Source organism: Paenibacillus sp. JT22N1, from assembly GCF_059692155.1.
Genome location: NZ_JCAUAW010000013.1, coordinates 1 through 57,671 on the forward strand (window position 1 = coordinate 1; position 57,671 = coordinate 57,671).

General features: G+C 45.0%; 53 protein-coding genes. 45 read left to right on the plus strand and 8 right to left on the minus strand.

Translation table 11 applies throughout. The features are described from left to right. Positions 1-459: 459 nt before the first annotated feature. Positions 460-741 (minus strand): hypothetical protein, encoded by a 282-nt coding sequence (locus tag AC58UU_RS23670; protein WP_497319365.1) that lies wholly within the window; start codon positions 739-741, stop codon positions 460-462. 132 nt (positions 742-873) lie between these two features. Next, entirely contained in the window at positions 874-1,737 is an 864-nt protein-coding gene (locus tag AC58UU_RS23675) for a helix-turn-helix transcriptional regulator (protein WP_497319366.1), read from the minus strand. Between the two features lie 241 nt (positions 1,738-1,978). Between AC58UU_RS23675 and AC58UU_RS23680 the strand changes: the two genes are divergently transcribed. Continuing rightward, complete coding sequence (locus AC58UU_RS23680) at positions 1,979-2,179, plus strand: hypothetical protein (RefSeq protein WP_497319367.1); 201 nt, start codon at positions 1,979-1,981, stop codon at positions 2,177-2,179. A gap of 15 nt (positions 2,180-2,194) precedes the next feature. Further along, positions 2,195-2,455 carry a hypothetical protein gene (locus tag AC58UU_RS23685; protein WP_497319369.1) on the plus strand — a complete coding sequence of 87 codons (261 nt, stop codon included), beginning with the start codon at positions 2,195-2,197 and terminating at the stop codon, positions 2,453-2,455. Here the strand turns inward: AC58UU_RS23685 and AC58UU_RS23690 are convergent. Together AC58UU_RS23690 and AC58UU_RS23695 are read right to left on the minus strand one after the other, a co-directional pair. Next, on the minus strand, positions 2,452-2,874 hold the full coding sequence (locus AC58UU_RS23690; protein ID WP_497319370.1) for a DUF3995 domain-containing protein: 423 nt from the start codon (positions 2,872-2,874) through the stop codon (positions 2,452-2,454). The two genes, AC58UU_RS23685 and AC58UU_RS23690, sit on opposite strands and share 4 nt — an antisense overlap. A 193-nt stretch (positions 2,875-3,067) precedes the next feature. Then, positions 3,068-3,799 (minus strand): YqjF family protein, encoded by a 732-nt coding sequence (locus AC58UU_RS23695; protein ID WP_497319371.1) that lies wholly within the window; start codon positions 3,797-3,799, stop codon positions 3,068-3,070. A 172-nt stretch (positions 3,800-3,971) separates the two neighbouring features. Here AC58UU_RS23695 and AC58UU_RS23700 point away from each other — a divergent pair, with 172 nt between their 5' ends. From AC58UU_RS23700 to AC58UU_RS23715, 4 genes are all read left to right on the plus strand, one after another. After that, positions 3,972-4,175 (plus strand): YwbE family protein, encoded by a 204-nt coding sequence (locus AC58UU_RS23700; RefSeq protein WP_497319372.1) that lies wholly within the window; start codon positions 3,972-3,974, stop codon positions 4,173-4,175. A 24-nt stretch (positions 4,176-4,199) separates the two neighbouring features. Then, positions 4,200-4,451 (plus strand): YolD-like family protein, encoded by a 252-nt coding sequence (locus tag AC58UU_RS23705; RefSeq protein ID WP_497319373.1) that lies wholly within the window; start codon positions 4,200-4,202, stop codon positions 4,449-4,451. Positions 4,452-4,600: 149 nt separating this feature from the next. Continuing rightward, complete coding sequence (locus tag AC58UU_RS23710) at positions 4,601-5,512, plus strand: tyrosine-type recombinase/integrase (protein WP_497319718.1); 912 nt, start codon at positions 4,601-4,603, stop codon at positions 5,510-5,512. A 106-nt stretch (positions 5,513-5,618) separates the two neighbouring features. Beyond that, positions 5,619-6,542 carry a S66 peptidase family protein gene (locus tag AC58UU_RS23715; protein WP_497319374.1) on the plus strand — a complete coding sequence of 308 codons (924 nt, stop codon included), beginning with the start codon at positions 5,619-5,621 and terminating at the stop codon, positions 6,540-6,542. A 63-nt stretch (positions 6,543-6,605) separates the two neighbouring features. Here the strand turns inward: AC58UU_RS23715 and AC58UU_RS23720 are convergent, their stop codons facing one another. Continuing rightward, positions 6,606-7,232, minus strand: coding sequence for a C40 family peptidase (locus AC58UU_RS23720; RefSeq protein WP_497319375.1), 627 nt, complete (start codon positions 7,230-7,232; stop codon positions 6,606-6,608). Between the two features lie 365 nt (positions 7,233-7,597). On the opposite strand from AC58UU_RS23720, the gene AC58UU_RS23725 reads away from it, so the two are divergent. The 11 genes from AC58UU_RS23725 (at position 7,598) to AC58UU_RS23775 (ending at position 19,209) form a co-directional block, all read left to right on the plus strand. Continuing rightward, positions 7,598-8,410, plus strand: coding sequence for an ABC transporter ATP-binding protein (locus AC58UU_RS23725; protein ID WP_497319377.1), 813 nt, complete (start codon positions 7,598-7,600; stop codon positions 8,408-8,410). Next, complete coding sequence (locus tag AC58UU_RS23730) at positions 8,394-9,206, plus strand: ABC transporter permease (protein WP_497319720.1); 813 nt, start codon at positions 8,394-8,396, stop codon at positions 9,204-9,206. Before AC58UU_RS23725 ends, AC58UU_RS23730 begins: the two co-directional genes overlap by 17 nt. After that, positions 9,203-10,075, plus strand: coding sequence for an ABC transporter permease (locus tag AC58UU_RS23735; RefSeq protein ID WP_497319378.1), 873 nt, complete (start codon positions 9,203-9,205; stop codon positions 10,073-10,075). The genes AC58UU_RS23730 and AC58UU_RS23735 overlap by 4 nt, the downstream gene beginning before the upstream one ends. Before the next feature lie 83 nt (positions 10,076-10,158). After that, positions 10,159-11,232, plus strand: coding sequence for an ABC transporter substrate-binding protein (locus AC58UU_RS23740; protein WP_497319380.1), 1,074 nt, complete (start codon positions 10,159-10,161; stop codon positions 11,230-11,232). 81 nt (positions 11,233-11,313) lie between these two features. After that, the gene (locus AC58UU_RS23745) at positions 11,314-12,687 is read left to right on the plus strand and encodes an aspartate aminotransferase family protein (protein WP_497319381.1); all 1,374 of its coding nucleotides are present in this window, start codon (positions 11,314-11,316) and stop codon (positions 12,685-12,687) included. A gap of 6 nt (positions 12,688-12,693) precedes the next feature. After that, positions 12,694-13,965, plus strand: coding sequence for a M20 family metallo-hydrolase (locus AC58UU_RS23750; protein ID WP_497319382.1), 1,272 nt, complete (start codon positions 12,694-12,696; stop codon positions 13,963-13,965). Further along, positions 13,962-14,843, plus strand: a complete 882-nt coding sequence (locus AC58UU_RS23755; protein ID WP_497319383.1) for a nitrilase-related carbon-nitrogen hydrolase — start codon at positions 13,962-13,964, stop codon at positions 14,841-14,843. Before AC58UU_RS23750 ends, AC58UU_RS23755 begins: the two co-directional genes overlap by 4 nt. Positions 14,844-14,863: 20 nt before the next feature. Continuing rightward, positions 14,864-16,228, plus strand: a complete 1,365-nt coding sequence (locus AC58UU_RS23760) for an NAD(P)-dependent oxidoreductase (protein ID WP_497319384.1) — start codon at positions 14,864-14,866, stop codon at positions 16,226-16,228. A 32-nt stretch (positions 16,229-16,260) separates the two neighbouring features. After that, positions 16,261-17,556 carry an NAD-dependent dihydropyrimidine dehydrogenase subunit PreA gene (preA, locus tag AC58UU_RS23765; RefSeq protein ID WP_497319385.1) on the plus strand — a complete coding sequence of 432 codons (1,296 nt, stop codon included), beginning with the start codon at positions 16,261-16,263 and terminating at the stop codon, positions 17,554-17,556. A 2-nt stretch (positions 17,557-17,558) separates the two neighbouring features. Next, positions 17,559-19,001 carry a dihydropyrimidinase gene (gene hydA / locus AC58UU_RS23770; protein ID WP_497319386.1) on the plus strand — a complete coding sequence of 481 codons (1,443 nt, stop codon included), beginning with the start codon at positions 17,559-17,561 and terminating at the stop codon, positions 18,999-19,001. After that, entirely contained in the window at positions 18,994-19,209 is a 216-nt protein-coding gene (locus AC58UU_RS23775) for a hypothetical protein (protein WP_171649005.1), read from the plus strand. The genes hydA and AC58UU_RS23775 overlap by 8 nt, the downstream gene beginning before the upstream one ends. Here AC58UU_RS23775 and AC58UU_RS23780 read toward each other — a convergent pair. Next, positions 19,206-20,819, minus strand: a complete 1,614-nt coding sequence (locus AC58UU_RS23780) for a PucR family transcriptional regulator (RefSeq protein ID WP_497319388.1) — start codon at positions 20,817-20,819, stop codon at positions 19,206-19,208. The two genes, AC58UU_RS23775 and AC58UU_RS23780, sit on opposite strands and share 4 nt — an antisense overlap. A 122-nt stretch (positions 20,820-20,941) precedes the next feature. Here AC58UU_RS23780 and AC58UU_RS23785 point away from each other — a divergent pair, with 122 nt between their 5' ends. The 10 genes from AC58UU_RS23785 (at position 20,942) to AC58UU_RS23830 (ending at position 33,352) form a co-directional block, all read left to right on the plus strand. Continuing rightward, positions 20,942-22,384, plus strand: coding sequence for a CoA-acylating methylmalonate-semialdehyde dehydrogenase (locus AC58UU_RS23785; RefSeq protein ID WP_497319389.1), 1,443 nt, complete (start codon positions 20,942-20,944; stop codon positions 22,382-22,384). Between the two features lie 124 nt (positions 22,385-22,508). Beyond that, positions 22,509-23,459 (plus strand): magnesium/cobalt transporter CorA, encoded by a 951-nt coding sequence (corA, locus tag AC58UU_RS23790; protein WP_497319391.1) that lies wholly within the window; start codon positions 22,509-22,511, stop codon positions 23,457-23,459. Between the two features lie 52 nt (positions 23,460-23,511). Then, entirely contained in the window at positions 23,512-25,275 is a 1,764-nt protein-coding gene (locus tag AC58UU_RS23795) for an ABC transporter ATP-binding protein (protein ID WP_497319392.1), read from the plus strand. Continuing rightward, positions 25,272-27,203 carry an ABC transporter ATP-binding protein gene (locus AC58UU_RS23800; RefSeq protein WP_497319393.1) on the plus strand — a complete coding sequence of 644 codons (1,932 nt, stop codon included), beginning with the start codon at positions 25,272-25,274 and terminating at the stop codon, positions 27,201-27,203. The genes AC58UU_RS23795 and AC58UU_RS23800 overlap by 4 nt, the downstream gene beginning before the upstream one ends. Before the next feature lie 173 nt (positions 27,204-27,376). Next, a complete protein-coding gene (gene rpiA, locus AC58UU_RS23805; protein WP_497319394.1) occupies positions 27,377-28,051 on the plus strand; it encodes a ribose-5-phosphate isomerase RpiA in 675 nt (224 codons plus the stop codon). Between the two features lie 452 nt (positions 28,052-28,503). Next, complete coding sequence (locus AC58UU_RS23810; protein WP_497319395.1) at positions 28,504-29,031, plus strand: DinB family protein; 528 nt, start codon at positions 28,504-28,506, stop codon at positions 29,029-29,031. A 37-nt stretch (positions 29,032-29,068) separates the two neighbouring features. Continuing rightward, positions 29,069-29,503 (plus strand): SRPBCC domain-containing protein, encoded by a 435-nt coding sequence (locus AC58UU_RS23815; RefSeq protein ID WP_497319396.1) that lies wholly within the window; start codon positions 29,069-29,071, stop codon positions 29,501-29,503. Further along, on the plus strand, positions 29,500-30,297 hold the full coding sequence (locus tag AC58UU_RS23820; RefSeq protein WP_497319398.1) for a lipid II flippase Amj family protein: 798 nt from the start codon (positions 29,500-29,502) through the stop codon (positions 30,295-30,297). Before AC58UU_RS23815 ends, AC58UU_RS23820 begins: the two co-directional genes overlap by 4 nt. Positions 30,298-30,380: 83 nt before the next feature. Beyond that, positions 30,381-31,259, plus strand: a complete 879-nt coding sequence (locus tag AC58UU_RS23825) for a radical SAM/SPASM domain-containing protein (protein ID WP_029194982.1) — start codon at positions 30,381-30,383, stop codon at positions 31,257-31,259. A gap of 146 nt (positions 31,260-31,405) precedes the next feature. Next, a complete protein-coding gene (locus AC58UU_RS23830) occupies positions 31,406-33,352 on the plus strand; it encodes an ATP-dependent DNA helicase (protein WP_497319399.1) in 1,947 nt (648 codons plus the stop codon). An 18-nt stretch (positions 33,353-33,370) separates the two neighbouring features. On the opposite strand, the gene AC58UU_RS23835 is transcribed toward AC58UU_RS23830, so the two are convergent. Next, complete coding sequence (locus tag AC58UU_RS23835; protein ID WP_497319400.1) at positions 33,371-35,170, minus strand: ABC transporter substrate-binding protein; 1,800 nt, start codon at positions 35,168-35,170, stop codon at positions 33,371-33,373. 143 nt (positions 35,171-35,313) lie between these two features. Here AC58UU_RS23835 and AC58UU_RS23840 point away from each other — a divergent pair, with 143 nt between their 5' ends. The 18 genes from AC58UU_RS23840 (at position 35,314) to AC58UU_RS23925 (ending at position 56,589) form a co-directional block, all read left to right on the plus strand. Next, the gene (locus tag AC58UU_RS23840) at positions 35,314-36,816 is read left to right on the plus strand and encodes a DUF4153 domain-containing protein (protein ID WP_497319401.1); all 1,503 of its coding nucleotides are present in this window, start codon (positions 35,314-35,316) and stop codon (positions 36,814-36,816) included. 95 nt (positions 36,817-36,911) lie between these two features. Next, complete coding sequence (locus AC58UU_RS23845) at positions 36,912-38,483, plus strand: S-layer homology domain-containing protein (protein WP_497319403.1); 1,572 nt, start codon at positions 36,912-36,914, stop codon at positions 38,481-38,483. A 250-nt stretch (positions 38,484-38,733) separates the two neighbouring features. Further along, on the plus strand, positions 38,734-40,137 hold the full coding sequence (locus AC58UU_RS23850; RefSeq protein WP_497319405.1) for an MFS transporter: 1,404 nt from the start codon (positions 38,734-38,736) through the stop codon (positions 40,135-40,137). A gap of 247 nt (positions 40,138-40,384) precedes the next feature. Then, positions 40,385-41,527 carry an acyl-CoA dehydrogenase gene (locus tag AC58UU_RS23855; protein ID WP_497319406.1) on the plus strand — a complete coding sequence of 381 codons (1,143 nt, stop codon included), beginning with the start codon at positions 40,385-40,387 and terminating at the stop codon, positions 41,525-41,527. Between the two features lie 39 nt (positions 41,528-41,566). Then, a complete protein-coding gene (gene mmgD, locus AC58UU_RS23860; protein ID WP_497319408.1) occupies positions 41,567-42,718 on the plus strand; it encodes a citrate synthase in 1,152 nt (383 codons plus the stop codon). Then, on the plus strand, positions 42,715-44,163 hold the full coding sequence (locus AC58UU_RS23865; RefSeq protein WP_497319409.1) for a bifunctional 2-methylcitrate dehydratase/aconitate hydratase: 1,449 nt from the start codon (positions 42,715-42,717) through the stop codon (positions 44,161-44,163). The genes mmgD and AC58UU_RS23865 overlap by 4 nt, the downstream gene beginning before the upstream one ends. Before the next feature lie 39 nt (positions 44,164-44,202). Further along, on the plus strand, positions 44,203-45,111 hold the full coding sequence (prpB, locus tag AC58UU_RS23870; protein WP_497319411.1) for a methylisocitrate lyase: 909 nt from the start codon (positions 44,203-44,205) through the stop codon (positions 45,109-45,111). A gap of 85 nt (positions 45,112-45,196) precedes the next feature. Then, positions 45,197-46,339: an acyl-CoA dehydrogenase gene (locus AC58UU_RS23875; protein ID WP_497319412.1), complete on the plus strand. Its 1,143-nt coding sequence runs from the start codon at positions 45,197-45,199 to the stop codon at positions 46,337-46,339. Positions 46,340-46,356: 17 nt separating this feature from the next. Next, complete coding sequence (gene icmF / locus AC58UU_RS23880) at positions 46,357-49,629, plus strand: fused isobutyryl-CoA mutase/GTPase IcmF (RefSeq protein WP_497319413.1); 3,273 nt, start codon at positions 46,357-46,359, stop codon at positions 49,627-49,629. 24 nt (positions 49,630-49,653) lie between these two features. Continuing rightward, positions 49,654-50,664, plus strand: coding sequence for a thiamine pyrophosphate-dependent dehydrogenase E1 component subunit alpha (locus AC58UU_RS23885; RefSeq protein ID WP_497319414.1), 1,011 nt, complete (start codon positions 49,654-49,656; stop codon positions 50,662-50,664). After that, positions 50,665-51,645, plus strand: a complete 981-nt coding sequence (locus AC58UU_RS23890; protein WP_497319416.1) for an alpha-ketoacid dehydrogenase subunit beta — start codon at positions 50,665-50,667, stop codon at positions 51,643-51,645. Between the two features lie 12 nt (positions 51,646-51,657). Next, positions 51,658-52,275 carry a 2-oxo acid dehydrogenase subunit E2 gene (locus tag AC58UU_RS23895; protein ID WP_497319418.1) on the plus strand — a complete coding sequence of 206 codons (618 nt, stop codon included), beginning with the start codon at positions 51,658-51,660 and terminating at the stop codon, positions 52,273-52,275. Positions 52,276-52,297: 22 nt separating this feature from the next. Next, positions 52,298-53,479, plus strand: a complete 1,182-nt coding sequence (locus AC58UU_RS23900) for an acetyl-CoA C-acetyltransferase (RefSeq protein ID WP_497319419.1) — start codon at positions 52,298-52,300, stop codon at positions 53,477-53,479. A 21-nt stretch (positions 53,480-53,500) separates the two neighbouring features. Beyond that, positions 53,501-54,355, plus strand: coding sequence for a 3-hydroxybutyryl-CoA dehydrogenase (locus tag AC58UU_RS23905; RefSeq protein WP_497319420.1), 855 nt, complete (start codon positions 53,501-53,503; stop codon positions 54,353-54,355). A gap of 168 nt (positions 54,356-54,523) precedes the next feature. Continuing rightward, positions 54,524-54,694 (plus strand): hypothetical protein, encoded by a 171-nt coding sequence (locus tag AC58UU_RS23910; protein ID WP_497319421.1) that lies wholly within the window; start codon positions 54,524-54,526, stop codon positions 54,692-54,694. 124 nt (positions 54,695-54,818) lie between these two features. Further along, on the plus strand, positions 54,819-55,166 hold the full coding sequence (locus AC58UU_RS23915; RefSeq protein WP_497319422.1) for an Mpo1-like protein: 348 nt from the start codon (positions 54,819-54,821) through the stop codon (positions 55,164-55,166). Positions 55,167-55,563: 397 nt separating this feature from the next. Next, complete coding sequence (locus tag AC58UU_RS23920; RefSeq protein WP_497319423.1) at positions 55,564-56,031, plus strand: GNAT family N-acetyltransferase; 468 nt, start codon at positions 55,564-55,566, stop codon at positions 56,029-56,031. Positions 56,032-56,082: 51 nt separating this feature from the next. Next, on the plus strand, positions 56,083-56,589 hold the full coding sequence (locus tag AC58UU_RS23925; protein ID WP_497319424.1) for a DUF6933 domain-containing protein: 507 nt from the start codon (positions 56,083-56,085) through the stop codon (positions 56,587-56,589). Between the two features lie 6 nt (positions 56,590-56,595). Here AC58UU_RS23925 and AC58UU_RS23930 read toward each other — a convergent pair whose 3' ends face one another. Continuing rightward, positions 56,596-57,543: an FkbM family methyltransferase gene (locus AC58UU_RS23930; protein ID WP_497319425.1), complete on the minus strand. Its 948-nt coding sequence runs from the start codon at positions 57,541-57,543 to the stop codon at positions 56,596-56,598. Between the last annotated feature and the right edge of the window lie 128 nt (positions 57,544-57,671).

A 57,671-nucleotide genomic window follows, 5' to 3' on the forward strand; every position in this document is an offset into this window, starting at 1 on the left:
ACTTTTCATTGTAACGTTGGCGGGATTCACTCATCTCGGACACCTCGTAATTTGGATAGATCTATTATCTAACTCCCCAATTCGTTGTGTCCACTATTAAGTCTAAATGCAAAAAGGTGCTTACAGCTCGACGCGCCGCGCAAGCCCAGCCGCCAAGGATTAGGTTTGTATCTGAAATTTCACATAAATAGCCCATCTCATAGAAGACCGGCAATTTCAGATACAGAGTAAAACAGAAAGAGGAGGAGAATGGGGTGGAAAAGCAATAGCGTCCGCATTTGAAATCGTCTTAACTTCATCGACCATATGTATGCATTAGACAAAGGACCTGAGGCGGAGCCTCAGTTTTTTTATGAATAGGTACTCCCAAATGAAAAGGCCGCCGTTATAGTCGGCAGCCTTTTTGCTCTAGCGTTCCAATGAGCTCATATAATAGCATTCTTTGAATGCGAATACATTTTATTTTTTGAAATGTGACAGATACTTGAGAACAAGTCCAAGTGCGCCGACGTAATAAGCAATTAATAATACGAAGCCTGTTGGATCAAGGGACATCATGTTGGAAATTAAAAATAAGGGGAAAACATAGAACAGCATATCTTGCAGATAAGTCAGAATCAGAGTGCTGGAGAAGCTTCCAGCTGTGAGTGCTTTATATAAGCCTAGTAAAAAGCTAAGCCCCATAAAACCAAGAACTACCCACATCGAATAGAGCATCCAACCCGTAAGTGTAAGTGTCATTTAGATTCACCTCCCCGTAGGAAGATTTTCTTTCTACTTTATCATATGCTGTCATATGACAAGTCGTACTAGGACAACACGATTATTTTATATAAAAAAGGTGTTTACATAATCAAAATTATGTAAACAAATTTAAAGCTGCATATTGTTCCGATAAATAAGGGGGGAGACGCCTACGTATTTCTTAAATAACCGTGAGAAGTAAAAAACATCTTTATAACCAAGCGAATCTGCGATTTCCTTTACAGTATCGTCCGTATTTAATAGAATATTTTTCGCTGCTGCCATTTTCAAACGGTGAATGTAAGCACCAAGTGGGTAACCAGTATATTCGCTCACGATCCTCCGTAGTGTAGAAAGCGAAATATGGTGGCGTTTTGCGATAACCTCTGCGTCAAAAGGCTGGAATAACGAATCACCGAGGTCGACCATGAGATCGATCAATTGCTGTGTTTTTGTCGTCTCTGCAGGTACTTGATTTTCCAGAATAAATTCAAAAAGCAAGGATTCAAGCAGCAAGGCTGCACGATCTATATTATCGGGTATTCCGCTTTCCATGAGGATAAAAATACGCTCGATTCGATTGTGCTGTGCAGCATCTTCATGCCCAACCTGCTTCGCCAAATCGACTTGTGTAAGCCAACTACTCAGCCATTCCGCTATACGGCTTCCCTCGAATGTGAAGTAGTATTCGTCCCAATAACCATCTGCATCAGGTCCATAATTATAAACAGCTCCAGGTCGAAGGAAGAACAGACTGCCGCTTTCAATGTGTTGAACGGCGCCATCATCGACTTGGTAGGAGCCTTTTCCACCAGCTATATAAACAAATGCCCATTTCTCAAATGAAGCATTAGCTCGAAATGAGATTCGGCCTGGAAGATGTCCAACAGCACGGATAATCAAGGATTGCAACTTCAATTTACTGGAATCAATGGGTAATGTAATGATCCGAAGCGGATAAGGACTGATCATATAGTCCATGAATCTTGGCATATCGTGTATTCCCTCCGTGTAAGCTCCATGGTATCGTTAAATAAAGTGTGAAAAGCGAATAGACTAGAAATCAGAGAGAGAACATGACAACATCGCTAAAACGTTTATTAATGATGAAAGTAAGCTCAAGTATTATATTCAACTACATGGGTATTTTTATAAACCTGTTTATTTGGGAAAAGGGATAACAAATTTTGACGTAGCATAAATTTAGCATTCGTCAGGTATCACGACGGCTCGTTTGAAATGTATGATTCCTTCCGTTATTGCAGGCGGTTTTTTCATTCAATTTCAAGGTATATTCTCACTTATTTTTACCTTTTCCATAACCAATGATAAGCTGTCGATAGCTCTGCTTCAAATTATGTATACCTCATTCACCGTTGCTTCGTTGTTCATTTATCAACGATTTAGCCGAATACGTCAAGTGAGTGATTCCTAGTGGTTGACATTTGGCATGCTCGCAGCCGCGGTTGGATTCTTGCTAGCTTTATTCCCGAAGCCACCGATCCTCATCGTATCCAATATTTTGACAACGATCGAACTTTTCTTTTTCTTAACCATCTGGAGTGCACGACAATTGGTTATCATGAATGATCTGACGCCTGTTCATCAGGCTCGAGTATTGGTTTGGCGGGAGCTGCTGTTAGTACTTTCACGGATGATGATGTTGGCGCTTGTTTCGAAAAAAAGTGATTTACTTGAGAGGGCGAATTAGCTGTAAATGATTGTGTAATAAAATGTGAAGCAAAGCCATAAGCAAAGCGGTGTGAACAAAAATGAGTCGTATGTAGCGAAACGAGTCTGTTTGACCCTCTTAAATAAACCCACATATTTGAAATCCCCAATTGCTCGGAGTCCAAATACGAAGACACAAAGCCAACAGCCCCATTGAACCCATGGAAATGAAGGGAGGGCTGGAAGTAAGCGCCCTTGGATAGATAATAACAGTGCAGCGCTAAACAAGAGAATGGCTACGATTAAAGTGCCTATTGTGCCAGGTTTAAACGTTAGTTCTCCTGATCCGCTTGTAGCAGGGATAACCACTCTGCTTCCCCATTGACCGCCAAATGCCCAGAACACATGTAAGCCTCCGATACAAAATAAAAGGAAAACAGAAATTCCACTGATCATCATCCTTGAATCACAACCTCTCGGAAACGAATACCATCTCTGTCACTATTTTAACTGAAATAAGCTTTTTTCAATAGAAAAAAGCGCGAAATGATAGAAACGCCGCTTTAAATTGTGGTTTTTATATGAATTAACTACATTAAATATTAATATCATTAATTATAATTTTCGACTTTTGGAGTAAGAATATCGTGTTTTATGTAAGGCGAAGCTTTTCGAATGCCCAGATTTTAACCTTTAATTTTTTAGCAAAATGTAAAAGTGGTAGTGTTTCTGGAAGCTGGATCCCAAAAGAGTTAGGGAGGGTATTAACGTTGATTGAAGCTTCAGCCGATTGTAAGGGCCATGGATCATGATCGATTTCTCCTCGATACACATTACCGCGTCGATCTGTGCAATAGAGGCAATAACGTTCTGTTAACCAATATTCTAGAGTTTCAGGATTTGCTAATTTTATGTCGGATGATGGGCGATATTCACAAGTAAATTCACCATGTCGTGCACGGTTATCTTTTCGTAAACTTTGGTAGAATATGGTGTTCTCTGCCTGATGTTGAACTTGAATATGTGCATAAAAGTACGGAAGATGGAAAGCGAAGCGTGCTGCTTCAACAGCGAATCGGTTATGAGCATCTAGACTGAAAAAGTAAACGCCGGGTTTACCGTGTATGGTTACGTAGGTCCTAACATTGATTTCTGGGAAAGCAGAAAAGTAAGGTAACGCAGGTATACCTCTTGGTGCAACGCCTGACATGTGGAAGGGAACAACGCCGATCCATGCTGATCCGTCAAAGGTATCAATGGGAATATGTGCTGGTAGGAGTGGTCTTAATGTTTCGATGGGAATGGGCCAATGAGCAAAGAGTAAATCATTCCAGATTTGGTGCATGATCCAGGGGTTGTCAGGTATTGGCCATGATCGGCTCATAAGTGGTTCTCCTTCTGTATTCGAACTACGAAATTTATTATGTAGATTAATCGTATTGATTTAGTAAGCCGTTGTAAAGGGTTTAGCAAATGTACGCAACTTGATGGGGAATGGGGGAAAACTATGTTATAATAAAACACACAATTGAAAGAAAGCAGGCGACTCACACAGCATGAATGGCCAAAATCGTAAAGATGTGATTCCAGGTATTGAAGTGAATATTGTTTTGAAGAAAGACCAACGCAGCGGGAAGTTAACACGTGGAATTGTCAAAGATTTATTAACCAATTCACCTACCCATCCTCATGGGATTAAAGTAAGACTTGCAGATGGACAGGTTGGACGTGTCAAAGAAATATTATCGCCGGCAAGGTGATTTATAATCCAGGGGGAACGTGAGATGGCGAAAGCAAAAGTATCAAAAAGACCAACGCGGGATGAATTTGTATTGGAAGAGATCGGTAATCAACTGTCCGAAGCGAAGCAGGAGAACTCCGAGATTGTTCTGACGGTTTGGGGGCGTGAAGAACGTGTTCGCGGGATCATAGCGACAATGGATTCACGGACCGGAAGAGTACATATGGAAACGAATGGTGAAATTGATAAAGTTCCGTTCATGGACATTATGAAAGTCGAATACCCAAGAGACTAAGACCGGAAAAACGGTTAATAAGCTTATTCTGCTGTTTTTTATACGGGATAAGCGCAAATTGACCGTTTTTTGCTGTCAAAAAAATTGCACTAAATCTATATTTAACGCAACTTAGATTGTAACGGACGGAGTGAATAGGATTGGGGCAAGTGTACGAGTATGATGATGAGTATTTGGAGCTATTTGACTCATGGATGAAGGATCAGGGTTTTACGAAACGAACACAACAAGCTTACTTAGGGGACGTTCGGTTATTCCTTTCCGGCGTAGAGAAATCATTGCCAACGATTGAGGCAATTGATATCATGCGATTCTTGACGAAAATGCGACAGGGTGGGGCAGGGGATGCCGCGCGTAATCGCTATTTATCTTCGATTCGGACATTTTTCGCGGCGTTGATCGAACTCCAAATTGTGCAGAGCAACCCTTCACTAAACGTGAAAAAATCGAAGGTCGAGAAAAACCAAATTCCCACGTTTCTAAGCGAGCAGCTGCTTGCTGTGTTTTTACAATCGATCGAGGGGAAGTATCAGATCCGGAATGTGGCCATGTTTCTATTGATGAGTTATGCAGGTTTGCGTGTAAGTGAGCTGCATCGACTAAACATCGCTGATTTCAATCGTTCAACGAATTCGCTGCAGGTGTTTGGCAAAGGGCGGAAATGGCGTGTCATTCCTCTTCCTGCCGAACTGGTTAAAGTTCTGAATAAAGCCTTAATGGAACGAATGGATACAAGAAGCTCCGTGGAGCAGCCTTTTTTTGTTTCTCAATTTGGACGGCGAATTAGTGTTCGTATGATTCAAACGATTGCAGAGAAGCATTTCGAGGTGCTGAAGAAGCAGTATGCTGAACTACAAGGGAAGTCGATATCAAGTCACAAGCTTCGGCATACGTTTGCCACGATGCAGGTTCTTGCAGGAACGGATATCCGAACTTTGCAGGAATTGCTTGGACATGCGAGCATCCAGACCACGCAGATTTACACCCATGTCGGAGATAAACAAAAGCAGGATGCAATGAACCGGGTTTCGGCTTTTATTCCAGTAGGGATGGGGATATAGAACAGGAGTTGTAATAATTAGTTCGGGTGGTGCATATAAGGCAACAAAGAGATTACAAAGTAGGATCCAAATTTTGAATAAGTTCTCTTTGGTAGGAGGCATATTTATGGCTATAAGGCCCCCCATTTTACAAAGGGGTGATACCATCGGAATTGTTACTTTAGGAAGTCCGCTTGACGCAACAATCATTGATGAAAGAATTCAAACAATTAAAAATATGGGATTCAAAGTAGTAATTGGGAAATATGCGTATGCTTATGGTGGCATTGTTGCCTCAACAGCGCAGCAACGTGCTGAAGACCTTATGAGTATGTTTGAAAATCGCAGTGTGAAGATGATATTACCTACAAGAGGAGGAACAGGGGTCAAAGATATTTTGCCATACCTTAATTATACGATCATAAAAAACAATCCTAAAATCGTATCTGGATACAGTGATATCACGATTTTATTAAATATCCTGTACCAATTTTCCAATTTAATTACTTTTCAAAGTCTATTGTTAATTGACTTTAGCGCGAGCACACCAACGTATAACTTCAACCAATTTTATTCGGCTACATCAACCCTCACTAGTCCAAGAGTGATTCAAAATCCACCCGGCATGCAGCAGACCAGTCTGATTGAGGGGAATGTTAGAGGTCCGATCGTAGGGGGGAATCTCACTTCATTTGTTGATACCCTTGGAACTCCATACGAAATTGATACGACAGGTAAAATATTGGTCATAGAAGAGACACACGAAGCAACGAATGTGATTTACCGACATTTGACTCATCTAATTATGGCAAGGAAATTTCAAGATTGCGTCGGTGTGGTAATGGGACAATGCACAAATTGCACGAATTCTTATTTTACGACTTATAATGACTTAATAACTAGTGTGGTTGCTCCTCTAGGAAAACCTCTCATGACCAATGTAAGTACAGCTCATGGCATCTATAAAGCAGCAATCCCCATTGGAGCGAACGTAAACCTTGATACTTACAATAACAGGCTTACTGTGCTTGAACCCACGGTAATAGCCTAGTAGCACATTTTACAACTTGTCTAGAACGAAAAAAAGCCGGTAAAAACCGGCTTTTTTTTCATACTAGTTAATTAAACGGCGCGCACCCCAATAATGTGCATCATAGTAGGGAGTACCAAAGAAAGTGCTAATTTTTACTTCCCTCGTACCCATCGTGCCTGCTTGAAGAATTTTGTTATTTCCAAGATAGATACCTACATGGGAGACCCCGCTTGTATAAGTTCCTTGTAGAAATACAAGGTCTCCTTTGCGCAGATCGCTTTTATCAACTGGCGTTCCTAATTGACTCAACAATGCTGACGAATGAAGAAGGTTAAACCCGTTTTGATTAAACGCATATTGTACAAAGCCAGAGCAATCAAAAGCAACATATGGCGTATTGCCGCCAAATACATATGGCGTTCCAAGCTGTTTCATTCCTGTTGCAATGATGGCATCTGCTTTAACTTCCCAGCTCTGTTTATTAGCTGCCTTAACAGGAAGATTAATTACAACACCTGCGTAGATATTTTGCTGATTAACATTTGGATTATTTGCGATGAGATCAGCTAATGGAACATTGAACTTCTGTGAAATGGACCAGAAAGTGTCAGTATCATTAGCGACGTATTGATTCGAAGGCGCCGCATTTGCGATTCCGCTGAATAAAAGACTTGTCGCCATTGCGGTTGTAAGAATAAACTTTCTCATGAATTTCCTCCTAGATGTTATATGTAGTTACTTAAATATTTTATCAGAATGAAGAATTAGAGAATACGAGCAAATTATGGATAAAGTTTGAGGTGGGACAATTTGCATAATATTTGTTTACATAATATATGTTATGTACTCAATTGTTCAGAGAGCCTCAAAATGAATAGCTTGCTTTCCCATGTATGATAAAAGAATTCTAGAAGGGGATCTAGCCAGTTTTACACTATGTCAAATGCAGAGTCTAATTTTGGAACACTATGTATAATGTAAATCGTCATAGAAGTTATATAATATAACATATACAGTAATCATACATTACATTTACATTACGCAACAACGAAGTTCAAATGAGGAGGGACACAATGAATTCAGATCTTTCCCAGCAGAAAGTGGAAATTTCGGTGGATGGCGTCTGCATGGTGTTTGGAAAAAAAGGAAAGCAAGTGACTGTACTCCAAGACATCTCGTTCGATGTAGCCCAGAATGAATTCGTATCCTTACTTGGGCCTTCCGGCTGTGGTAAATCAACGCTGCTGAGGCTGATGGCTGACCTGCTGCAGCCCTCGAGCGGTCAAATTATTATTCAAAAGGAGCATCCGCGGGAAGTGCGTTTGCGCAGGAAATTCGGCATTGTGTTTCAGAATCCCACGCTTTTCGAATGGCGAACCGTACGCGAAAATGTGGAGCTTCCCTTAGAGGTAATGGGGCGTAATCGCGCGGAGTATAGAAGTATGGTCGATCAACTCCTTGAAACCGTAGGATTGACGAAATTCAAAGATTATTACCCTTGGCAGCTAAGTGGCGGCATGCAGCAAAGAGTGGCTATTGCACGAGCTTTATCGCTGGATCCGCCTATTTTGTTTATGGATGAACCATTTTCGGCACTTGATGAATTTACAAAGGAGAAACTGCAATTCGAATTGCTTGAAATTAAGAGAAAAACGAACAAAACGATCGTTTTCGTCACTCATAGTATTCCGGAAGCCGTGTTTTTATCCAATCGAATCATTGTATTATCGGCAAATCCTGGTCGCGTACACTCTGTTCACCACGTTGATTTGGGAGAGGATCGCACTTTGCAAACCCGAGAATCGGAGCGTTTCCATGCGTTGACCTCTTCGATTCGAAATTGCTTTTACGAGGAGAGTGATGCCCTTGATGATCAAATTGGATAGACAATGGCATCAAGCTGCTGTTATTGCTTGCTGGATAGCGGCATTGCTACTCCTCTGGGAAGTGCTCGCTTGGCTGCTCCATAACGTGATTCAAGTCTCACAACCCGATTCTAAACTCCCTTATTTGCATAAGGTGATAACCTCCTTGCAAGACAATCTTCCTACCCTCATCAAGCAAGGCTTCACAACATTCGGCAATGCGATGACTGGTTTCCTGATTGGCACCATTTTCGGCGCCGCCTTAGCCATCTCCATGAGCCTCTCCAAAACGGTTGAATACACGCTAACTCCTTACATAGTCGCTTCTCAAATGGTACCAATCATCGGTCTTGCACCGATCCTGTACGGCATCCTTCATGATCCGAGTCTTTCGCGGATCGTTATGGCAGGTTATGTGACATTTTTCCCTGTCACCATCAACTCGCTTCGCGGGCTGCGCAGTGTGCAGCCTGAACAACTGGAGCTTATGCGCTCCATAGCTGCATCAACCTGGCACAGCTACATGAAGCTCAAGCTGCCATCTGCGCTGCCAGGGCTGTTCGCCGGGCTCAAGATTTCAGCTCCGCTGGCGATCACGGCTTCTATTATCGTTGAGCTGATGGGAGCTCCCGATGGAATCGGCGTGCTAATGGTTAGCTCACTATATTACGGAGCTGCACAAGTATACATGTTCTGGTGCACAGTGCTTGTCTCGATTGCCATTGGCTTTACCACATTTCTAATGCTAGTTCTCCTAGAAAGATGGCTGACACCATGGCAGCCTGATTTCCGCGAAAGCAGGAGGGGAGGCTCATGAAGGAGGTCATTTTAAGTAAAGACCAACAAGCTGCAGTGTCGACGCTAACGAGTTTGGAGGAACCAACCCGAGCTTCCACTGGAAAAGTACGAGCAGGTTACAAGTCTATGTTCACACAGCCATTGAAGCTATTCCCGTATTTATTCGGTCTCGTATTCTTGCTGCTTTGGCAATTCAGAGGGATACACACCATATTTAGCTTAGAACACTATCAGCTGCCTATTCCATCAGATATCCTCACAGCCATGCGCGAGAATGGCGATATTCTGCTTATTTACACGCTGTACACGGGGATTGAAATCATCGGCGGATTCCTCATCGGTTCGCTGCTGGGCTGGCTTGCAGCAGTCGCGGCTTCCTTTCGGCCACAAGAAGGTGCGGGTGCGATTTCGATCATGGCCTCGCTTAATGCAGTGCCGATCGTGGCGCTTGCGCCCATCATGAATAATTGGTTGGGAGACGGCGTCGCATCCCGAATGGGTATCGTTTCGGTCATGACGATGGCTACCATGGCGGTCAGTACCTACAAAGGGCTGCGCTCCATTGAGCCGTCATACTTGGAGTTAATGACTTCGTACGCGGCCAGCACTAGACAGCTTTTTCTCAAATTAAGATTGCCTAAGGCCTTACCGGCGATATTTTCGGCCCTTAAAATCAACATGTCAACGAGCATCATCGGTGCGATAGTGGGGGAGTTTTTCATTGCATCGCGTGGCCTAGGCTACTTGCTTTCGGACCAAATCCGACTGGCCAATATGCCCTTAGCTTGGGCTTGTATTGTCATCGCAGCTATCCTGGGAATTATTTTATATACGATCATTCAACTTGTAGAAAAACGCTTTATACCGTGGTCAATTTCCAATCGCTAAACGAAAATGAATATTTAACATGAGCATCAAGGGATGACACCATCTTTACATACATAGAAATAAATAGGAGAGGATTGGTTCGTTTGAAAAAGAGAATCCTTACTGGCAAATTGGCTTTGATGTTAAGTATGTTCATGGTTTTAGTTCTCGTCACAGCTTGTACTTCCGACAAATCAGCAACCACAACGCCAGCAGCTTCTACCGCAGCAGGTGCAACCAAGTCTCCTTCGGCAGAGCCGCTCAAGAAGGTCAAAATTCAGTTGAAGTGGGTACCGCAAGCGCAGTTCGCCGGAATCTATGCCGCTAAAGAGAAAGGGTTTTACAAGGATGAAGGGATCGATGTCGAAATTGTGCCTGGCGGACCGGATGTCATTATCGAGCAGCAGGTTGTAAATGGCGCTGTCGATATTGGCGTATCAAGCTTTGACTCCTTGTTAGTCAACCGTGACAATGGATTACCTCTCGTCTCATTAGCGCAAGTGACGCAGAAGAGTTCGTACCGTTTATTATCCAAAAAATCGACAGGTATCGATGCACCAGCCAAAATGAAGGACAAAAAGGTCGGGACATGGATGGGCAGCCAGCAGTTCCAAGTGCTTGCTTTTATGGAGAAGAACGGACTTGACCCGAAGAAAGACATTCAATTGGTGAAACAAGGCTTCACGATGGATCAATTCTTTGGGGATCAGCTGGATGTGGCGACAGCAACCATTTATAACGAGTATTATGTTGTGCTTGAAAGCGGTGTGAAAGAGACAGATTTGAATGTGTTTAACTTTGATGATGCCGGTGTTGCGATGCTTGAGGATACACTCATTGCGAAGAAGGACTGGGTCGACAAGAACCATGATCTAACAGTTAAAGCGGTGAGAGCGACAATGAAAGGCTGGAATTATGCGATTGAACACCAGGATGAAGTCGTTGATATCGTGATGAAAAGTGTAACGGCAGGCAGTACAACCAAACAGCACCAAACGACGATGCTGAAGGAGATGGCGAAGCTTGTGAAGCCGGAAGGATTTAAAAATGAACAAGTTGGTTCATTCGTAGATGAATCAGTGACACGGACAGCGGACATTGCGCTTAAATATGGCTTGATTAAAAAACCGGCCGATTTGACTGCGGCTATTGATAAAACGATTTTACAGGGCAAGTGAAGTTTCGGAAAGGAAGGCGGATCGTGGATGACTGTAGTCTGCGATCCTTCTTTACATCATCAGGAAAGGGGAACTGGGCTTATGAGCGCTAACGAGGTTAGTGATCTGGTGACGAAGGAGGACCTGCTTGAGAAGGATCGCAAATATGTGTGGCATCACATGTCAGCACATAACGAGAATCCGATGATACTTGCTTCTGGTGAGGGAAGTTGGGTTACGGATGTGGATGGGAATCGTTATTTGGATGGCATGTCCGGATTATGGTGCGTTAATGTGGGTCACGGTAGAAAAGAAATTGCGGAAGCGGCCGCTGAGCAAATGATGAAAATTGCTTATGCTACGCTCGTTCAATCCCATGTACCCGCGATTGAATTAGCGGCGAAATTGAATGAGTGGCTGGATGGCGAGTATCGGATCTTTTACTCCAATTCAGGGTCTGATGCCAATGAAGTTGCCTTCAAAATTGCTCGCCAATACCATCATCAGAACGGGAAGCCATCCAAACATAAGTTCATCTCGCGGCATCGCGCTTATCATGGCAATTCAATGGGGGCATTGGGTGCAACAGGGCAAGCGCAGCGTAAGTTGAAATATGAACCGCTTGGTGTAGGCTTTCAGCACGTGCCGCCGCCTTATTGTTATCGCTGTCCATTTGGCCAAACGAAGGGGGCATGCAGTTTTCAATGCGCCAAAGCTATCGAAGATGCCATTGTTTGGGAGGGAGCGGATTCTGTTGCTGGTGTAATCGTGGAGCCAGTGATTACGGGAGGCGGGATGATTGTTCCTCCGGACGAGTACTTACCCATGGTGCGCAGCATTTGTGATAAGTATGATGTGCTGCTCATTGTAGATGAAGTAATTTGTGGATTCGGTCGATCCGGTGAGAAGTTCGGTCATCTGAATTATGGAGTGAGACCTGACATTGTTACGATGGCCAAAGGCTTGACCAGTGCGTACTCGCCGCTTTCTGCAACTGCTGTTTCGGCTGAATTGTATGAATCGTTCAAAGATAAAGAAGCGACCAGCCATTTAAGACATATCAATACATTCGGAGGTAATCCAGTCTCTTGCGTTGTTGCGATAAAAAATATGGAGATTTTGGAAAAAGAAAATCTAGTTACTCGCTCTGCTCATATCGGAAACACATTTAGAGCTCAATTAGAACCGCTGCTTGAACACCCGCATGTTGGCGAGATACGCATTTTTGGATCAGCAATGGGCATTGAGCTCGTAGAAGATCAAGTGTCGAAGGTTCCGGCGACTGCTGACCGTGTGTTGAAGATCATTGTAGGCTGCAAGCAAAAGGGTCTGCTTATAGGGAGGAACGGAGATACGGTGCCTGGATTCGCTAACATTCTTACGCTGAGTCCACCGTTATCTTCGACAGATGAGGATGTTGCTTTTATCATTGAGACCTTGTTTGCTGTGTTTGATGCCAATCAGGAGAAAGGATGATAGGTCTTGCCTAGTGCACCTCAGATACAAATTAACGCTTCACGACTGCAACGGCGTATTCAGGAGCTCGCTCAAATCGGGAAAATCGGGGAAACGGGCGTATGCAGGCTTGCTTTGTCCAAAGAAGATCGAGAAGGCGTGGAACTAGTGAAAAGCTGGATGCAAGAAGCTGGGATGGAAGCTTCAATCGATCCATTCGCTAACTTAATTGGGGTACTTAAGGGGAGCAATCCGGATGCACCTGTTCTCATGCTAGGCTCTCATGTGGATTCACAGCCTTATGGCGGTAGATTTGATGGTGCGATAGGTGTACTTGGTGCGATTGAAGTGATCCAAACGCTGGTGGAGGAAGGGATAACGCCAGAATGTAACATTGAAGTTGTTGCCTTCTGCGATGAAGAAGGCTGTCGCTTTAACAAAGGGCTATTCGGCGTTCGTGGAATGACCGGAAAACTTGAAGCAAATGAGTTAGAGCGTACGGACAAAAATGGCGTTACACGCAGAGAAGCTTTGGTTCAGTTCGGGTGCAACCCTGCTGATTTCGAGAGCTATGTGTTCCAAGAAGGTCGGATTGGCGCTTTTCTGGAGCTGCACATCGAGCAAGGTCCAGTTCTGGAGTCACTCGAAGCTCCGATTGGTATCGTCAGCGGAATCTCTGGTCCATTATGGCTCACCGTGGAGATGATCGGCTTCGCCGGGCACGCGGGTTCGGTGCCGATGTCAATGCGCCAAGACGCGCTTCTAGGCTGCGCCAAAATCATTGTGGCGCTCAATGAGTTAGTGCGGCAGGAACCTGGTGCACCGACCGTTGGAACGGTGGGCTCCCTTACGGTGTTTCCTGATTCCCGCAATATCATCCCAGAGAAGGTATCCTTCACCATTGACTTGCGGGACATTGATTTACGGCGTCGAAATGCGCTTGAAGCGGAGCTGCTCAGCGTGATCGAGAACGTGTCGCGCGAGCATGGTCTCACGTATACGATTCGCGAAGATACGAACAGTGAACCCCGCTACTGCGCGAATTGGATCAAGCAAAGCCTGCATCAGGAAGCAGCTCTGATGGGGTTAACCCCGCCAGAGCTGATGAGCGGACCTTTCCATGATTCGCTCACCATGTCTTATGTATGTGACTATGGGATGATTTTCGTTCGATGCCTCGAAGGCATCAGTCACAATCCCAAAGAATATGCTAGTCCAGAGGACATCACGCTGGGCACGGAGCTTTTATACCGCACCGCACGACGGATCGCCACGGAAAAGGGGGGCTTCCAGCCATGAGCAAAGTGAAAATTGGCCTCATTCAAGCTTCTCATGAAGTGCATGGGGATGAGGCTGTGATCAAGCACAAAGAAGCGGCGATACAAAAGCATATCGCATTGGTGCGTAAAGCGGCGCAGCAGGGCGCGCAAATTATTTCTTTGCAGGAAATTTTCTACGGCCCTTATTTCTGCGCAGAGCAAACAACTAGGTGGTACGATGCCGCAGAGGAAATACCGAAGGGGCCAACGACTATGCTTTTTCAGGAACTGGCGAAGGAGCTCGGAGTTGTCATCATCCTTCCCATTTATGAGCGAGAAGGCATCGCTTCGTACTACAATACGGCTGCTGTGATTGATGCGGATGGTACCTATTTGGGCAAATACCGCAAACATCACATTCCACACGTGGCGGCGGGCGGCGGCTCTTGTGGGTTCTGGGAGAAGTATTATTTTAAACCAGGTAATTTGGGCTATCCTGTGTTCGATACAGCGTTTGCCAAGGTTGGGGTTTACATCTGTTACGATCGCCATTTCCCAGAAGGTGCAAGGGCTCTCGGACTCGGCGGAGCTGAGATTGTGTTCAATCCTTCCGCTACAGTAGCGGGGACTTCCGAGTATCTCTGGAAGCTCGAGCAGCCAGCCCATGCCGTGGCTAACGGGTATTATGTTGGTGCCATTAATCGTGTTGGTCTCGAAGCTCCGTGGAACATGGGAGAATTCTATGGTCAATCTTACTTGGTAGATCCGCGTGGTTCGATCGTTTCCATTGGAAGTCGAGATCAAGATGAAGTGGTTATCGGTGAGATGGACAAAGAGTTAATCCGTGAAGTCCGCAATGTTTGGCAATTTTATCGGGATCGCAGGCCAGAAACTTATGATCAAATTGTTAGCTTATAAGCGTGGGAGGGGGAGCGAAGATGAGTTCAACATTTATTTCCTTAACCGATTTGAAACGCAATTTCGCGGAGGTCAAATCCGGCATGAAGCCGAAAGAGGCGATCGAGGAATCGAACCGCTGCTTATTTTGTTACGATGCTCCTTGCATTCGTGCCTGTCCAACGGGGATTGATATTCCTTCTTTTATCAAAAAGATTGCTTCCGGCAATCTCAAAGGCTCCGCACGTACAATCATGGAGGCGAATCCGGTAGGTGCTTCTTGTTCAAGGGTGTGTCCTACAGAGGAGCTTTGTGAAGGGGCTTGTGTACTCAATCATTCGTCCAAGCCTATCCTGATTGGCAACTTACAGCGCTATGCCACAGATTGGGCAATCAAGAATGAACAAATTTTGTTCAAGGCTGGGGAAAGTAATGGGAAGTCGGTTGCTGTAGTTGGTGGCGGCCCTGCTGGTTTATCTGCAGCTCGGGAGCTTGCCCGCTTCGGCTTCAAGGTCACTGTTTTTGAGGCAAAAGAGCAGGCCGGAGGATTAGATACCTACGGGATCGTCTCGTTTCGGCTGCCCCAGGAGATTTCGCTATGGGAAGTCGAACAGGTTAGGCAGTTAGGTGTGGAATTCCGCATGAGCACGCGAGTTGGCATAGATATTAGTGGCGCAGATTTACTCGATGACTATGATGCTGTTGTTCTGGCTGTGGGAATGTCAAAGGTTCCGATGCTCGGTATTGAAGGCGAATCCTTGGCGGGCGTGTACGATGCCATTGATTTCGTGGAATCCACGAAGACTGAACAGGAGCTGGACACATCCCTCGTTGGGAAGCGGGTAGCGGTCATTGGAGCGGGGAATACAGCCATTGATGCGGCCACGTGCTCAGTGAGACTAGGTGCTGAAAAGGTACAAATTGTTTATCGGCGTACGCAGGAAGAGATGACGGCGTATGATTTTGAATATGATTTCGCTAAGCAGGATGGCGTTGCGTTTCGATGGCTTACGGCTCCAAAACGGATCATCGGGGATGCGAATGGGAATGTCGTGGCATTAGAATGTCTGCGGATGGAGCTTGAGGATGTGGAAGCGGGACGCAAACGTCCGGTTCCCATTGAAGGCTCAGAATTCATATTTGAGGTAGATGCCGTTATTAAAGCGATTGGGCAGACGAGGCATGTTTCCCTCATTGATCAATTCGAACTTGCACACACGCGAGGAACCGTTACGGTTGATCCATTAACAGGCCAAACGTCCAATCCCAAGGTGTATGCAGCGGGCGACGTCATTTTCGGCGAAGGACAGGGAGAAGCAATGGTTGTATCTGCGGCACAGCAAGGCAAACAAACGGCATATGCTATTTATAATCAACTGGTGAAAAGGGAAAATGCATCGGCTTAATGACTTTCTAAATGGATCGGGAGGGATTGAACATGGCTGATTTACGCATAAATCTAGCAGGTATAGCTTCACCCAATCCGTTCTGGCTGGCATCGGCGCCACCGACTAACACGGGCTATCAAGTTCAGCGCGCTTTCGAAGCGGGGTGGGGTGGAGCGGTTTGGAAAACACTTGGTGATCCCATTATTAATACGTCTTCGCGCTTTGCGGCCATTCATTTCAACGGACAACGCGTTGCAGGCTTCAATAATATTGAACTTATCACGGACCGACCTCTCGAGATCAATCTCAAAGAGATTTATGAGACGAAGAAGCGTTTTCCGAATCATGCGATTGTCGTATCCCTGATGGTAGAGCCGAACCGGGAGAAATGGCATGAGATCGTGAAAAAAGTCGAAGCTGTCGGTGTAGACGGCTTGGAGTTGAACTTTGGCTGCCCGCACGGCATGGCTGAACGCGGCATGGGCGCTGCTTCGGGGCAGCAGCCGGATCTCGTGGAGGCGCAGACGATGTGGGTGAAGGAAGCGGCGACGACACCGGTTATCGTGAAGCTGACGCCGAATATCACAGATATTACGAGCACCGCTAAGGCGGCAGTTCGAGGCGGTGCGGATGCGATTTCGTTGATCAATACGATCAACTCATTAGCTGGCGTAGATATCGACTCGTGGAACACGATTCCTCATGTTGGAGGCAAGGGCTCTCATGGTGGATATTGCGGTCCTGCGGTAAAACCGATTGCCCTCCATATGGTTGCTGATTGTGCGCGAAATCCAGAGGTTGGCGTGCCTATTTCTGGTATTGGCGGTATTTCCAATTGGCGAGATGCTGTTGAGTTCATGCTGATGGGCGCGACGGGCGTTCAAGTGTGCACAGCGGCGATGCACCATGGTTTCCGCATTGTGGAGGATATGATCGATGGCTTGAACAACTATTTGGATGAAAAAGGTCTCGCCAGCGTCACAGAGTTGATCGGGAAATCCGTTCCGCGCTACTCCGATTGGGGGAACTTGGATTTGAACTATGCGGTTGTGGCGCGAATTGACACGGATACCTGTATCAACTGCAACAAATGTCATATTGCTTGCGAAGATACGTCTCATCAATGCATTGATATGTTGACCGGTGAACAGGGTCAGTCCTATTTGCAAGTACGCGAAGAAGATTGTGTAGGATGTAACTTATGCGCGATTGTTTGTCCCGTAGAAGGAGCCATTTCTATGATTGAGGTATCAGGCACAGATGCGCCAATTTCGTGGAACGAAAGACAGGAGGCTATCGCCAAGCTGTCGGAAGGCAAAGACACCACCAAGAAGGAGGCTGTGTAACCATGTCCAAGCTCATTAAGAACGGAACGGTCGTGACGGCTGTTGACCAGTATCAGGCAGACGTCCTTATCGAGAACGGGATCATTACGCAAATAGGTCTGAACCTCTCGAAGGAAGGGGCAGAAATTGTAGATGCCGCAGGTCATTATGTGTTCCCAGGCGGTATTGATCCGCATACTCATCTTGAGATGCCTTTTGGCGGCACGGTTACAGCCGATGATTTCGAGACCGGTACGAGAGCGGCTGCTTTCGGTGGAACGACAACGATCATTGACTTCTGTTTAACGAACAAAGGAAGACCGCTGAGTCAGTCTGTTCAAACTTGGCATCAAAAAGCCGCCGGCAAAGCCGTCATCGACTATGGATTTCACTTAATGATTGCAGAAATCAACGATGAGGTGCTGGCAGAGCTGCCGAAAATGATTCACGAAGAGGGGATCACCTCGCTCAAAGTGTTTATGGCTTATAAAAATGTGTTCCAAGCCGACGATGGCACGCTGTATCGGACATTGATCGAGGCAAAGCGGCACGGAGCACTTGTCATGGTACATGCAGAGAACGGCGATGTGATTGAATATTTGATTAAAGAAGCGCTAGAAGCGGGCAATACGGATCCGATCTATCATGCACTAACACGTCCATCTCTAATTGAAGGCGAAGCGACAGGGCGTGCGGCTAAGCTTACTGCATTGGCAGGTTCTCAGCTCTATGTTGTTCATGTGACGTGCGAGGAAGCCGTTCAGCAGATTGCCGAAGCGCGGAATCAGGGCGTTGATATCTGGGGGGAAACGTGCCCGCAGTACTTGATGCTGGATCAGACCTATTTGGAAAAGCCGAATTTCGAAGGGGCGAAATACGTATGGTCGCCTCCGCTGAGACCGCAGCATCACCAAGAGGCTCTGTGGACCGCTTTGAAAAATGGACAGCTCCAGACGCTCGGATCTGATCACTGCTCTTTTAACTTTAACGGGCAAAAAGACTTGGGACTAGGCGATTTTAGCAAAATCCCGAATGGAGGACCCTGCATTGAGGATCGATTCTCCATCCTATATTCAGAAGGCGTAGTGAAGGGCCGCATCACGTTGAATCAGTTCGTAGATATCGTGTCTACGCGAATTGCGAAGCTTTTTGGCTTATTTCCCAAGAAGGGGACCATCGCTGTAGGATGCGATGCGGATATTGTCATCTTTGATCCGAGTGTAACACGGACGATCTCAGCTGAAACCCACCATATGAATGTGGATTACAATCCATTTGAAGGCATCGTGATCTCTGGGGAGCCGGTAACTGTATTGTCTCGAGGTGAATACGTCATCCGGAATAAACAATTCGTAGGCACGGCGGGTGCTGGACAATTCGTAAAACGAGGTACATATCATGCAGCTTCACGCGATGAAAAGTCGAAGAATGTAGAAGCTGTCAAAGGGGGAGCCACAAATGTCTGAGTATGTACAATTTAAGCTAGAGAAGCAGAAATTGGATGACTTCGTGGCTCAGAAGTTCAAAATCGTCGGGGTGAAGGAAGATCTGGAGGGAGCGTGGCTCGATCTCGAACATCCCGGCGGTGAAACGGCGAATCTGCATCTAACGACGGCCAATGCTAGGAAGTATTATGTGTCCTTGCTCCTTAAACAAGGGCAAACGCAGGCTTAAACGATTGCGCCATTCATGTATTCGTAGCCGTGTAGGGCGAGCTCAATGGCAATCCTCTTGTATGGATGCATGTAATCGTCACCAAGCAGAGCTGATATTTTGTCCAGGCGGTGGTATAGGGTTTGCCGGACGATAAATAACTCCTTAGCAGTCTCCTGTTTGGATCCGCATAGCGCTAAATAAACTTTCAATGTCTTCAAAAGCTGTCCGTTTTTCTCCCGATCATAATGAATTAATTTCCCAAGGTATTCATCGATGAATGACTCCAGCATTCCGGATTGCTTCATTTTTAGAATCACTCTGTTAACATGCTGTTCATGATAGAAAGGACTTGCAAGCATGCCAGTATCTTTCTGAATCTCAATCGTTTCTTGGGCGGTCTGATAGCTTTCCATAACGCGAGTGGGGTCACTTAATGTTTTCCCGATACCGAACATAGGGGAGAACAAAATGGTTTCTTGATTAGTCTCTGATTTTTGAAGTCTTTGTGTAGCCCTTAAGATTCGCTCTTGGCAAGGCATTGCAGGCAATTGGTCAAGTAGGATGAACACGATTTGAACATGTACGACGGTCGGTATGAGATAAAAACCTTCACCTTCGAAGATGGCGCGGGCGATCATCTGCTTCTGTAAGAGCAGATCTTCATAGTCTTTGGAAGCTTCGGCTGCTGAGACGATGTCAAATACACAGACGATGGTTTGACCCAGCTTCATCGAGGGCTTGATGGAAAGCATATAATCGCGAATTTCTTGCCCTGTATGCTTGCCGTTCAACCAATCTGTGACCCAGAGATTCTGTTTGTACCGCGTTTTCTCCTCCATATATTTCGTGCGCATCATTTCTTGTGCAATGGCTGTTGCGAACCTATCTAAGGCAAGGATTTGAAATTCACTAAGTTCCTGGTCGGCATATAAAAGTAAGTCTGCGAACAAATGTTCTAAGGCTAAAATAGGGCGATGGGCCAGTTTGCTTTTGGCATTAGGAAGCTGAAAGATCTCGCCATAAATCCATTTCTCATAAAAGGCATCAGCCTTCGTTTTCGGCATGGTAGGGACGAACTGCGCCTCCGCGCCGAAGGGGAAGAATGCGACTTGTGAGTGTGTCGTTTGATGCAGCAGCTTTAAGAGAGATTGCAGTCCTTTCCCCGAGAGGAGTAACTGATTCAGCTGGGTGGAGAGTGATTCCAGGTCTGACACCATTTTGTGATGCTGATGGATGAAATAGGCATGTAGATCCTGCGTAATGTCAATATATCGAACTTCTTCATGGAAAAAGATAAGTGGAAAGTTCTCTTGAGTGGCAAGTTTTTTCATCCGTTCAAACGGCTGTTTCGTATAAGTACCGAGCTCAATACATAATCCGGAAGCTCCGCTGTCGATCAACTGCTGCAAAAAGGAGAGACTAAGCTCCTCGTTATCATGCCAACCAATTCCTGTACTTAGAATAAGCTCATTTCCATTGAGAAGATGGCCGACTTGGGTCACTTCCATGATATGTACCCAACGCACCTTTCGGTTCAAAGCTTCCTCACTTGCGATGGCTTCTGCTTTGTGGAATAGCGGTCTCTGCAAAATATCTTTCACTGTTAATTGTAAGAGTGTCTGTACCAAGTGAGTTCACCACCTTCATGTAAGGAAAGTTGACGTAACGTAGCGGAATAGTAATTTTACCTATTATACAATGTGTCCAAAGACTTTTGGGAAAAATTCTTCCTACCAGGAGATGAATGAATATGAAGCTTTTACAAAATTTTGTGAATGGTGTTTGGATCGATTCAGAAAGCGGTTCAGTGAGTGATGTGATTAATCCGGCAACAGGAGAAATCATCGCTCGTGTGCCGCTTTCTTCTTCTGAAGACGTGGAAGACGCTGTGATAACGGCACAAATGGCCTTCGAATCATGGAGCAGAACACCTGTACCCAAACGAGCAAGAGTATTGTTTCACTACTGGCAGTTATTGCAGGAACATGAGCAAGAACTTGCAGAGCTCATTACGTCTGAGAATGGTAAAAGCTATAAAGAAGCGTTAGGTGAAGTGCTCCGTGGGATCGAATGCGTCGAATTTGCAGCAGGAACGCCTTCGCATATGATGGGATCGACATTGGCTAACATATCTGCCGATATGGATTCGGAGTTATTTCGAGTTCCACTTGGCGTGGTTGGGGGAATAACACCCTTTAATTTTCCGATGATGGTGCCATGTTGGATGTTTCCCTTAGCAATTGCTTGTGGAAACACGTTCGTGTTAAAGCCTTCTGAGCGAACGCCGCTGACTGCAATGAAATTAGCGGCACTTTTTCAAGAAGCTGGGCTCCCTGATGGGGTGCTGAATGTTGTCCATGGTGCACATGATGTCGTCAATGCTTTAACAACTACACCAGCTGTAAAAGCAATTTCTTTCGTAGGTTCTCAGCCGGTTGCGAAATATGTCTATGAGAAGGCTTCTTCCGCAGGTAAACGTGTGCAAGCGCTAGCAGGGGCCAAGAATTATCATATCGTGATGCCCGATGCCCATGTTGAAAAAACGGTTGAGAATATTATCATGTCTTCCTTTGGAAGCGCGGGGGAGAGATGCATGGCTTGCTCGGCTGTTGTGGTTGTTGGGGATGGGGAGAATTTCGTAAATAAGCTTCATCAAGCAGCACGTAATATGGTAATTGGCAATGGCATGAATGAAGAGGTAACACTCACGCCGATCATACGAAGCGAACAGCGCACCAGGATTGAAGCCTTTATTGATAAAGGGATAGAGGAGGGAGCGGAGCTTCTATTAGATGGAAGAAATGCCGAGGCTTGTTCGGCTGAAGGATTTTTCCTTGGAGCTACGCTATTTGATCATGTGAAACCGAATATGACGATTGCTAAAGAGGAAATATTTGGCCCGGTCTTATCCCTATTCCGAGCTGAGGATTTGGACGAAGCACTGCTGCTTGTGAATCAATCGCGGTTCGGTAATTCGGCCGTCATCTATACGGAGAATGCCAAAGCCATACGCAAATTTCGAGAAGAAGTAGAAGCTGGGATGCTTGGCGTGAACGTTGGCGTGCCAGCTCCGATGGCCTTTTTCCCATTCTCAGGCTGGAAAGACTCTTTCTATGGAGATTTGCATGCCAATGGCAAAGATGGTGTAGAGTTTTATACGAAGAAAAAGATGATGACATCTCGATATTTTTGAAATTAGTTTTAAAAGAATAGGGGAATGAGGGCCGCGAGCGATTGCGGCTTTTTTGCCGTTGTGTATGGACAAGCTTTAATCGTTGATGTAGGTTAATGAATAGGGAAATAAGGGGGAGACATAAGTGATTAGAATATTGGCTGTAAACGAAGAACAGGAGATTATCCATATATCCTCATTAGACGATCTGAAACATTCAAATATAGATCGGTACTGGGTAGATTTCAATGCGCCTTCCAAGGAGGAAGCCTTACTCTTACAAAAGCACTTTCAATTTCATCCGCTTGCTGTAGAAGATTGCTATCATTATCTGCAGCGACCTAAATTAGATCATTATGACGATACTCATTTTTTTGTTCTTCATGCTTTGCATCCTGAAACGTTAGCTGCGGAAGAGGTAGACATGTTCTGGGGCACTAATTTCATTGTTACCTTTCATTATTCACCGTCTAAGGAAATTGATGAGGCATGGCATCGGATGGCTGAACAACAAAAGTTTCGTGAAAAAGGTATTGTTTACACGGCCTATTTAATTATCGATAAGCTGGTAGATGAATATTTCCCTAGTCTATATCAAATCGAAGATCAGTTAGATGAAATCGAAGTAAGAGGAAAAAGTGTGCCGGTTCATATCTTAATGAATGAAATATTTGAAATAAGAGCAAAGCTGTTAAAGATTAGAAAGACAATTGTTCCTATGAGGGATCTGCTCTATCGGGTTATTAATACCGAAAAAATTGAAGGTCTTAAAGAACATTTAGTTTATTTTACAGACATCTACGACCATCTGCTTAAGCTCTCAGAAATTATTGACTCCAATCGAGATTTGACTGCGGATATCCGGGATAGTTATGTTTCTATAAATTCCTATCGTATGAATACGATTATGAAGACTTTAACGGTTATTACGACCATTTTCATGCCTCTGACATTTATTGCTGGGATATACGGAATGAATTTTCAAAATATGCCGGAGCTTACTTGGCGTTGGGGTTATTTTATTGTTCTATTTATCATGTTCGGCATTGGTTTCGGTATGTATTTGTTTTTCCGAAATAAGAAATGGTTTGATTAATTAGTAGTATTAAATATTAATGTCATTAATTATTAGTGGAGGACGCTTCCTTATGAAGCATAAACAAAAAAAACATAATACGATGAGGCAATATACGGAGCTGCTTAGCCGATATTTGTTCCCCCAAAAGGGGACGCTCATTGTATTGACGATGCTCTTATTCGCATCTATTGGTCTTCAGCTCATCAACCCGCAAATTATTCGCTATTTTATCGATACCGCTCAAACGCAAGGGGCTATGCAGCCACTGATTACAGCCGCGATTATGTTTATTGGCTTTGCGCTTGTTCAGCAGCTGGTCTCTGTCATTGCTACCTATTTTAGTGAAAATGTAGGGTGGAAAACTACGAATAAGCTACGGGTGGATCTTGCCGCTCATTGTTTATCACTGGATATGTCATTTCATAAATCACATACATCAGGCTCGCTCATCGAGCGTGTAGATGGGGATGTGAATGCACTGGCTAATTTCTTCTCGAGCATGATCATTCATTTATTTGGTAATCTGCTGTTGATGGCTGGCATCATTATTTTGTTGCTTCGGGAAAATTGGTTGATTGGCGCGGGGATGGCCTTTTTCGTCATTTTTGCGGTCTTTATGATTCAGTGGATTCGTAAATTTGCTGTTCCAGTTTGGGCGGGATGGCGGCAGGCGAACGCAGAGTTTTATGGTTTTATTGGTGAGCATTTGGAAGGAACAGAAGATATTCGCGCCAATGGTGCAGTTGGGTTCGTTATGAATCGCTTCTATATTATGCTTAGAAAAATGCTGCCGCTTCGGGTAAAAGCCTTTCTCGGTTTCTGTGCGATGTGGAACATGTCTATTTTCGTTTTTGCGCTTGGCAACGCCATGGCGTTTGGTATTAGTGCTTATCTGTGGCACACCCAGCATATCTCTCTAGGTACTGTGTATTTGATTTTCTTCTATACGGAATTATTAGCCAAGCCGATTGAAAAGATTCGTACGCAAATGGAAGATTTGCAAAAGGCAGACGCTAGCATCTCACGTATTCGAGAGCTGTTCGCTATCCAATCTGAAATTAAGGATGGGACGGGAGCTCCATTACCGGAAGGACCGCTTAGTGTTGAATTCCGTGATGTCACGTTTAGTTATGATGGGGATCAGCCTACGATTGAGGGGTTAAATCTGACTCTGAAACCTGGTGAAGTCCTGGGACTCCTTGGCCGTACGGGGAGCGGAAAGTCAACGATGGCAAGATTGCTGCTCCGCTTTTACGATCCTCAAAGTGGAAGTATCGCGCTTGGTGGTACTGATATCCGGAGTTGTAAGTTAGTTGATCTACGTAAACGTGTAGCTCTTGTGACGCAAAATATTGAAATTATGCAAGGGACCATTCGAGATAATCTAACCTTCTACGACGATTCGATCACGGACGAACAAATTATTGAAGTAATCAAGGAGCTTGGACTTGGAGCGTGGTACGAAGCCATGCCTGATGGGCTAAATACAGGTTTAGCCTCCGGAGGAGGCAGCCTGTCTGCAGGAGAAGCACAGCTGCTAGCCTTCGCACGGGTTTTCTTAACGAACCCCGGACTTGTGATCATGGACGAAGCTTCTTCAAGACTTGACCCGCTGACAGAGCAGCGAATGGAAAAAGCGGTTTCCAAGCTATTGACTGAGCGGTCTTGTATCATGATTGCTCATCGTCTTACAACCGTTCAACGAGCAGATCACATTCTTATTCTGGATAATGGGCGCGTGTTGGAATCGGGAAAAAGAGAACATCTAGCCGCAGATCCGAACTCTCGTTTCAGCCAGTTACTTGCCACAGGCTTAGAGGAGGTGTTGGCATGAATACATATCAATATTTATGGCGGCTTATTATGTACCGGCCAATACGGTATCTGGTTAACGCCATTGCTTGGACAGTAATCTATTTGGCGCCGATTGCGCCTGGACTTATAACGAAAGAGTTTTTTGATTCTCTGACAGGTACGGCGGCGCTGGGTTATGGTGTATGGGGACTGATCGCCTTGTTAATGGCTGCAGCCTTAGGGCGCATTATGCTGATAGTAATTGGTTTTATTACGGATGTTAACTTTCGCTTTCGGATGGGGATGCTGCTTAGACGAAACTTGCTCGAGCATGTATTAAAACAGCCGGGGGCACAGGCCATTCCCGTTTCTCCGGGGGAAGCGATCAGTCATTTCCGAGATGATGTCGATCAATCAGAAGAAGCAGTAAGCTGGTCGGTCGATGTGTTCGGGATGACTTGCTTTGCCCTCGTATCGGGCTATATCCTGATTCGGATTGATACTCAAATGACACTGCTTGTATTTATGCCCATCGTACTCGTCATTACTGCCGCGCAGTTGGCTACGGTTCGCTTACAGAAGTATAGAGCAGCTAGTCGCGAAGCGACGTCTAAGGTAACAGGAGAGATAAGCGAAATGTTCGGCAATGTGCAGGCGATTCAAGTCGCCGGTGCGGAGAAACGAGTGATCGCTCGGTTCAGCAGCTTCGGTGACGATCGTAGGAAAGCGATGCTGAAGGATCGGCTCATGGGTGAACTGCTGGATTCAGTGTTCTCAAACTCGGTTAATCTGGGAACGGGACTCATTCTATTGCTCGCGGGAACAAAAATGAGAGCTGGGACGTTTACCGTCGGAGATTTCGCTTTGTTCGTGTACTATTTAACTTTTGTTACGCAGTTTATTACGAATGTGGGTAAATTTATTACGTATTTTAAGCAGATGAGTGTGTCGCTGGAGAGATTGACGTTTCTTTTGCAGGGGGCATCGGCTAAGGTTCTTACGATGGTTAATTCACTGCATTTGAAGGTGGAGAATAAAGTGGCGGAGGCTACTGTGTCCACTATCTCTTTGGCTCAGAAAGGGAGGGAGAATGGGAGTCTGATTGGGGTAAAGAAGGTGGATGGACTTAAGCTTGAGGGTGCGGATGAGGCGAAAGAGAAAGGCTTAGAGCGTGAATACGCGGTTGGAGCAAAGTTAGAGGAAAAATTCAATCAAGAAACCGGGATTGCAGCCTCGCTGCAGCGGCTTGATGTGAATGGACTGAGCTACGCTTACTCTGATACAGGCAGAGGGATCTCGGACATTCACTTCAGCTTGAAAAGAGGATCGTTCACCGTTATTACGGGAACGATTGGTTCGGGCAAGACCACGCTTGTTCGCTCGCTCCTTGGGCTGCTGCCCAAGGGAAAGGGAACGATTGCGTGGAATGGTGTGCCCGTCGAAGACCCGGGCACATTCTTTACACCGCCGCGGAGCGCTTATACCGCGCAGGTGCCGCGGCTATACAGCGATACGCTGCGCAACAATATTTTGCTTGGGCAAGCGGAGCAAGGCGATAGCTTGCAGCAGGCTTTACACGCGGCGGTGATGGAGTTCGACGTCGCGCAGCTGCCTGGCGGGCTGGACACCGTCATCGGCCCGCGTGGGGTGAAGCTCTCCGGCGGGCAAGCGCAGCGGACGGCTGCAGCGCGCATGCTCGTGCGCGACGCCGAGCTGTACGTCTTCGACGACCTGTCGAGCGCGCTCGATGTTGAGACGGAACAGAAGCTGTGGGAGCGGATGTTCGAGCGTCGAAGTGACGCGACCTGTTTGGTTGTATCCCACCGCAAAACGGCGCTTACACGAGCGGACCACATCATTGTAATGAAGGACGGCCGTATTGAGGCTGAAGGAAATTCGGAGGAGCTGCTGCGGCAGAGTACGACGTTCAGGGAACTGTGGTATGGCGATGAGCGGCATTCATCATGAATAAGTAGAGAAGCCTGAGAGATTGGGCTTCTTTATTATTTTATAAAGGAAATTTGTGGGGGTTTGACGAAAATATATGAACTCCTTTTCCGATGGACAAAGATTGTAATTAAGAAATGATGAGGGCAAAATAAGGTAAGGAATAACCTAAATTCAGGGAGTGAGAAAAGAAAATGTTTAACCCCAAAAAGCTAGCGGCTGAGAAAGCTGTTGAATTTATTGAAGATGGCATGGTAGTTGGACTAGGTACAGGATCTACGGCTTACTGGGCAATCCAAAGAATTGCTCAAAGAATACAGGAAGGGCTTCGTATCCGCGCCGTGGCGAGCTCTAGAGATTCGGAAGAATTGGCAAATAAATTAGGAATTCCTATTGTTCCATTTTCTGAAATAGAATTCATAGATATTTCGATCGATGGTGCTGATGAGGTTGATACTCATTTAAACTTAATCAAGGGCGGAGGCGGCGCATTAGTCAGAGAGAAGATACTAGCAATTAATAGTAAGAGATTTTTTGTAATTGTAGATGAATCAAAACGAGTAGAACATTTAGGCCAATTTCCATTACCGGTCGAAATCGTACCCTTTGCTGTAAATTTAACAATAAACAAACTAAAGGAACTAGGATGTAACACAAGGATACGAATGAGTAATGACAAGGAGTATATTACGGATAATGGAAACATAATTGTAGATTGTAACTTTGAAAAAATAGTAGAGCCAATAGAGCTAAATAAACAAATTAACTTAATTCCAGGTGTTGTTGATAATGGATTATTTACTAGCATGGTAAGTTCATTAATCGTTGGATACAACGATGGAAAAGTAAAGATTATCGACCAAACATGAGTGAGCCCAGAAATCACACAACATGCATTTTGTGCATCAAAATCAGGCGTTGAACGCCATTTGGAGGGGATTGCCTGCAAAAAGTGCAGTTAATTTCGCCTCAAAAGGCTCAAACGGTGCATTTAGGGTGAATTTGATGTAGGAAATGCAGGTAATTCATGAGAGAAGAGTAGCTCACGTGAATTTTACTGCATGTTTTACAGCAAATATTGTTCGAATAGTCAAACGGGGGCTAGGGGCAGGGAACTTAGTGCTTAGTACTTGGAAACTGGCAGAGGTTGTTGTATTTGTATTTGTTGTTGTTGCAGTGGCAGATACTTTTGAATTTTGGCTAGTGGGATGATTTAAGGAAAGTTTGAGAGAGGCGTTTAAAGTATAAGCAGGGAAAATCTACCAAAAGAACGAATCTAAATAAGATAATTCTAACGATTAAACAAGGAGCGAAAGTACATATGCACGATACACCAAATCTTCTACTTATCACAGACATTCCAGGCTATACACCTCAAATTAGCAGACTGATGTCGATGATGAACTACGCGAGAAGTACGACGCTGAGAAGTGTGGAAGGACTCACAACCGAGCAATTAGACTACACAATCGACGCGACAAGCAACTCGATCGGTTCTTTGCTGCTGCACTTCGCTGCTGTCGAGGTTGCTTATCAGCTAGAGACATTTGAGCATCGTGACTTGAACGAGGATGAAATCAAAATCTGGGGATCAGCCCTCGAGCTTGGGGATCAAGGAAGAGCCCAAATTAAGGGAAATAACCTCGATTATTATCTCAACATCTTGAGCGAGGTGCGCAGCAAAACGTATGATGTTTTCAAGACGAAGACAGATGATTGGTTATATGAGGAGTATCCATTCTGGCAAAACCAGCCAGCTAACCATTATTTCATGTGGTACCACGTGTTTGAGGATGAGATTAATCATCGGGGACAGATTCGTTTGATGAGAAAACGACTTCCGGTATAAAAGCGGTGAATTTTACCCAGATAGGAGGAAAGAAGAGATGAATACCAACAAACCAGTTGGTCTGACCGCTTCGGTAGGTTTTCAAATTGGTGTTAGACGTACACTTCCCATTTTCCAAGAGGAAACTTGGGAGCTGCTGACTTCAACACGAGGGAGAAAGCTTTGGTTAGGTGATGCAGACTCGGTTGAGATTGTTAAAGGTCATAAGTTTGTGACGCAAGAAGGAACGACGGGGGAATTTCGTGTGGTGAAGCCATTGGAGCAGCTTCGATTGACTTGGCAGCCTGCAGACTTTCCCAATACGTCAACACTTCAAATTCGTCTACTGCCTGCCGCTAGTCCGGGTAAAACAACGATTAGCTTCCATCAAGAGAAGCTGGATAGCGCAGAGCAAAGAGAAGAGATGAAAGTACATTGGGAAGAGGCTATCAGCGGACTACTAGCCCTTTCTGAGAAAAAGTCCATACGATGACGAACACGCTCATACTGGTTTTCATTCTGACGATGATAATCCACACAGCGGAAACGTTGTCATACTCCATTCGGTACGCTGGGGTGCAAGTAAACAAGCTGGCGGTGGCACTCTCTTTAGTCGGCATTGTCGTCCTTGTATCGCGCACAGCGAATTTAATTCAGGCGCCAATGACTGCGCACTTCGTTGATTTTGCTAAGATCGAACCGACTTTCGATTTGGAACGATACCTGCGAATCAGTTTATTCGCCTCATCGATTGGGACATTGATTGCAATTGCTTTATTCCCCTCATTTATCAATCTCAGCGTTCGAGTCATTTCCCGGTTGGAAATTGCAGGATCGATTCCGAAACTCATTACGAGTGTAACGGTGACGCAGTTGAAGAACACGAAAAAATATTTGAAGAAGCCAAACGTCAAGCTGCTGAGCCAATTCCGTTATTTGGGGATTCCAAAGCGATTCCTGTTGATTAATATTATGGTGACAGCTTTCTATTCGGTTGGTGTACTTTCTTCCTTATATGCCGCGCATTTATTACCTGAATTTGCAACGACAGCGTCGCAAGCATCTGGACTTATTAACGGTATTGCTACTATTTTGCTTACCATATTCATAGATCCGCAGTTAGGTCTTATCACGGACAAAGCACTGCATGACGAATCGCAACGTAGACAGCTTGGTAAGATCTATGCGCTGCTAATGACATCTCGATTTCTGGGAACGCTGCTAGCGCAAGTTTTCCTTATTCCATCTGCTCATTTTATTGGATGGATGGTCAAATGGTTTTTCTAATTGTTCGATTTCCTTTCCTTCATGGGGCTTGCTTGGTATAATAGCAAATATCATAGGAGCGCAGCTAGAAACGGAGCCACAGAATGAAGAAGTTTAAGAAATTTTATATCGAAATTACAAGTGTTTGTAACTTGGCCTGCACCTTCTGCCCACAGACGAAGCGCCAAGCTAATTTTATCAAAATCGATACATTTACCAATATATTAGATCAAATTAAGCCGCATACGGATCACATTTATTTGCATGTCAAAGGGGAACCTTTGCTGCATCCGAAGATTGACGAACTGCTGGATTTGAGCCATGAGAAAGGCTTCAAGGTCAATATCACAACCAACGGTACGCTGATTAACAAAAATAGACACAAGCTACTGGATAAACCGGCGCTGCGGCAGATGAATTTCTCTTTGCACAGCTTTGATGGCCACGAAGGATCTGAGGATAAAGAAGGATATGTCACGAGTATCCTGCGATTTGCTAAGGAAATCGTTGCCAAGTCCAATGTGATTATCTCGTTCCGTTTATGGAATCTAGATACGGACAATCAGACGAATCAAGAACGGCAGCGAAACCGTGAAGTGCTGGAATTGCTCGAGAAGGAGTTCGAACTTGATTACAAAATCGATGAGAAATTCGTTCGCGGCACTGGTGTTAAACTGGCCGATCGCGTCTATCTGAATCAGGATCATGAGTTCCAATGGCCGGATTTGAAGGCGGAAGAAATTGAAGGGCCGGGCTTCTGTCACGCACTGAGGAATCAAGCAGGTATTCTTGTGGATGGCACTGTGATTCCTTGTTGTCTAGATGGGGAAGGGGTCATTAATCTGGGCAATATCAACCAAACGCCTTTCTCCGAAATCGTAGAGGGTGAACGGGCAAACCGATTGTTCGAGGGCTTTTCCAGACGTGAAGTTGTCGAGGAATTATGCCGAAAGTGCGGATATCGCGAACGATTTAGCATGTAGAATAGGTTGAGCTCATTCTTGGCAACGTGTGTGCTGGGGATTGGGCTTTTTTCTTTTGTTTCTTTTTCTAGCGATCTTTTGCTTTTACGTAGCTTTCGTGGGATAATATAAGTTTGATTCAATTCTATTTGTTGGGGGCACATTACGTGGGACGTTATCCATTTGCATATGATCACGCACAGCCATTCATGCAGCAGGTTTCTGACTGGATTGCGGATATATTTTATGAAGTTTTGCCTGATGCGGGCTTTGAGGTGCGTGACGAACAGATTTATATGGCGTTCCAGTTAGAACGAGCTTTTGCTGAGAAATCGACCATTTTTGCGGAAGCAGGGGTAGGTACGGGGAAAACGCTTGTCTATTTATTGTATGCGATATGCTACTCGCGTTTCATGAAGAAACCTGCTATCATCGCTTGTGCGGATGAATCTTTGATTGAACAATTGGTCAAGCCAGGTGGTGATATTGATAAAATATCGCGTCACTTGGATCTCGTGATTGATGCACGGCTTGCCAAATCACCTGACCAATACGTATGTCTCGTCAAGCTTGATGAGGCACGATTCGGACATGAGGATATCGGCTTATATAGAGAACTGCATGAAGGTCTTCCTGACTTTGTTCATACACGTGAAGCGCTGCAAACCTTTCATGCTTATGGGGACCGTAAAAACTACCCACACCTGAATGATGAACAGTGGCACAAGGTGAGCTGGGATGCCTATCAGGATTGTTTCGTCTGTGATAAGCGACATCGCTGCGGCCAAACGTTATCGCGTGAAGCGTATCGACGTTCAGCGGATCTGATTATCTGCTCGCATGATTTCTACATGGAACATGTGTGGACCTACGACGGAAGAAAACGTGAAGGCCAGCTTCCTTTGCTGCCGGATCATTGTACGGTTGTTTTCGATGAAGGACATCTGATGGAATCGGCTGCACAGAAAGCATTAACGTACAAGCTGAAACATATGGTGTTCGAGGAATTAGTGATTCGTTTGTTAAAAGGGGAAGTACGCGAGACGTTAGCCGTTTGTATTGATCAGGCCATTGAGCAAAGCGAGCTCATGTTCGAAGTGCTTGAAAGCTGCTGTCAACCGATTGTTGGATCGGATCGTAAGCAGATTGTCATCAATGACCGATTGCTGCGAGAGATCCACCGGTTAAGTGATATTTTATCGGAGATTGAAGAGGAGCTTGTCTTTGAAGGTGAAATGTTCACATTAAACGACTATCAGCTTAAGATCGTGGAAGAACATTTGGAAATGATGCAGAAAGCGCTGGCTTTGTTCCGAAATGATCAAACCTTCATTTGTTGGGCCACGGAAAGCATTACAGGTCTCAGCCTAGTAATTATGCCAAGAACCGTGAAAGAAGTGCTGAAAGAGCACGTGTTTTCTTCCAAAATGCCAATCGTTTTCTCATCGGCTACGCTGTCTGTTGAGGGGAAATTTAATTATGTAGCTAATAGTTTGGGCCTCGACCAGTATCTATCCTTCTCTGTAGATTCTCCTTTTGATTATGCAGAGCGGATGGAAGTTATCGCACCCAAATGGGAGTCTGGCGGTACGTTTCAAGAAAAGATGATATCCGCGGTTCAGTTGCTAAAAAGAACAGAAGGAAGAGCGCTTATTCTGTTCCCAACTCACGAAGAGCTGCAGCGGTTTAAACGAGAAATCAAAGGTCGTTCGGATACTTCAGAACTGACGTTCTTGTTTGAGGGGGATCAAGAAATCAGCCATTTGATTGCCTCTTTCCAGGGGGATGAGCACAGCGTGTTGTCTGCTGTCACCTTATGGGAAGGACTCGATATACCGGGTCCTTCGTTGTCCAATGTCATTGTCTGGTCGCTGCCGTTTCCTCCACAAGATCCCGTATTCAATGCGAAGCGTCAAGCATCAACCTCGCCGTACGAAGAGGTAGATATTCCTTACATGCTGTTAAGGCTAAGACAAGGGATTGGGCGCTTGATTCGTACTCGCGAAGATAGTGGAATTATTGCCATCTTCAATGATGAACTGCACGATAACGTGGTGCTTCGGGATCACATTATTCGCATATTACCCGCTGGTGTAACACTGAAGAGCGAGTAATTTACTTCAAGGTTGGTTCTAGGTGAACCAAATGTCGCGAAATCGCACCCATCCCAGAGAGTCGAGGGAGATCCCGCGAATCGATGGATGGTAAGCGGTTTTGAGATGTTTTCGATATAGAAATAGCAGGCTGTGGCGCTGCTTGAGCTGGGATTCCAACTGCTCGAGCAGCGCCATTCTGCGTTTCGGGTCGGACTCGGAACGCAACTGTCGTAAGCTGTCATCGAGCATGCTCTGCACATCAGACGCAGCATGCTGCCGCATGCTCTTGTACATGTCGTAGAGCCGCAGCTCACGATGCTCGTCTAGCATGACGGCAAACAGCAGCAGATCTGCCGTCATACGCAGCTCGCCCTTGAATTCCTCAGCGGGAATGAGCAGGATTTCCAGAGTGATTCCGGACATTGCGTACATTTTTTGCAAGAGGAGCGCATCCTGCTCATATTGCGGGATGGTCGCAAGCTTAAGCACGTCACCCTGGTAGCCGGCAGCTGTTAGCAGCTGTTCGATTTCAATTGGCTGTCCCGTCGTGCTAATTGCATGATTGGAACGATCCTTAGCTTGATGTGAGTGCAAGAAGAAGCTGCTTGCCGCTTCAATGACATCGCCCGAGAGCTGTTCCAGCAAATAGGGTTGATCCAATGCTAAGTTAAGTGCCTCGCGAATCATTGGATTCTTTAACGGTCCATCTTTCAATTCATTCACCGTCATGAATTTCGTCGTCATGCCAGATTGCCGTACTTGCTGCCAACGCTGCGCTTCCATGTCTGAAATTCGCACATTGTGCATGACTTGGAAAGGCTGTCTTTGAGCTGATAATTCCGTCTGTTCATTCTCCGGCAATGTCCATACTTCGACCCGATCCAAGAACCCACGTCCCTGAAAATAAGCAGGGAATGCCTCCAAGATCCATATCCCTTGTTCATGCCCAGATAATCGGAAAGGTCCTGTGCCAATGGGCGATTTATCCATCAGTCCGCCGGCTGCTTCGCAGACATCAGCTGGTACGATAGAAGCGCGATTGGTAGTTAAGAATCCAAGGAATAATTCATTGCGTTCAGACAGTTGAATGCAAACCGTTGTTTCATTTGGTGTTGTAATGTCAAAGATGCCCGCATAAGCCCAGCTATACAGACCACGCGGCGCTAAGCGCCCAAGCCGTTCAAGTGAATATTTCACATCGCTCGCAAGCATCTCATGGCCATGATGAAACTGTACACCTTTCCGAAGATAGAAGGTCCATAAGGTGCGAGAAGCATCTACATCCCACGCGTGTGCAAGATGCGGTAGGATCTGATCTCCTTTGGCATCCATCCGAACGAGTCCATCAAATAGCTGATTCACCAGATGGGATTCCCCGGCATAATGGATGGCTGCAGGGTCTAAGGCGTGAATCGTTTGCGTAAGTGGGAAGCGCAAAATATCCGTTCGCCGCTGGCCTTGCACTTCAGACCGAAAGCCGAATTGCCCTGACAACCAAACTTGGAATTGTTCCCGTAGGGAAGAAGCATGCTCAGCTGCTTGCAGCAGTTCAAGTGCAGAATGCAAATCCTGTTTCGCGACCAATTCCTTAGCTTCTTCCAGAAGCATATCTTCTTTGCGCGCATGGAAAATAAGAGTCGAGCGATTGCCGCGGCCTTTCTTTGGCAGCCAAGTGAGCCACTGCTCCTGCTGCATTCGCTTGAGAAGCAGCACCATATTGCGGTGCGTACAGTCCAAATGTAACGCTAGCTCCTCTAGCGTTATTTCGAGTGGATGTTCTTCATGAACCTGGGGGAATGAGCGTCGAAGTGTTAAATAATGCTTGCGTATTTTCACCCTTTAACCTCCGGAATAAAATATGAAATTATGAAAATTAAACTTACACTTTTTGTTCTTGTTTTACAGGTTACAATAAAGGGCAGGAAATAACAAATGCTTTTGCTGCCTTACCATTTGTAAAACAAAGGAGAAAAAGTCCAATGAGAGATCCTGCTCCATGGCAAAGAAAATACGGTTTAATGCTTATGTACGCATGTTTATTTGGTTTCATGGTTCAATACATGTTTATTGACCATGCCGCCGGCATCTCTGTTCTCATTAGTGTGGCTGGCTTTTACAGCCTTTACTTTTACGCTATAAAAGGAAGATTAGGCGGCTTTGAGCCGTGGGAAGGACAAAATAAAGCGGGTTGGTTCCTTCTAGCTCCAGTTGTATTAATTGCTATGACTTATACATTGTTTGCAAACAATCTGTTTCATACGCTTAATTTGCTTGCCTTACCCATATGCATTGCGATGCAGACGATTGTCTTATCACGCAATAGTAAGCATGCATGGTATCACGCCACATTCCTGCAGGATCTGCTGAGACATTGCTTTGGTAGGCCGCTTGCTTACTTGCCTGTACCTTTTGGGATGATCAAAGCTTGGCTGCCGAGTAGAAAGACCGAAAAGGAGTCCGTTTGGGGGAAAATGGGGAAAGTTGGTGCAGGCCTTTTGTTGGCAGCCCCCATTTTGTTCATCGTTATTGGGTTGTTAGCTTCTGCGGATCGAGTTTTTCAATCTTGGATGGCCGGAATCCCGCAATGGTTCAACGGAATATCTATTGCTGAGGGGATTGTACGAACCGGCTTGGGGATTGCAATAACCCTATACACGTTCTGCTATTTATGGGGAATTCTTTTTCCAAAAGTCATCGAAGTCAGCCAAACGCCTCAAGAGTTTAGTGAAGAATCTGCCGCAGTAAGCAAAAAGATTCGGATTGATCCAATAACAGCCGGAACTCTGCTCGTGTGTGTCAATATTGTCTATGTGCTGTTCGCTATCATCCAATTCTCCTATTTATTCGGGGCTGCGAATGGGTTTTTACCGAATGGTGTGTTCTATGCGGAGTACGCGCGAAGAGGGTTTGCTGAGCTTGTTGCGGTCGCAGTCATCAATATCTCGCTGCTTTTTCCAGGTTTGCACTGGATCCGCCGCAGTAGTCACGTTGGTGAAACCATTCGAAAAGGGCTGCTGACGATGCTCGTCGGATGCACGATCGTGATGCTCATTTCCGCTTATGGAAGGCTTTCGTTGTATGAAGAGGCTTATGGTTTCACGCAAACGAGATTACTTGTTCATGGTTTCATGATTTTCTTAGGTGTTCTGTTTATCATTGCTTTTTTCCGAATCTGGATGGAGCGGATGTCCTTGTCAAAAGCTGTTATCACAACGGCAATACTGGCCTATCTGGTGATGAATTATATGAATATTGAACAACGAATCGTAATCAACAACATGGAGCGGTACGAAAGAACGGGAATCATCGACCTTGAGTATCTGGGAAGACTCTCAACCGACGTGGTCCCGCCACTCAAGGAACTGCAAGCCAAACACCCTGAGTTGGTGTCGATACAAGCAACCATAGATCGCGTTAAAGCTGATTCCGGAGACTATTCATGGCCTTCCTGGAATCTATCCAAGTATCAAGCAAGACGGTAATTGTAAAATATTTCAAAACATTTCGTTTCGATCTCAAAGTAGCTGGGTATAAATTCCTATCAACACAAAACCCAGACTTAGGAGGATGAAACGTTATGAAAAAACAACTATCTTTCGTACTAACATCCGCAATGGCTTTATCCGTGTTCTCATCTGTTGCATTTGGCAAAACGTCAGCTGACTTCTCAGATTTGAACCAACTGGACGCCGCTACTAAAGTCAAATTCGATGCGATGATTAGCGCGGGTATCTTTGATGGGATGACCGAAACGACTTTCGGATTAAAGAGTCAAATGAACCGGGCACAGTTCGCAAAAGTTGCGGCGATGATCTTGAATCTTCCGATTAATGCAAGTTTAAGAGTTTCCTCTTTTACAGATGTAAGTACATATAATCAAGCTAATGGCTACGCATTACCGTATATTGAAGCTTTGAAAACAGCTGGAATTACAAATGGCGTTAGCGATGGTGCTTACAACCCAGCTGGACAAGTGACGAAGGAGGAGTTAGCTACTTTCTTGATTCGAATTTTAGGGAAGGATGCAGAGGCAGGTAATAAGACACTAACAGATGGATCCGTCTCTAATTGGGCCAAAGGGTACGTAGCTCTTGCATTGAACTTGAAGCTTCTCCCAGAAACAATAGGTGCTTTCGAAGGTCAAATGCCTGCTACCCGTGAACTCCTGGTAACAGGCGCTTATGAAGCAAAACAACAATTTATACCAGGTAAAATCGCGTTAGTTAGCGCACAGGCTATTGGAGCAAGCAAAGTGAAAGTATGGTTTAATCAAACGGTAGACAAGACAAAAGCTAACCTTACATTAAGTAAAGGAACATTGAATGTTCCGGTAACTGTGACTTGGTCTGATGATGGCAAATGGGCTACTTTACTCACATCTTCACCGATCAGTGAAGGAGAGTATACAGCTGCTATTTCTGGGTTAGACGCATCAACTGTATCAAGAAATGAAGTCTATTTCAGAGCACAAGCGGAGCAGGTGACCGAAATCAACTTCGTCAATCCAGAAGAAACCATTGCGAACAGCTCCGCTGCAATGATTAGAGTGAAAGCCTTGAATCAGTACGGAGAGACGGCATCCCTTGGAACGTCAGGTTTCACGGCCATCGTAGCTGGTTCTGCTCCAGCAGATTTTAAAAAGGATGAGAGGGGCAACCTCGTTATTATTGCTAACGTCAAAGATGCGAATACGTCCCAAATGAATGATTATTTACCAGTAACCGTTTATGTGAATAATAGCAAACTTACTGCAGCTCGAAGCTTCAAAGTAGGCAACGCACCTGTACTCAGTTTCATTGAACCGAACAAAATAACCTATTCGAATATGAAAACAAGATTGATTGATGTGGGCGATAAAGCATCCATTTCATTGAATTTGTTTGACCAGTATGGGAACCCGATTATCAAAAAACAGTTTGATCAAAATGAGGTCACTTCAAAGAGCTTGACGCCAGTTGTATCGCCTGAAAATCCAAATCTTGAGATTGTAAAGGCGGGCACTTCGCTAGGAACAACTGATTTATTTGATGAAAATGGGAACGCCCGCTTTGAAGTTAGACTGACTGCCAAGCCAATGAACGACAGCACTCATAAGATTATTATTTATAGCGAGGCTTCTCATGCTACAGTGAGTGTGGATGTAAACTAATTAGGGCCATTTTATTGACTGCTTACTCTTTGGCGACAGAGAGGGGGCAGTTTTTTTGTTAGGCGAAGCTTTCAAGTTATATGTTTTACAACAATTTTTATTGTGTAAACTACTATACATGAGAACGTGCGTTTGGTACACTAGGTGAAGAAACTAAGTTGGTAAAAAATGGGGTGAATCGAGGAGTAAATGAATAGTAAGATCAATGAAATGAACTTGAAATTCCTAAAGAGGAAGGAAGCCTGTCAAAATGAATGTCGTGGAGAGTCAAACCAAATCTGTAGAAGACAACTCAGAAATAAAGAAAAGTGTCCTTTGGATTTATTATGTCATCTTTTTTGCCGTTTTGAATGAATCCGTATTCAACGTATCCACCCCAAGCATTGCCAAGCAGTTCGGCTTGGATGCTTCCGGTGTAAGTTGGGTAGTTACGATCTTTTTTATCGTCTTCGGTATGGGTATGGTTATATTTGGGAAGCTTTCCGATATGTACAGCATCAAAAAATTGATTACAATAGGGATCTCCCTTTACGTTTTTGGGTCAATTTTGGGTTTTGTATGCCAATCGTGGTATCCCGCTGTCATTTTATCTCGGGCCATACAAGGAGCAGGTGGGTCAGCTATCCCAGCCTTGATATTCGTCATGGTAGCCCGGTTTTTCACAGTGAAAGAACGGGGGAGAATGTTTGGTATCATTACATCGACCGTTTCATTCGCTATTGGGATCGGTCCGGTCCTTGGCGGTTATATTGCAGGATCTTTCCACTGGGCCTTTTTGTTTCTTGTTTCGGTACCCGTAGTCATCGCTATTCCTTTTTTCCAAAAGTTTCTGCCAGTAGAACCGCGCAAAGCAGGTAAATTGGATGTTGTCGGAGCGGTACTGTTGGGTGTTATCATATCAACGCTGATTTTGTTTACGACAGAAGGAAATTGGATCTACTTGGGAATCGTGCTGATAGCTCTTATACTATTTATCGTTCATATTCGCAGAGCGAAGGAGCCGTTCGTCGAACCTGCACTTTTCACAAATTCTCTTTACCGAAATGGTCTCATCATCGGCTTTCTCATTTTTGGCACCGTGATGTCAGTCATGTTCGTCATACCGCTTATGCTTAGTAACATATACGGCCTAGACACTGAACATATTGGACTTATTATGTTTCCAGGAGCCATTAGCGCGGTCGTATTTGGGAAAGTGGCCGGCAATATGACGGTCAAGCGAGGAAGCCATTATGTTGTATATCTAGGATTGATATTAATCGCAGCTAGTCTATTACTTCAATCTTCATCCATCGGTCTTTGGGTATGGTACATTGGTGCAGCCCTCATCATGATGTACATCGGATTTTCTTTCATGCAGACGGCATTAACGGAAACGATTACGCAAATTTTGCCGGTTCAACAAATTGGCGTCGGGATGGGCTTTTTCAATATGACCTCAACGATTTCCGGAGCGGTCGTGACGGCACTCGTTGCCAAAGTGATGGAGAAAGAGCTGCTTGCTTTTCCACTTCATCCTCTAATTTCAGACTCACACGCCTACCTGTACGGCAATCTCATTCTGATATTATGTTTAGTTGTTATAGCAAGCACATTGCTTTATTTCGTATCTTTTGGCAAAAAAAATCAACAGCTGGTCAATGAACTGGTATAAATACTGGAATAACAATGAACTTGGAAGAGCCGAACCCGTACAAAGGTCTGGCTCTTTCTATTTTTCAAGCGGGAGTAAGAGTCAATTAAAATCATGCAGTCCCAAAGGTATAAGCATTTGTAAAAGGGTGTATATATAAAGCATAGAACTGAAAGCGTTTACAGCTTGTCCCATTTTCAATCCATCGACCGAATATATCCTCGGCAGAACATGAAGGAAAGTCCATCATGTCGAAGGAGGCAGTCGAATGCATGTGTCCTATACGGATGAACAGAACTTGATTCGTTCCATGGTGCGTGACTTTGCGATTAATGAAGTAGAGCCGACGGCTGCACAGCGGGATGAAGAAGAGAGATTTGATCGAAATTTGTTCGATAAGATGGGAAAGCTTGGTTTGACGGGTATTCCATGGCCTTCAGCGTACGGTGGGCTTGCGTCCGATTTTCTGACCTATGCTATGGTCATTGAAGAGCTTTCTAGGGTATGTGGATCCACAGGAGTTATGCTTTCCGTTCATACCTCTCTAGTCAGTTGGGCGATTTACAAGTATGGCACAGAAGAACAGAAACAAAAGTTTTTGCTGCCCTTAGCAGAAGGGAAGAAGCTAGGAGCTTATAGCTTAACGGAAAGTGGTTCCGGCTCCGATGCTGGGGCGATGAGGACAACAGCGATAAAGGACGGCGACAGTTATGTCCTTAACGGATCCAAACTATTTGTCACAAATGGAGGGGAGGCGGAGGTTTACATTGTTTTTGCGATGACGGACTTGCAGCAAAGGCAAAAAGGGTGCAGCGCCTTTATCGTAGAAAAGGGAGCTGCTGGATTCATTTTTGGCAGCAAAGAAAAGAAGCTAGGCATCCGTTCATCGCCGACAATGGAACTGAGGTTTGAGAATTGCCGTGTTCCTGTGGAGAATTTGCTAGGGCCGGAAGGTGAAGGATTTCGAATTGCCATGAAAAGTCTGGATGGCGGACGTATCGGAATTGCTGCTCAAGCACTTGGAATTGCGCAAGGTGCACTAGATGCTTCAATCGCCTATGCGAAAGAACGAAGTCAATTGGATAAGCCGATTGGTGGGCAGCAAATGATTGCTTTTAAAATCGCTGATATGGCAACTCACATTGAAGCAGCTAGACTGCTTACCTATCAGGCCGCCTGGCGGGAAAGCAAGGGATTAACATATGGAAAGCAAGCTGCTATTGCCAAGCTTTTCACCAGTGATACCGCTGTTCAGGTCTGCATTGAGGCTGTGCAAATTTTTGGAAACGACGGTTATACCAAGGATTTCCCTGTAGAGCGGTTTTTGCGCGATGCGAAGGTGACCCAGATATACGAGGGGACGAACGAGATTCAGCGTATTGTGATATCACGAATGCTTCTTGCCGACTGACTGAATGAAAGAACGAACGGAGGAAGGGAGAGCGATGAGATGAGTGACGACTATTTGCCTGGACTTGAAAATGTCATTGCTAGCGAGACGAACATCTCGTTTCTGGATGTGGAAAAGGAGGAAATTGTTGTTCGCGGGTATGACCTTATTGAGCTTGCCCAAAACGTAACCTATCTGGACATTGTGGGTCTGCTTCTAGGCGGAGCGCTGCCTAATCCAGATGAACGGCATTCTATCGAAGAGAAGTTGAGATCGGAATATGGATTACCGCCAAATGTGAACGCGATTCTACAACTACTCCCCGAGCAAGCCGACTTCATGGATGTTCTGCGAACAGGCATTTCAGCTATAGCAAGTTACGACGTAGATCTCGAGGATCGTTCCAGAGAAGCCAATACCCGTAAAGCCATTCGATTACTTGCGAAAGTACCGGAAATTGTTGCCAACGGGTATCGCGCACAAACGAAGCAGCCATTCATTGACCCGAACAAAGAGTTATCCTATACAGCTAATTTCTTATATATGATCACAGGACGCGTCCCAACCAAGATGGAAGAAGCTATCTTTGATCAATCATTGATCGTATATAGTGAGCATGAAATGCCGAATTCTACGTTTGCTGCGCGTGTAATTGCATCCACACAATCCGACCTTTATGGTGCCTTAACTGGCGCGGTTGCTTCACTCAAAGGGACTCTGCACGGCGGTGCGAATGAAGCGGTCATGGCTATGCTTTTGGAAGCGGGATCGGAAGCAAATCTTGAAGCAATCATGCTAAATAAGTTAGCAAAGAAAGAACGAATTATGGGCTTTGGGCATCGGGTTTATATGAAAAAAGCGGATCCCCGTGCACTGCTTATGAAAGAGGCGCTTGCTGAACTCGCATTAGACAAAAATCAACCAGAGCTCTACAACATGTGTGTCCTTGGGGAAGAAGTCATGAAGCGAGAAAAGAATTTACATCCGAATTTGGATTATTATGCAGCTCCTGTTTACTATTTGCTTGGGATTCCAATTGAATTGTTTACACCGGTATTTCTTGCTGCCCGTACGATCGGCATTAGCGCGCATGTGATCGAACAACATGATAATAATCGACTCTTTCGACCACGCGTTCATTATAAGGGACCTCGAGATCTACACCCTCCTCAGCAGCCGGGTCACTTAAGCAGAAAGGACGAATACGAATGAGTAGTTCTGGATATCTGGAAAATAAGGAGATGACCTTTGACCCCTTAATCGAGGAGATTGCCGATTATACATTGGCAAAAGGGATTGAAAGTGAAGAAGCTTATCATATCGCACAGCATGTCTTATTGGATTCACTTGGCACCGGATTACTCGCTTTACGATTCCCGGATTGTACGAAGCATTTGGGTCCGATTGTACCAGGTGCGAACTTACCGGGGGGTGCCCGTGTGCCGGGGACGAGATACGAGCTAGACCCTGTTCATGCAGCTTTTAATATCGGCTGTATGATTCGTTGGCTGGATTATAACGATACATGGCTGGCTGCTGAATGGGGGCATCCTTCGGATAATATAGGCAGTATTCTTGCCGTCGCCGATTATCTTAGCCGTAATAGAGTTGCTGAGGGGAAAAAGCCACTCATTATGAGGGATGTCCTCACCATGACTATTAAAGCGCATGAGATTCAGGGAGTGCTTGCTCTTGAGAACAGCTTAAACCGTGTAGGACTGGATCATGTTCATTTTGTGAAAATAGCTTCGACAGCTGTTGCTGCGGCAATGTTGGGGGCAAACAGAGAAGAGCTGTGCAGCGCACTTTCCAACGCATGGATTGACGGGGCTAGCTTAAGAACGTATCGACATGCTCCGAATACAGGTTCCCGAAAATCATGGGCTGCCGGTGATGCCACAAGTCGTGGGGTACGGTTAGCTTTGATGGCTGTAGGTGGCGAAATGGGCTATTCGTCGGCTCTTACTGCGAAAAACTGGGGCTTCCAAGATGTTTTGTTTCAAGGAAAAGAACTCACATTAGGTCGTTCACTAGGTTCCTATGTGATGGAAAATATTCTATTTAAAATATCATTTCCTGCTGAATTTCATGCTCAAACAGCCGTCGAATGCGCTTTGCAGCTGTACCCTAAGGTACACAAGCAGTTGGATGAGATTGCACACATCACATTGACTACCCATCAATCTGCGATTCGGATTATAGATAAGAAGGGACCTTTGCACAATCCTGCTGATCGGGATCATTGTCTGCAATACATGGTTGCGATTGGGCTGCTGTTTGGAACATTGACCGCTGAGCATTACGAAGAAATGGTCGCTAAGGATCCTCGGATTGATGCGCTTAGGGAGAAAATGGTCGTTGTCGAGGATGAGCAGTACAGTATAGATTACTTGGATCCTGACAAACGTTCGATCGCAAACGCGGTCCAAGTTCATTTCAAAGACGGCACAAAAACGGAGAAAGTGGTTTGCGAGTATCCGATCGGGCATCGCAGACGGCGTGAGGAAGGTTTGCCGAAGGTTATTGAGAAATATGAAGCAAATTTATTAACTCGGTTTCCTCGTAAGAAGACGACAGAGATTTTGAAGCTCTCACTTGATTATGAGCGGTTGATTCAAACGCCTGTTCATGAGTTTATGGCGCTTTTTATTATATGACCATTGGTTAATAAAGTCTGCGAGATGCAGGAGGTCTTTATGTCATGGCTGATTGAAGAAGAACCGGATCAACAACGATTGGCCGCTGAATTTCGTCAGCTTGTCAATTCAGGTCCAATTGTCAAAATTCCAGGTACCCACGACGGAATGGCAGCAAGAATAGCCAAACAGGCTCATTTTAAAGCTATATATTTATCAGGAGCTGCTTACACAGCTAGCAGGGGACTGCCTGATTTAGGCCTCATTTACTCTAATGAGGTGGCTGAACGTGCCCGAGAGCTGGTTCGTGCATCCGGTCTTCCTCTACTTGTAGATATAGACACCGGATTCGGCGGTATTTTAAATGTAGCACGAACAGCTAAGGAAATGGTGGAGGCGAAAGTCGCAGCCGTTCAAATAGAGGATCAGGAAATGCCGAAAAAATGCGGACATTTGAATGGGAAGAAGCTCATTTCGGCTGAGGAGATGATTCAAAAAATTCGAACGATCAAAGCAGTGAGTCCGACGTTATATATCATTGCACGTACAGACGCCAAGAGCGTCGAGGGAATGGATGAAGCGATTCAAAGAGCACAGCAATATCTTGCTGCGGGAGCTGATGCGATTTTTCCAGAAGCGTTGGAAAGTCAAGAGGACTTTCAACGTTTCAGCAAAGAAGTGGAGGGTCCACTTTTAGCCAATATGACGGAATATGGGCGAACTCCTTATTATACGGCGGAGCAATTTGAAAACTGGGGATTTCATATGGTCATTTATCCAGTCACTTCTCTTCGCGTAGCTGCCAAGGCCTATGAAAGAGTTTTTGAGGAAATCAGTCAAACAGGAACTCAAAAGGGCTCTCTCAGCCGTATGCAAACCCGGAGTGAGCTTTATGATACGATTCGATATTACGATTATGAAGCATTAGATGGACAAATTGCCAAAACGATTTTGAATGAAAACGTGTAGCGGCCTATGAACCATCCTCACTGATCTCCTGTTGTCGGTGGGGTCTTTGCGTACACATAAGTCATCAAGAGGAGGTCGTTATGGCATGGACTTTAGCTTGTCGGAGGAACTGGAAATGGTTCGCAGTATGGTCCGAGATTTCGCCCAAAACGAGGTGGAACCGAGTGCTGCCCTTCGAGATGAGGATGAACGGTTTGATCGGACCTTATTTGACAAAATGGGAGAGCTTGGTCTGACGGGGATTCCTTGGGCTGAGAACTACGGTGGGCTTGGCTCCGATTATCTGACCTATTGTCTTGTTGTAGAGGAACTATCTCGTGTGTGCGCTTCTACAGGTATTACTCTGTCGGCACATATTTCGCTTGCGGGCTGGCCTATTTATACCTTTGGAACGGAAGAGCAGAAGATAAGGTTTTTACGACCGATGGCAGAAGGGAAGAAGCTTGGGGCTTACGGTCTAACAGAGATCGGCTCAGGCTCCGATGCTAGATCCATGGGAACGACAGCCATGCGAGATGGGGACCATTATGTATTAAACGGCTCCAAAAAATTTATTATCAATGCAGGTGCTGCGGAATTTTATATCGTGTTTGCTTTAACGGACCCTTCGAAGAAGCACAAAGGCAGCAGCGCATTTATCGTAGAGAAAGATACACCCGGATTTACGTTTGGCAAAAAGGAAAGAAAATTGGGCATTCGCTCATCGCCGACGACAGAGATCCGTTTTGACAACTGCCGCATACCCAAGGAAAACCTACTCGGAAATGAAGGAGAAGGATTTAAAATCGCCTTGCGCACGCTAGACGGAGCTAGAATTGGAATCGCGGCTCAGGCGGTAGGGATCGCGCAAGGAGCACTGGATGTCTCGTTGGCCTATGCCAAAGAACGCAAACAGTTTGGAAAGCCGATTGCGCAGCAGCAAGCGATTGGTTTTAAGCTGGCGAATATGGCAACAAAAATCGAAGCGGCAAGACTGCTGACGTATCAAGCGGCTTGGAGAGAAAGTCAGGGGTTATCTTATGGCAAGGAATCTGCTTATGCCAAGCTTTTTGCTGGAGATACGGCCATGGAGGTGACTGTAGAAGCTGTTCAAATCTTCGGGGGATATGGCTATACAAAAGCCTTCCCCGTTGAACGTTATATGCGCGATGCCAAGATCACGCAAATCTATGGAGGGACGAACGAAATCCAGCGAATGGTTATTTCACGAAGCCTTCTGGCAGATTGAGGAAAGGAGGTGCAGCCGTGTCAACTGAGGGATCGGAAACCAACTATCGTGCGAAGCATAAGGTGAGATTCGTAACGGCTTCGGCTTTATTTGATGGCCACGATGTGTCCATTACGATTATGCGGCGAATTCTTCAAGCCAGTGGAGCGGAGGTCATTCATCTAGGGCATAACCGATCCGTTAGGGAAATTGTGCAAGCAGCAATTCAGGAGGACGTTCAAGGAATTGCCGTTTCATCGTATCAAGGCGGGCACGTCGAGTACTTTACTTATATGATTGATTTATTGCGGGAAAAAGGGGCTTCTGAGATTAAAATCTTCGGTGGCGGAGGGGGTGTAATCCTTCCTTCGGAAATCAAAACGCTTCATGACTACGGCGTTACTCGCCTATTTTCGCCTGACGATGGAAGGGAGCTTGGCTTGCAAGGGATGATTAACTTCATGATGAAGGAGTGTGATTTTAGTACGGTTTCTGGCTATGCCCAAGGTTACGAAGTAAGCGGAGTAGGGCAAATCAAAGATCATAGGTCGATAGCCCGCTTCATTACAGCTGCGGAACTAGCTTGCGAAAGCAGGGAATCGAAATCGGAGATAGAGACATTAAGTAAACAGTCAAATGGAGCCATATGTCCGGTTGTTGGCATCACAGGCACAGGCGGAGCGGGGAAAAGCTCCCTAACCGATGAATTAGTCCAGCGTTTTCTGCGTCAGTACCCGGATAAAACGATCGCCATCCTATCGGTCGATCCAACCAAGCAGCGAAGCGGTGGCGCTTTACTTGGGGATCGCATCCGCATGAATGCTGTTCACAACGATCGCGTGTATATGCGAAGTATGGCAACACGGGGATCGGGCAATGAACTGTCCGTTGCAATCGCTCCTGCCATTGCCATCTTGAAGGCGGCCGGCTTTGATCTTGTTTTGGTGGAAACCAGCGGAATTGGTCAAGGTGATCATCAGATCACCGAAGTAGCCGATGTATCGCTCTATGTGATGACAAGCGAATTCGGTGCACCTTCGCAATTAGAGAAGATTGATATGCTTGATTATGCGGATCTGATTGCGATTAATAAATTTGACCGCAGAGGCTCTGCGGATGCGCTTCGAGATGTGAAGAAGCAAGTTCAGAGAAATCATGGTTTATTTGATTTGAATTTTGAATCTATGCCTGTCTATGGAACGATGGCTAGTCAATTTAATGATGCTGGCGTGGATACGTTATTCCATGCACTCATCGATACCTTGAACCGAAAATGTACTTTGCAGTGGCCTATTCAGGGCTTTTCATCTGGTCATGCTGCTGCTAAGACGCATGTCATCATACCAGCTGACCGCACACGGTATTTAGGAGAAATCGCAAATACTGTACGGGCGTATCATGCATACGCAGAAAGGGAAGCCGAGCTGGCCACTAGCTGCTACCGAATTGAAGGGGCGATAACTGCCCTACAGCAGGAGCTTGGAGCAGACGAAAGTGTATCTGTGCTGCAAACACTTAAGATGAATGTAGAGACGCGTATGCAAAAAGAAACTCGCCATCTACTCGCCCAGTGGCCGGAGCTGCAAAGAAAATACACAGGCAAAACCTTTACTACCCGAGTACGGGATAAAGAATACGTGACAGAGTTAACAACGTCAAGCTTGTCAGGTCTGGACATCCCAAAGGTGAGCCTGCCCAAATACCGCGATGCAGGAGATCTCATTCGCTGGATGTACCGTGAGAATGTTCCGGGGGAATTCCCCTTTACAGCAGGTGTTTTTCCTTTCAAACGAACAGCAGAGGATCCCAAACGCCAGTTTGCAGGCGAAGGGACGCCAGAACGCACCAATCTACGTTTTCATTATTTGTCGCAGAATGATCAAGCCAAGCGTCTCAGCACGGCTTTCGACTCCGTCACTTTGTATGGGGAGGATCCTGATGAACGGCAGGACATTTACGGCAAGATCGGTGAGAGCGGGGTTAGTGTCTGTTCACTAGACGACATGAAAAAGCTGTATGCCGGGTTCGATCTATGCGACCCGTTGACTTCGGTTTCAATGACGATCAACGGTCCTGCTCCGATACTTCTCGCAATGTACATGAACACAGCGATCGATTTCCAGATCGAACGCTTCTCCCAGGAGCAGGGTAGACGACCAACGGACTTGGAGGCGAACCAGATCCGCGGGCAGACACTGAGATCGGTGAGGGGGACGGTGCAGGCTGACATCTTGAAGGAGGATCAGGGGCAGAATACGTGTATTTTTTCCACAGAGTTCGCACTGCGGATGATGGGCGATATTCAGCAATATTTTATCGATCATGAAGTCCGTAACTATTACTCGGTTTCTATCTCGGGCTATCATATTGCCGAGGCAGGGGCGAATCCGATCTCACAGCTCGCTTTTACACTAGCTAACGGATTTACTTATGTTGAGTATTATTTGGCTAGAGGGATGCCGATTGATGACTTCGCACCGAATCTATCCTTCTTTTTCAGCAATGGGCTTGATCCCGAATATACGGTGATTGGACGAGTGGCGCGTCGAATTTGGGCTACGGTTATGAAGAACAAATACAACGCTAATGAACGCAGCCAAAAGCTAAAATATCATATCCAAACGTCGGGACGATCTCTGCATGCGCAGGAAATTGATTTTAATGATATCCGAACCACGCTGCAAGCGCTGATGGCCCTTCTTGATAACTGTAACTCGCTTCACACGAATTCTTATGACGAGGCTATTACAACACCAACGGAGGAATCCGTACGCCGAGCGATGGCTATTCAATTAATCATTACAAAAGAGCTTGGTTTTGTTAAAAACGAAAACATGCTGCAAGGCTCGTTTATCATCGAGGAATTGACCGATTTGGTTGAGGAGGCTGTGCTGCAGGAATTAGAACGAATTAGTGAAAGGGGCGGTGTACTCGGAGCTATGGAGTCTCAGTATCAAAGGGGTAAAATCCAGAATGAATCGATGCTGTATGAAATGAAAAAACATCACAGCGAGCTGCCCATTATTGGCGTAAATACATTCCTTCATCCCAATCCTTCCAAAGATGAGGACATGAATATCCCGCTAGCTCGCGCAACGTCGAAAGAAAAAGAACAGCAAATTACGAATCTCAGGGAGTTTCTCTCGAGGCACCAAGCAGAATCACCCGAGGCTTTGGCAAAGCTGCAGCAAATTGCGCTTGATGGAGGTAACATTTTCGCCGAATTGATGGAAACGGTCAAGGTTGCAAGCTTGGGGCAAATTACCCACGCGCTTTATCAGGTAGGCGGGCAATATCGCAGAAATATGTAGCAGCAGGAGAGAGGAGGAATTCCTATGTCTTCTCAGCAAGTTATGAAACATCAACAGCTCGGTTTAACCGATGAACAGGTGCTGAAGATGTATACCTTTATGCTCAAAGCAAGGAAGTTTGACGAGCGAGCAACACTTCTACAACGGTCAGGCAAAACGGCCTTTCATATCTCTAGTGTCGGTCAAGAAGCGACCCAGGTAGCAGCGGCGTTCGCATTAAATAAGCAGCATGACTATTTTCTGCCTTATTACAGGGACTATGCCTTTGTCCTAACGGTGGGTATGACCGTGCGTGAACTCATGCTGGCAGCTTTATTTAAAGCGGAGGACATTAATGGAGGCAGACAAATGCCAGGGCATTTTGGCTATAAGAAGCATCATATTGTTTCGGGATCAAGTCCGGTTGCCACGCAGGCCCTACACGCTGTCGGCATCGCACTAACGGCCATGATGAAGAAGGAAGATCATATAGCTTTCGTCAGCTTTGGCGAAGGGGCGAGCAACCAAGGGGATGTGCACGAAGCGTTCAATTTTGCCGGTGTATTCAAGCTGCCTGTTATCTTCCTATGCGAAAATAACCAGTATGCCATTTCCATTCCTGCGCATAGACAAGTGGCTGGACGCGTTGTCGATCGTGCCGCAGGCTATGGCTTCCCAGGTCAGCGTGTGGACGGCAATGATACTCTGGAGGTGTATCGCGCTGTCAAAGAAGCGAGGGAGCGCGCTGTTCGCGGGTATGGGCCGACATTGATTGAAGCGATGCTTTATCGGATCCCGCCGCATTCCACAGCGGATGACGATATGCTGTACCGGACGAAAGAAGAGGTAGAGTACCATAAGGAGCAGGACGGCTTGCAGCGGTTTCGTCGTTATTTGATCGAATGCGGGGTTATGACAGAAGAGATCGAACAAATGCTGAATGAGAGTGTTACAAAAGAAGTAAATGAAGCAACGAAATATGCTGAAAAAGCCCCTTATCCGGCTCCTGAGGACGTATTACGGCATGTTTATGCGGAAGATGGGGGTGATGCTTAAATGCCAATCTTAACGTATTTGGAGGCCATTCGACGTGCGATGATAGAAGAAATGGAACGCGATGAGCATGTATTTGTGCTCGGAGAGGATATTGGGAAGGGCGGCGTTTTGAATGCGACGAAAGGCATGCGCGATCGGTTCGGTGAACTGAGAGTCCTTGATACGCCTCTCTCTGAATCAGCCATTGTGGGTGTTGCGATTGGAGCGGCTATGGTGGGGATGAGGCCGATTGCGGAAATTCAGTTTGCCGATTTTATTTTCCCGGCGGCTAATCAAATCATAAGCGAGGCAGCGAAAATTCGTTATCGCTCGAATAATGACTGGCATTGTCCAATCGTCATACGCGCACCTTACGGTGCGACTGGCGGAGGCGGATTGTATCACTCACAGTGTCCTGAATCAGTCTTTTTTGGAACCCCAGGACTCAAGATTGTTGCGCCGTCTACAGCCTATGATGCCAAAGGTTTGCTGAAAGCGGCAGTGAGGGACGAGGATCCAGTCCTTTTTTTCGAACATAAGAAATGCTATCTTTCGATATCAGATGAAGTACCTGAAGAAGATTACACCGTTCCAATTGGCAAAGCAGCCATAAGGCGCGAGGGTACAGATATCACAGTAATTGCCTACGGTTTATCGGTACATTATGCAATTAGAGCGGCTTTCGAGCTAGAGCAAGAAGGAATTAGTACAGAGGTATTGGATTTGCGGACGCTTCATCCGCTCGATAAGCCTGCTATTTATGAGGCGGCAGCCAAAACCGGTAAAATATTGATCGTACACGAAGATAATAAAACAGGTGGCATTGGTGCTGAAATATCGGCTTTAATAGCGGAACATCTGTTGTACGAATTGGATGCACCTATTATGAGATGCTGCCCTCCCGATATTCCCCCTGTTGGCATGGCGCCAACCTTAGAGAAGTTTTACCTGCCGAATGTGGACATCGTCAAAGAAGCCATGCGCCAATTAGCGGAAATCTGAAGGAGGCTGGGTATGCAGAGGAACTCTGAAAATCCCCATGCTTGGATGATGATCGAAGTGGATGTCAGTAACCTCGTCGCCTTGCGGCAAGAGTTGAAAGACGACTTTATGCGTAGAGAGGGCGTCCCGCTTTCGCTTAGCCCTTTCGTATTGAAACCGATTGTGAATGCTTTGAAGGAGTTTCCCATGTTGAATGTCAAAAAAGATATCAACCTAGCAATAGTTGTTGCTAATGCCGACGATACCGTCGTAACACCTGTGATCTATCATGCGGATCGTAAATCCATAGCAGGAATCGCGATTGAGCTGTATGAGTTGGTCAATAGGGCGCGAAGTGGTTCCTTGCTGCCATCCGATTTAATTGAAGGTTCATTTACATTTAGTAACACCGGATCGGTAGGATCCTTGCTTTCCTGTCCAATCATTCATAATCCGCAGGCAGCCATACTGACATTTGAGTCCATCGTACGTAAGCCCGTAGTTATTCAGGAGATGATTGCGATCCGATCGATAGCCAACATTTGCCTTTCCTATGATCACCGGATTGTGGACGGGTTGATTTGCAGCAGGTTCATGCAGCGTGTTAAGTATTATTTGGAACAATATGATCAAGAAACGTTCATTTATTGAGAACGATGAGGGGGGCGAATCCATGAAGGAAAGTGTAATTGTGGGCGGTGCCCGAACTCCGTTCGGAAAGTTGGGCGGTGCCTTGAAAGAAGTTCCCGCTGTCGTTCTTGGAGGAACAGCGATGAAAGAGGCGATCCTCCGATCTTCGATTGATCCGGCAACCATTGACGAAGTGATTATGGGGATGGTGCTGCAGGGAGGAACGGGACAAATGCCTTCTCGTCAGGCTGCCCGATGGGCCGGTCTGGACTGGAGCGTGACGACGGAGACCATAAACAAAGTGTGCGCTTCCGGGCTGAGAAGTGTGACAATGGCTGATCAAATCATACGTTCTGGGGATGCAGATATTATCGTAGCCGGCGGGATGGAAAGCATGAGCAACGCACCGTTTGCTCTACCAAGTGCCCGGTGGGGAGCAAGAATGGGAGATCAAAGCCTCGTGGATCTCATGATTCATGACGGTTTATGGTGTTCATTTCACAACGTGCATATGATCGTTCATGGCAGCACTGTTGCCGCAGAGTTCGGAATTAGCCGCAAAGATCAGGATGACTGGGCACTTCGCAGTCATACTCGTGCCGTAGAAGCGATGAATAAGGGATATTTTGCGGAGGAAATCGTCCCTGTAACAATCGATAGTAAGGGTGGAACGATTGAGATTAGTAAAGACGAAGTCCCTAGAGCAGATACAAGTCTTGAAAAGCTTACCGCATTACCTTCTTTGTTCACAAAGGATGGCACCATAACAGCGGGTAACGCCCCCGGAGTAAATGACGGCGCTGCAGCAATGGTGGTCATGTCCAAAGAGATGGCTGTTTCTCAGGGGGTAAAGCCTCTGGCGAGGATTATTGGTCACGCTGCTGTAGGTGAAAGAGCGCCATATATCGCAACCACACCAGCTCTGGCGATTCTGAAGCTGTTGCGTCAAACAGGTTTGTCGTTGGAGCAAATCGACAGGTTCGAAGTGAATGAGGCCTTTGCGGCCGTTATGCTGACCAGTGGAAGGTTGCTTGGCTGGAATCCGGAGAGAGTCAACGTAAATGGGGGAGCGATTGCACTTGGTCATCCCATTGGCGCCAGCGGGGCGCGAATCATACTCACTTTAATCCATGAACTGCGGAGAATTGGCGGAGGCTATGGCATTGCCGCGATATGCAGTGGAGCAGCTCAAGGAGATGCCATTCTTTTGCATGTAGATCAATAAGTTTATAGCGGGGGTGAATAAATGAATATACAGACTATCATGGTTGTAGGTGCAGGACAAATGGGGAGCGGCATCGTTCAAGTTGCTGCATCTTCGGGCATGAAAGTGCTATTGCATGATATTTCTATGGCGTTTATTGACAAAGGATTAGCTTCAATAAACAAACAACTATCTAGAGGTGTTGAGAAGGGAGGTCTAACAGAAGTAAGGAAGGCTGAAATTCTAAGTCGAATACAACCTGCTGAGCAATTGGAACAAGCGGAACAGGTAGATCTTGTGATAGAAGCTATTTCCGAGAATATGGTGTTGAAAACTTCACTATTCCAAAGGCTGGATACCATTTGCCCGCCTATGGCAATCTTGGCATCGAATACGTCATCACTTCCCATTACCGAAATTGCCGCGGTCACGGGGCGTCCAGCTCAGGTGATTGGCATGCATTTCATGAACCCAGTACCGGTTATGCCTTTAGTTGAAGTCATCCGTGGTTTGGAAACCTCGCAGGAAGTGTTCGAAGCTATATATAAATTGAGTGAAAGGATGGGGAAGACCCCTGTAGAAGTGAAAGACTTCCCTGGATTTGTGTCCAATCGTATCTTAATGCCGATGATTAACGAAGCTATTTTTACCGTTTATGAAGGTGTAGCATCTGTTGAATCGGTCGATACCGTGATGAAGCTCGGCATGAAGCATCCCATGGGACCACTAGAGTTGGCGGATTTCATCGGGTTGGATACATGCTTATCCATCATGGAAATTCTTTATGAAGGCTTTAAAGATTCGAAATATCGCCCGTGTCCACTTCTTAGGAAGTATGTAAAAGCTGGGCGTTTGGGGCGCAAATCTGGTCAGGGGTTTTATTCGTATCATGATTGAAAAAAAGGAACCAATGGACAGTCACTTCACATGGGGCTGTCCATTTTGATTTTACTATAAGAATTATTTAGAAAGGGGGAGTTCGTGCAGGGATATTTTGGGATTTATTGAATTAATCCAAAGGAAGATTATGATAAAAAATTGATCAACGACTGAAAGGAATAACCAATGACGATTATTGGAATTATTACCGCCATTATATTTGCAATACTGATTTCTATTTTTCTAGGGCCATATGGGGGAATCGTTTTATTAGCTGTTATTTTTGGGCTTGTTTTAAGTACACATCAAAGAAACAAAAAAATGTATGAAGATATTCAAAGAATTAAAGAACGATGAGGCATCGTGGATCGTAACGATTTTCATATGACGAATGAGGAAATTGAAGATGAACTTGAAGGCTATTCAAACAAAGTAAATGAGAAAAATAAAGATATGGACACTGATAAATGAGGAAGAATTGATGAGACTAAAGAAGTTCATATATCGAGTTCAACGTGACTTAGATTATTATCTGAAAGAGCATCAGAATAAGACCAATCGAATACTGCACTATTTTGCTTTTATGTCTGCTTTTATGGCTTGGCTATTTTTGTTTTATAGTCTAAAAGCAACGCTGATACTAGCCATGTTACATTACCTTTTATCGTGGATAGGACATTTCTATTTTGAAGGGAATAAACCAGCATCGTTTCGTTACCCACTTATAGGTTTCTATTCTGGGTTTACATGGTTTTTTATAAAGACGATTGAGATTGTAACTGGAAAAGAAATTTTGAACAAATGGTTACATGAGAAACGTGAGGTTTGAAAATAGTTGAAATAAAATGTTAACACGTAGTGCCTAGGAGGAGGATTTATTGCATTTTTTTGTTGAGCATATCTTGATCTATTTAATTTTTGCATTTGTGATCTATTTGTGTGTCATACCATTTGCAAAACTAAAAAGTAGCTATAACTTTGTATTTACTCGAGTGATTCCTACAGTGTTTATTATAGTCATTTTAGTTCAGTTGGTTAAATTTGTTATTTACTTTAATCTAGATCATTTCATAAATAGTCTTAGGGTTAAAAGTACACAAATAGAAACTTATTATCCGGTGATTTTTCTATTAATTATCTTGTTTTGGAATTTTTTTAGAAACCGAAGAAGTTGAATCAAGTCTGATGAACTAATCTCTAAAAAACGGAAGTAAGGTGTGTATACCATGTCAATAGAAATTAGAGAAGCAAAAATAGAAGAAGTAGACATTGTATTTCGTACTATGCAAGAGTCGTTTATGGAATATAGTGGGAAACTGAATCCACCTTCTGGAGCGCTTTCTGAAACGACTCAAAATGTAATAAATATAATTAAAGAAGGTGGGGGAGCCGTATTAGCATGGGATGGAATTAGGGCTGTAGGCTCTGCTAGATATAGATTTATTGAACATTATATTTATATTGGGAGAGTTTCAGTTATACAGGAATATCGCGGAAGAGGTATATGTAAATCATTATTAAAATTCATAGAAAATAAAGCATTGTCAATGGGAATTAAAGAATCAAGAGTTGGGGTGCGGTTGTCAATTCCAGAGAACATAGATATGTATAAAAGACTCAAATACGAAGTAATTGAACATAAGTTTTATCCTGACCGGACAGATAGCTGGTATGTAATGAGTAAGAAATTATAAGTTAAGATGATTAAAATCTTGAACAAATACAATAAGAAAGTAGTGAACACAATGACTGTTATTGCATGTACAAAGAAGTTATTTGATTTAAGCAATTTTCCAGTTTCACCAATTCCGGAAGTGGGATATAGACCACTGAATAGTTGGCATGCTCATTTGTTTAAGGTGGGCAGAAAGAACTGTGTAATGATAATGAACGATTTAACAAGATACCAAGTAGTTCTTTATGGGTTAAGGAAAGAACATGTTAAAGACTTTGATAATTTGTTTTTGAAAAATTTAGAGATAGTCTTAAGAGCAGATCAATTCACAGATCAAGAGGTTAATTTGTTTTTATCGAACATGGACAAGTTTATTTACACGAAAACTCACAATAGAAGCATCGTGGGATCTTTAAATGAGCAAATTTTCATGACACAACATTGGATTGAAAAATATCTTCCTACTGACGAGTTGAATATTGTTGGTCTTAATGTAATGCTGAATGATTCTGTTATTTTAAAGCTAGCGGAAGGATACCCTAGGCTCGCTCTAAAGAATGCTTTGCTAAATATGTAAACTGTACTAATCCAATCGTATAATCTGCGAATAAATCTCTGGAATCGTCACACCCGGTGAGGCCAGGATGATATCCGTATGAATATGTTTCTTTTTGAATAACAGTTGCAGTTTTTCCAGAGATATTTGTTCGAAGTGGTACAGTTCCTGATTATTCAAGTAAACATAAAGGTCGAAATGTTCTTGTAAAAAAGATAAAAATGCATGGGCATCCGTATCACTTTTGGCTAAATATTTACTGTCAAATTCAATAAATCCAAGCATATAGGGACAATCTTTAATGGATTGCAGCATCCCTTGAATAACCTTTTCTTCATGACCTTCCACATCGATTTTAAATAATAGCTTTTCTTTATTCAACGGATACCGGCTAAGTAAAGAGTCAAGTGTAATGCTAGGAATATCGTGTTGTTGGTAATGCTTCGAAACGTTGGGCTTGCCAAGAGCTGCGGTTGAAAGGCCAGACCAGTATTTATTAATGAAGAAAGATTGCTTATCGCTATCTTCGTTAGACGCCATTGCATAAACGGTGTTAATTCTTTTGCGGTTAGGATGTACTTTCTTGGAACGCTCAATATACGGCTGTAAATTAGGATTGGCTTCAATTCCAATTACTTTACTGTTTTTGGGATAGGTCACGGAAAATAGGCATTCGCCATAGTTTACTCCTACGTCTACGATCAAAGTTGGTCGGAAAGAGGCAACCGCCGTTTTCCAAAACAAATTCAGCCTTGGTTGTGTCATTCCACCTGTCATATACAAAATTCTTCCACGATTTTCGGTTGGATCGACATACAGAATTCGAGATGAACCAGGAAGCACAATTCGGTCTGTGCGCCATCGTCTTATAATCGTGCGAGATAGCACATAGCGGGCAGTTGATTTCAAAATTTCCCAATAACGTAAAGAAGGCTCATGTTTAATAACGGCTTCGGAAGAATGTTTAAGGGGCATAATTTAGTTCCTTTCTAATTAAAGTTTTTGGATAGGAACGTTTCGTCTTTTATTTTAACAAAGAGTTATTACTTATGAGTTATGTGGATGTAAAGTGAATGTTATTTATGTCAAAAGAAAATGAGGGA

Excerpts from the sequence above, each read along its gene's own strand:
- AC58UU_RS23760 (WP_497319384.1), top strand. The coding sequence starts at position 14,864 with ATGAGTTCAACATTTATTTCCTTAACCGATTTGAAACGCAATTTCGCG.
- AC58UU_RS23920 (WP_497319423.1), top strand. The coding sequence starts at position 55,564 with ATGTCAATAGAAATTAGAGAAGCAAAAATAGAAGAAGTAGACATTGTA.
- AC58UU_RS23905 (WP_497319420.1), top strand. The coding sequence starts at position 53,501 with ATGAATATACAGACTATCATGGTTGTAGGTGCAGGACAAATGGGGAGC.
- AC58UU_RS23845 (WP_497319403.1), top strand. The coding sequence starts at position 36,912 with ATGAAAAAACAACTATCTTTCGTACTAACATCCGCAATGGCTTTATCC.
- AC58UU_RS23705 (WP_497319373.1), top strand. The coding sequence starts at position 4,200 with ATGGCGAAAGCAAAAGTATCAAAAAGACCAACGCGGGATGAATTTGTA.
- AC58UU_RS23930 (WP_497319425.1), bottom strand. The coding sequence starts at position 57,543 with ATGCCCCTTAAACATTCTTCCGAAGCCGTTATTAAACATGAGCCTTCT.
- AC58UU_RS23700 (WP_497319372.1), top strand. The coding sequence starts at position 3,972 with ATGAATGGCCAAAATCGTAAAGATGTGATTCCAGGTATTGAAGTGAAT.
- AC58UU_RS23865 (WP_497319409.1), top strand. The coding sequence starts at position 42,715 with ATGAGTAGTTCTGGATATCTGGAAAATAAGGAGATGACCTTTGACCCC.
- AC58UU_RS23890 (WP_497319416.1), top strand. The coding sequence starts at position 50,665 with ATGCCAATCTTAACGTATTTGGAGGCCATTCGACGTGCGATGATAGAA.
- AC58UU_RS23695 (WP_497319371.1), bottom strand. The coding sequence starts at position 3,799 with ATGAGCCGATCATGGCCAATACCTGACAACCCCTGGATCATGCACCAA.
- AC58UU_RS23730 (WP_497319720.1), top strand. The coding sequence starts at position 8,394 with ATGATCAAATTGGATAGACAATGGCATCAAGCTGCTGTTATTGCTTGC.
- AC58UU_RS23815 (WP_497319396.1), top strand. The coding sequence starts at position 29,069 with ATGAATACCAACAAACCAGTTGGTCTGACCGCTTCGGTAGGTTTTCAA.
- AC58UU_RS23745 (WP_497319381.1), top strand. The coding sequence starts at position 11,314 with ATGAGCGCTAACGAGGTTAGTGATCTGGTGACGAAGGAGGACCTGCTT.
- AC58UU_RS23725 (WP_497319377.1), top strand. The coding sequence starts at position 7,598 with ATGAATTCAGATCTTTCCCAGCAGAAAGTGGAAATTTCGGTGGATGGC.
- AC58UU_RS23715 (WP_497319374.1), top strand. The coding sequence starts at position 5,619 with ATGGCTATAAGGCCCCCCATTTTACAAAGGGGTGATACCATCGGAATT.
- AC58UU_RS23755 (WP_497319383.1), top strand. The coding sequence starts at position 13,962 with ATGAGCAAAGTGAAAATTGGCCTCATTCAAGCTTCTCATGAAGTGCAT.
- hydA (WP_497319386.1), top strand. The coding sequence starts at position 17,559 with ATGTCCAAGCTCATTAAGAACGGAACGGTCGTGACGGCTGTTGACCAG.
- AC58UU_RS23925 (WP_497319424.1), top strand. The coding sequence starts at position 56,083 with ATGACTGTTATTGCATGTACAAAGAAGTTATTTGATTTAAGCAATTTT.
- AC58UU_RS23685 (WP_497319369.1), top strand. The coding sequence starts at position 2,195 with ATGCTCGCAGCCGCGGTTGGATTCTTGCTAGCTTTATTCCCGAAGCCA.
- AC58UU_RS23690 (WP_497319370.1), bottom strand. The coding sequence starts at position 2,874 with ATGATGATCAGTGGAATTTCTGTTTTCCTTTTATTTTGTATCGGAGGC.
- AC58UU_RS23895 (WP_497319418.1), top strand. The coding sequence starts at position 51,658 with ATGCAGAGGAACTCTGAAAATCCCCATGCTTGGATGATGATCGAAGTG.
- AC58UU_RS23900 (WP_497319419.1), top strand. The coding sequence starts at position 52,298 with ATGAAGGAAAGTGTAATTGTGGGCGGTGCCCGAACTCCGTTCGGAAAG.
- AC58UU_RS23820 (WP_497319398.1), top strand. The coding sequence starts at position 29,500 with ATGACGAACACGCTCATACTGGTTTTCATTCTGACGATGATAATCCAC.
- AC58UU_RS23735 (WP_497319378.1), top strand. The coding sequence starts at position 9,203 with ATGAAGGAGGTCATTTTAAGTAAAGACCAACAAGCTGCAGTGTCGACG.
- AC58UU_RS23850 (WP_497319405.1), top strand. The coding sequence starts at position 38,734 with ATGAATGTCGTGGAGAGTCAAACCAAATCTGTAGAAGACAACTCAGAA.
- AC58UU_RS23840 (WP_497319401.1), top strand. The coding sequence starts at position 35,314 with ATGAGAGATCCTGCTCCATGGCAAAGAAAATACGGTTTAATGCTTATG.
- AC58UU_RS23795 (WP_497319392.1), top strand. The coding sequence starts at position 23,512 with ATGAAGCATAAACAAAAAAAACATAATACGATGAGGCAATATACGGAG.
- AC58UU_RS23670 (WP_497319365.1), bottom strand. The coding sequence starts at position 741 with ATGACACTTACACTTACGGGTTGGATGCTCTATTCGATGTGGGTAGTT.
- AC58UU_RS23810 (WP_497319395.1), top strand. The coding sequence starts at position 28,504 with ATGCACGATACACCAAATCTTCTACTTATCACAGACATTCCAGGCTAT.
- AC58UU_RS23825 (WP_029194982.1), top strand. The coding sequence starts at position 30,381 with ATGAAGAAGTTTAAGAAATTTTATATCGAAATTACAAGTGTTTGTAAC.
- AC58UU_RS23785 (WP_497319389.1), top strand. The coding sequence starts at position 20,942 with ATGAAGCTTTTACAAAATTTTGTGAATGGTGTTTGGATCGATTCAGAA.
- AC58UU_RS23915 (WP_497319422.1), top strand. The coding sequence starts at position 54,819 with ATGAGACTAAAGAAGTTCATATATCGAGTTCAACGTGACTTAGATTAT.
- mmgD (WP_497319408.1), top strand. The coding sequence starts at position 41,567 with ATGAGTGACGACTATTTGCCTGGACTTGAAAATGTCATTGCTAGCGAG.
- prpB (WP_497319411.1), top strand. The coding sequence starts at position 44,203 with ATGTCATGGCTGATTGAAGAAGAACCGGATCAACAACGATTGGCCGCT.
- rpiA (WP_497319394.1), top strand. The coding sequence starts at position 27,377 with ATGTTTAACCCCAAAAAGCTAGCGGCTGAGAAAGCTGTTGAATTTATT.
- AC58UU_RS23800 (WP_497319393.1), top strand. The coding sequence starts at position 25,272 with ATGAATACATATCAATATTTATGGCGGCTTATTATGTACCGGCCAATA.
- AC58UU_RS23775 (WP_171649005.1), top strand. The coding sequence starts at position 18,994 with ATGTCTGAGTATGTACAATTTAAGCTAGAGAAGCAGAAATTGGATGAC.
- AC58UU_RS23875 (WP_497319412.1), top strand. The coding sequence starts at position 45,197 with ATGGACTTTAGCTTGTCGGAGGAACTGGAAATGGTTCGCAGTATGGTC.
- AC58UU_RS23675 (WP_497319366.1), bottom strand. The coding sequence starts at position 1,737 with ATGCCAAGATTCATGGACTATATGATCAGTCCTTATCCGCTTCGGATC.
- AC58UU_RS23720 (WP_497319375.1), bottom strand. The coding sequence starts at position 7,232 with ATGAGAAAGTTTATTCTTACAACCGCAATGGCGACAAGTCTTTTATTC.
- AC58UU_RS23910 (WP_497319421.1), top strand. The coding sequence starts at position 54,524 with ATGACGATTATTGGAATTATTACCGCCATTATATTTGCAATACTGATT.
- AC58UU_RS23885 (WP_497319414.1), top strand. The coding sequence starts at position 49,654 with ATGTCTTCTCAGCAAGTTATGAAACATCAACAGCTCGGTTTAACCGAT.
- preA (WP_497319385.1), top strand. The coding sequence starts at position 16,261 with ATGGCTGATTTACGCATAAATCTAGCAGGTATAGCTTCACCCAATCCG.
- AC58UU_RS23855 (WP_497319406.1), top strand. The coding sequence starts at position 40,385 with ATGCATGTGTCCTATACGGATGAACAGAACTTGATTCGTTCCATGGTG.